Source organism: Pseudomonas sp. S4_EA_1b, assembly GCF_016307435.1.
Taxonomy (GTDB): domain Bacteria; phylum Pseudomonadota; class Gammaproteobacteria; order Pseudomonadales; family Pseudomonadaceae; genus Aquipseudomonas; species Aquipseudomonas rhodesiae.
In genome coordinates, this window is sequence record NZ_JAEILC010000024.1 from 1 (window position 1) to 44,965 (window position 44,965).

Genomic DNA, 44,965 nt, shown 5'->3' on the forward strand with positions numbered 1-44,965 from the left:
GGGGCTACTTCAGACCATCCCTAAATCCAGAATCGGTATCGCTGTTCCCAAAAGCCTCTACTTTTATCTTGTTCGCGGACGCAATCACACCACTACTAAGCGTAATGCCACTGTCGAATTTGGCATCCCATGTATGCACTACCCGCACAGCTTGAATGAAGTTTTCTAGATTAAATCCCGGAACCGCCGAATCACCATGTTTATCCTTAAAACTATCGGCTTTATAATAAGCGGTATAGCTGTACAGGGATGTATCGCCTGGAGCCGGTAGGATCGCTGGCAGTACCGTTTGCACCCCGAGAGGCCAGACGGTATCACCATTTTCGGTGGCTTTAACATCCAAAGATGCCAGCAAAGAGCATCCGATCGCACCGACTAAGCCGGCACGAGCTACATAACTTTTCATTGTTATTATCCTATGTAATGTCTACCGATTACTGCTGGGTATTGGCACCGATCAGCACAAATGTTACAAGTGCAGGCTCACTGCCCGGGTTTCGCCAGGCGTGGACATTTCCTTGCTGGACTACAACATCTCCGCTGGAGAGTTCTCGGATCTCACCATCATCTAGCTCCAGGATAAGTGGTCCTTTGATAACAACTCCGTAATCGATAGTTGGCGAGGCATGCATGCCAGGGCGTTCCCGATCAAAGCACTCGTAAAGGCCCAAGAGCTTGCGCTGCTGCTCCGTGCTGGCGTCATTGGGGTCAAAGTCAGGGGATCCAAACACCGAGTCAGGCGGGAAGCTGACCGCTAGGCATTTGGTTTCTCCCGGCTTGGGCAGTAGCGAAGACGACTCTCGCACTGGATCAGCTAAGCCCGTTGGAATTACAGGAAGAGAGGCGGTCTCCCAGATGAGCGAGGTCGCAAAACCCGGCACATGCTTGTACTCATAGGTATGAGGAGCCAAGCCGTCACTCAGAAAAACAGATTTTCCACTCTGGGTGCCCGCTACAACGCGTCTTACTTTCATAATAAAGCTCCACTGAAAGCAAGCGCCGCTCGCGAACGAGCGGCGCTTCGGCTCAGCTCAGGCTAGGGTCGATAACGAAGTTAGTGAAACCACCTTTTCGAGATGCGATGGCATCCATGGCCTCGTTCACTCGTTCTAGTGGGAATACTTCCTGGTCGAAGACTGACAGGTCTAGGGTACCTGCCGCAGCCATCTCAGCCATGTCTTGCCCTTCAGCTACCGTGAACCACAGGGAGCCGATAACGCTGATCTGGAAGCACATGAGCTTGAACATCGGTACTGGCAGATCCTCGGACATGCCGCCGATGTCGACCATTCGTCCACCACGGCGTAGCGCATTGATGCCTTCAACGCTCAGTTCGTGTGGCGCACCCGGCCCAACCGCATCTACGAATACATCGGCGCCAAGGCCGTCGGTGTTTGCTCGGACCCAATCACCAATATCACGCTCACCGACTGAGAGGGTGAAGATGCGGTCCGGAGCAATCGCGCGAACTCGCTCAAGCAACTCATGGTTACGAGCCATTGCGAATATCTTGGTCGCTCCCATTGCGAGCGCCAACAGCACAGCTCCCAGTCCGAGCGTTCCAGACGCGCCACTGATCAATACGGACTGACCAGAGCAAACGCCCGCTTTGCGCAATGCTGAATATGCAGTGCCTAGGTAGCCAAACCTGCAGCCTTGCTCAAAGGAAATTGCCTCAGGCAGTTTCACCAGGCCAGAGGCAGGAGCCGTCATGTACTGGCACAGACCACCGTATGGGTAGTCCTCGAAAATCTCTTGCGAACCCGGCCCAAAGCCGAAGTATCCCTGGAAGGTATAGGCGGTGCAGTTGATGTGTTGCCCGCGCAAGCACGCGTGACAAGAACCACAACTCCGGCCAGGGTTCACGTAAACCCGGTCACCGACCTTGATGCCATGAACCCCAGGCCCGACCTCTTTGACGATGCCCGCGGCGTCCAAGCCGTAAACCGCCGGAAGCTTGGGCAGCGGTAGGTAAGGGAACCAGGTTGGATAGCTTTCAATCACGTTGCGCAGGTTAGGAACAAGGTTGCACGCTTTCACCTCCACCAGCACATCGTGGGCACGCAGCTGAGGGATATCGATCGAGTCAACCTGGAACGTCGGACCAACCTGGTGCAGTCGGGCAGCTTTCATCATGCTCATTTCTTATTTTCCTGTTTCAAATAGGCCGAGGGCCAAGACGCAGACACACAGATCTGGAGACCTGATCTAATCGCTTACGCGATGCAGAGCTCTTTTTCAGTGATGGGTGGGGGTAAAGGCGGATGGATACGGGAAGAATAGCCAGCGGCCACTCGGCAGAGAGCGGTCAGGGCTAGCCTGGAGATAGGGTGTACGCACGCAATGCTGACCATGATGGGCACCGCTTGATTGTATTTATGCTTCGATGATGCATGTTAGGATGCTAGCATGCAAGTACTGATGCGACAGTCGGCAGCGCTGGAACGGCACCATTTGCCCTCAGCCTCTGCGGTAGACCAGCTCGATAGACTGGTCATGCGTCACTAAACAGGCGCCGTTTTCCCGTCGCAAGCAAGGACGTTAATGAGTAGACTCCGAACGATGGCTATCTAACATTATTGGAGTTACGGTTTGGTTGAGCTGGTTGAACGTGTCGACGTCTCATACATCCGCGCTGACCTCAGGCATCCTGATAGCCAGGTCAAAATGCTTCAGGGCGACCAACTCGTTTGGTGGTACGGCCCGATACGACAAAACACAAGACCCCGCTCCATTCCTTTGGCCAAGGTGCACTTCAGGCAGTTGTTCAACGATAAGCCAGGGCCTCGCACCTCAGCCATCGTCCCTTTGAGCAGCTTGCCGCATTACCGGAAAGGTACCATCTGGCGCAATGGCAAATGCATTTCCGACACAAACCTCGCCTCAATCACTCACGTCTTCAATGTCGACTTCGGTAAGGATGGCTGGTCGGTCACCTCCAGAGCGGAGCTCATCAAACAGGGCAATGCCCACATTTTCAGTCATCATGAGTACCCACTTCAGTACCAGCATGATCTGACACGATTGCTTAGGTTCAAGCAGGATGACGGCAAGAGCCTGCTCATCCCTTGTACTGAGTACTTCATTCGCGCATATGCTAGAAACATGGAGGTTTGCCGCGCTCTAGCCACCTTGCGCTGGTCGGATGTGAAGTCAGTGCTCTTTGATGACACTCGACGCGACGAGCACCGTTGGCTGGTAAAACCTTCTGCGAAAATGCGCGGCTATGACGCAGTGTTCCTCGCACATCTGCTGTACGACGACTACGCAGATGAACAAATCAGACGCGTAAATGCCCAGTTCATCTCCAGAGACCCTACCGCCCAAATTTTCATGGAGGCAACGCCTTGGTTTACAGGCAAAGGACAGCTTGAGTGCCGCGGCAGGTGGCTGAACGATGGCAACTCATTTCTGTGCCTCAACCTGAGCCGCTCAAGCCAACCGGATGGGGAGGAAATCGAATGGCAGACCAAAAGGTTTGATAGCAGCGAGGGTAAGGAAGGAGGACGGCTCGTGCTACCGAGGCCTGTCCGAACCGCTGAAGCCGATGAGTTTCTCAACGAAAATTCTCACACTGTCCCTGACAGCCATTCGGAAATCATTGTCGTTAAACCGCCTCCCTTTGGAGTCATCGGGTCAAAACGTTCCATTAAGAAAACGAAGGACGTCATCAAAACCGACCGTGGCCGGCTCGGGCCCCACCCATCTGAAGCTGGCAGTCATTCTTCCGGGAACACCGTTCCTTATGCAGTCAGGGCAACACAAGAGCCCTCCTGCATGTGATCGGCTCCGGCAACCCAGCGGCAATATCCAAGGCAAGTACATTGAGCGTTGGAGTACACGCCTGGGATGCAATCGTTGCACAACCGGCCACAGCGTACTGGCTAAAAGCTGATGTGAGCTTAGGCCGGACACACCGGACAACCTTTCCAAATTAGCCCAAGGATGCGCTCGATCAAGGTCGACGCTCCATGCACGGCTACCTGGCCAAACTGCACCAGTCAGCGCACTGGGCAGGCAGCCATGAGCATGCGCTGTTCTCACTAACCATGAAGAGAACAGCTCATCGGGCAAAATGGGCGGAGTAAGAGGCCACCGCGGGTTTACACAACGCGCTCCCGGATGCCACGTGTAGGACGTTTCCACGACTTACTCTCAATGAGCTGTCGATCGATGCATTCCTTCCCCGAGTTAATGGCTTCCGTGGCACATTCGAGCAGCAAGCCGTGTAGGTCTCCCGTATTGCCACCCGAAATGGAATGGATCAGCTGGGCCAGCTCCGGCTTGTAGAGTTCAGAGGCCTTCTTCCTCCAGATGAACGATCTTGCCCTTATCAGACGCGCGCTCATTGATCATTTGCTCAAGCAGCTGCTTGAGCAAAACCGGATCGTCAGGAAGGGTCTCGGGCATGGAAATCATGCCGCGGATTATACCGAATCAGGCGACGTAGCGAGGCGTCAGAACTTGATGGGGGCGGTTGCGCCAGAGGTCGAAGCCGTCGAGTAGCCAATTGAGTTCCTGAACGGTCAGGATAATGGCCTCGTCAGTGGGGTCAGGCGATGTTTTGAAACGCTCCGAGTCGAGACGCTTGAGCCAAAGACAGAAGCCGTTTCGCTCCCAGTACAGAATCTTCACGCGGTTGCGCGTTTTGTTGAGAAACACGAAGAGCACGGGGTCGAACACCGCCACTTTGATGTCCAGTTCGACCAGCGCGGCCAGACCGTCAATGGACTTTCGGAAGTCGACTGGCTTGGGGTAAAGGTAGACTTTTTCGACTTTGGCGTCGGGACGCATCATGGCGTGCGGGCTCCAGAAATAAATCGGGAGCACAGCATCGGGGATCAGCTAACCGCTTTGAATGTGTGGTTCATGGAGCGCTTACCATTGTCCGATGGAGCGAGTGCGGTTCTCCGCAACCTTGGATGCTGACCCGATGCAATTGCTTGCCAATGCCTGCAGGATGAACCTGGAGGGCATCGTCGGGAAGCGAGACGGTAGCCGATACAGCAGCGCGCGGGACGGTGTCTGGGTAAAGCTCAAGTGTGGCTGTCGGCAAGAGTTCGTCATAGCCGGCTACACCCGGGCTGCAGGCGGCATTGGCTCGCTACTGCTTGGCCTGCATAACGACGAAGGCCAGCTGGTCTACGCAGGAAGGGTTGGTTCCGGGTTCAGCGAGCGTACCCTGCAGGCTTTGCTGGTAGCACTCGCGCCGCTTGCCCAGGATCGCCCCCCTCTGATCGACCCGCCGCGTTTGGAGCGCGCAGGGGTTGTATGGCTAGCCCCGCAGCAGGTGTGTGAAGTGAAGTTCGCGGAGATTACCCCGACCGGAAAGGTTCGGCACGCCGTGTTCGTCGGGTTACGCGACGACAAACCGGCCGACGCCATCAGCCTGGAAAGCGACAACGAGCTGGTCTGAGCGGACAACTTCTTCAGAGGGTTTTCCGTTATTCGTGTTCGTTGGAAGCCAGCTCAACACCGCCATCCCACTCGGCCTGGACCTCGGAACCGCACGACGCACAGGCCGTTGTCACCTCGGGCGCAGATTCCGGAAGTTGCAACTGGCCGGCATGCCCACAAGCCTCGCATCGGTAGACGTACAGCACTATCGGAGCGTTCTTTTCCATGGTCACGGTCTCCTATGGTCAGGCGTAGCGCTCAGCCGGGAAAGCAGTTCAAAAATGAATTTGCTTGAACTGCGCGATTTGTCCCTTCTCCAGCATACGGACTGCACCGCTGGTCTGGGGGCGTAAATACTTTAGGTCTTTCACATCGATCTTGAGCTTGCGGGCAGCCTCATCCCAATCTGCAGTGGCCAGGTTCAGAAGCAGCAAGGTGCCAGCGTTCTTGATGAAGTCAGAGCTAAAATGTGCTGGGGACTGTCCAGCCAAAAGAATAGACAACCCAAACTTACGCATTTCAGTGACGATGATGTTAATAGGATTGCTAACGTCCTCATCGTTAAATTTCTTGGATTCATCCAACACAACAAGGCGCCGCAGCTTTCCACCAGACTCACCTCTTTGCATCATCTCCCGGATGATTGAGCGGAGGCGGAAGCGCACGAACATTTTTAGTTCGTCCTCTGACTGAGCCAAAGGCTTTAAATTATAGCGACGTACCCTTGCATTACCAAACGGAGGAGGGTTGGGGTTGAAAACGCCAGTAGCGTGAAGATTCTCAAGTCGAGTGATCACACTCAATACAACATCTTTACTGTGATACTTGATGACATCCTCAAACTCATGGCCAGTTTCAATATTATTAAGGAAGGTCATATGCGCCTCGGCTGCCTTGTCTTTCGCCGAATTGAGCCGCTTCTGCTGTGCCTCCATCTCGGAATCGTCGCCTCGCGCATTTGCCTTTGCGAGTTCAGTACGCCGTTTGTTCACCGCCGACATGCACCGGCAATATTCCTCAAAACAGCTCAAGGCTTTTTTTCCATCGCCAGTGTCGTCCACACCCATCCAAAGTGAACGGAGCTTACGCTTCGCAAGCCGGATCACATCAGGTAGCGTTGGGTAAATACCACGGAGTTCATTCCACTGCTTCGTTTGTATTATGTGGCGAATTTCTTCTTCGGTCGCTTCGCGCCGTACCCAGGTTCGAGGATCACCAGGCAGTATGCCGCGGGCGGTGTACGCATCTGTTAGCAAATGCCGAAGCACACCTTCCTGATTACCCCCGAGCTTTCTTGAGGTCGAATTTATCGACTCGATTACGTCATTCACTGCACGGCGAACACCGCCATAATGCGGATCAGTGTTTAGGATGAGCGGGTTGAACCCGTAGCGTGATGACTCACTAAACATGACGGTCTCTGCGCCAGGGATCTCGATGTCACCGTGATAGTCGAAAATGTCGATTTCGACCTCTTCATTCATGTTGGTCACAAACTCGCGTATCCAATGAGTTTTACCAGCACCTGAAGTCCCGGCCACACCAACATGGTGATTAGAAACTCTTTCCTCTGACCAAACCACAGGTAACTCAACATTATCTTTTTTGAGTTTCCAGTAGTCGTTCCCCAATCTGATAGCTGTAGACATAAAAACTCCTTAGTCGTCGAAGGCTTCTTCGGGTATCTCTAGGTCATCCCCTTCATCACCCAGCAACTCCTCGAATTCGTCTTCATCACGCACCTGGTGGTAATAGCCGGAAAGACCGTTCGCCTCTGCGGCATGTACAGCTTTGCGGGCAGCATGGAACAACACAATGCCGCGTTGTTCTGGGGTCACTTCAAACCGGGTAATACTGTCCATGTGAACTGCTGTAGCCACAATTTCATCGAGAACAGGATCATCCAGCTTCGGATAGTAGGCGGATTCAACTCTGCGCAACTGGGCAGTAACATAATCGACGGAATGGTGATCGGTTGTGCTGATCTTTTCGGCGCTGTGCGGTAGCCTTGAATATTCTGGTCGCTCGATTTGAAGGAAACGGTTGATACGGGCCGACAGTTTGCTAGTTTTTTTGTGCTCATCCGGGATGTAGAAGCTGGAGCTCGGAACAACGCTATCTTTGAAGATGACCATGCCTTCACCGGCTTGGAGCTTTTTCAAATCAGGCAGCTCGATCTTGTTACGTTTCTCAATATTGGCTCCCGCTTGAGCGCGGAAGGAGGATTGCATGGTACCGGAGCTTTCGTCGTACCCGCCTAGGACACTGTAATACCCTTCACCGCCAGCCTTGCGGATGAAGTCGTAAGTGTCCTCAGGGTCTTCCAGTGCGAGCACCCACTTAACCTTGGTATTGGCCAGCATCGACGCAGCTTCGTCAGCTGCCTCGCCACGTTTCAGACCTTGCATGTCTTGAACTGCTGCAACCATCATAAAGCCCAGACTACGAGCCTGTGCGAACATGACAGCGATCCCTGCAGCAAAGTAGTACGCCAGTTCATCACTGATGATGAGGTAGGGGTTGGGCGCATTGGTCGCTTTTGTGTCGAGCACCTGCTCTTTCGTCCCCTCCAGTTTGTAGCCGAGATTTTGGGCCATCATCAACCGAATGGACGAGATGTAGAGCTTGCCCAGCGATGCCGCTTCGGAGGCTGATTTCTCAAGGCTCGGGATCATCACCACAAGCAGCCTATCGTTTAGCAACACATCCATCATGTCGATCTCCGGATACTTATCTCTGAACACGTGCGAGTAGGTATCCATCATCATCGAGAAGATGCGAGAGAATTGACCTGTCAAATAGCCATGCTGGTTAAATACCTCAGCGTCCCATTTAGAGGGATCATCCACCAAGTCCGGGTTAAAACCCGGAAGGCCGGTCTCAAAATATGCTTTGATAGGCAGGTAAGCTGTCTCGGGAATCAAGCCCTGCTGGCCTTCTTTGTATAGCTCGACCAGATTCTTTAGCGCGAGATAATGGCGGAAGGTAGCAACGGAAATTTCAATCTCGCCCCTGGCGCGCTTGTAGCAAAGCGTCCTGATCACTGCGTCGACCATGTTGATCGCTTTTTCCTGCCACTTAGCACCATCGCCACTGGCCGCTGGCAGCAGCGACGCCAAGAGCTGAAGCAAAAAGTCGGCAGCACCGTCACCAAAGGGGTTCAGCGAGTTCGACTGCGCTCTAAAGTCCGAAGTCCACTCTTTCCCATTTTCGCGCGCCACCATGCTATCGAATGGGTCCATACCTCCGGTCAAATAGTTGAGAATCAAGAAATCATCTTCACGGCCTAGACGCCTGGCGAGCGACCACAGACAAAATGCTAGGTTGGAGTCTGCTTTGCCGTCTGCGTAGCAAGCTCCCGATCCCCAGCAAAGTGCGTTGAAGAACAACGCCATGAGAGTTTCACTTTTTCCACTGCCTGTAGTTCCAGGAATCCACATATGTGTACGACAGTCAGAGTTGTTGAGCCAAAGTTCTCGACCTTCGTCTTCACTCCTAGCAATGCCCTCGGCGTTTGGCGTACGCAAATACCCCAGGTACATGATGCCACCAGCTGCAAGGAGCTTTCGAAAAGTCCGTGAGCTTTTAAATAAGCCCCACAACGTTTTTTGTTCGACCAGCTCTTCGTAATAATCCGTTCGATCTTTACCGCCGATGTCTTTTGGCATCCGTAATGGCATTCTAAAACGCTGATCGTTGAATGACATTACCATCATGCACATGACCAGCACCCACACTGGCCAGGCGGCAGGTTGGTAAATCATCAATCCGATAAGCGCGAGCATCGCCAGCTTGAAGTTATTTGGCCGATGAAGCGAGACCATGAATCGGGTCCATGCTGACCGGGTGTCCCTGGACAAGCGTCCAGCTTGAATCTCGTGTTGAGAATCGATAGCCATTAATCGTCTCCTACGCGCTCAAGGAAATGCCGATAGCGCGCTCAAATTGCAAGCTAAGCGCTTTTTTGAACAGAGCCGCATCGCGAATACGGGCTATGACAGCCCGACCGCGCTCCGCAGCTTTAACCTGGGATTCGGGGATCTCGGTATCCAGACGGTGCTTTACAAAATCGGTAAGGAAACGGCTGAGCGGTTGCGCTTGGTTCAGCATTTCTATCCAATATTCGAGGCCGTTTTCTCGCAGGATACTGTCTGGGTCGCTACCCTCAGGAAGGAACAAGAATTGTGCATTTTTTCCATCGCACATTTCTTCCAAAACAACAGCAGAGGATCTTAAAGCCGCTTTTCGTCCAGCTTTATCGCCATCGAAGGCGAATGTAACGGTATCTGCATTTTGAAAGAGCCTACGCATTTGCACATTGGTAAGGGACGTGCCCATAGGAGCAACTGCCCGCGAATCACCAGCCTGATGGAGGCTCAACACATCGAAAAATCCCTCGACCACCACTGCATGTCTGTCTGCACGGATGAATTGACGGGCGACGTTGAAGGCATACAGTTCCTCGCCTTTATGAAAAAGTTTCGTCTCTGGCGAGTTAATGTATTTTGGCGTTCTGTCAGGGCTCTCAACAACAGATCGGCCTGCAAAGCCAACAAGGGCACCGCCCTGGTCGTGAATCGGGATCATTATCCGGCTTCTAAATCTGTCAAATAACCGGCCATCCTCGGCTTCACAGACCAGGCCACAATCAATCAGGATCTGTTTGTCGTGGCGCTTCAGCAAGAGGTCAGCAATACCAGTACCTACGGTGCCCAAACCGTACTTACCGATCGTGTCAGAGCTCAAACCGCGCTGTTGAGTCAGGTAGCCATATGACTTTGCGTTCCTCTGAATGCCTCCCACATAGAGGGTTTGGGCATCCTTGAGGGCGCGGTACATAGCTGCCAACTCTGCATTCCGCGCTTGATCAGCAGCAGTATCCTGGCTGGGCTCAGGGAGTTGGATACCGGAAAACTCGGCAACCGCTGCAACGGCATCAGGGAAGGGCAGGTGGTGATGGTCCATCATCCATGTGATAGCGTCACCCTTCGCGCCACACCCATAGCAGCGGTAGAAATTACGCTCTGGGGAAACACTAAACGACGGCGTTTTTTCCTTATGGAAGGGGCAGCAAGCGCTAAAATTTTTGCCCGATTTCTTCAGAGTAATGTCACGCGATATCAACCCAACCAAATCCGCAGCTTGGCGGACTCGGTCGAGAAACTCGTCACTGTATCTAACGTACTTCCCCATGAGCGATCCCTACTGAGCCTGAGTCTGTTCCAGCCACTGAGCAATAGCTGCCGCTTGGTTCGGAAGGGTGAGCGGCGTCTGCGCTCCCTGCTGGTTGATTACCGTTGGGGTGCCCAGGAACTGCAGCTTTCTGAATACTTGGTCATTGGCCCGAACATGGGTGAGGCCTTCCTCGCATACAGGCCCATCAATCGGCCGCCCCTTGGCAATGGCTTTCCACATCGAGGCGCGCTGCTCGATCGGAGCGCAAAGCATCTGTGCGATAGGCTTGGCAGAGCCTTCACCACCGATCACCGATACAGGGAAAATTTCAACGGTATGATCCGCGGCGAGCTGCTCGAGCTCAGGTTCGAATTTCTGGCAGTGAGGGCAAGAAGGATCAGAGAAGACGTAGACAGTCCCTTTGGCCCCTTCGGATAGCTTCACTGAATACTTGCCAGTAGCCACCCCGGCCTTGATCGCCTCGCGGACAACTTTAGGGTCTGTTGGCTTGGGAAGGCCGGGGATGTTAGAGAGGTCTGGACCAGGCTGTTGAAAGGTCTGTGGGTTTTGTGGAGCAAAGGCCGGGGTAGGGGGCTGTGGTGCCTGGAGACCGCTGCCCGAACCATACTGCGCCTCGGTAGGCGCCTGCAGACCGGTCAGTTTTGCCGCGAACATGTTCAAGCCGAGTGCAAAAATGATTGCGAAAGCGGGGATAACTCCCCACTTTACGAACCCTTTGGCCCGGGAGGTCCAGCGCCGGCGCACCCCATGCGAAACGATAGCGCTCTGGAGTGCTTCAAAGGCGTCAATAGCTAGTTGTTCGGTGCCAAAGGATTCGAGAACGACCTGCTCCAGCTTCCCTCCAAATGCGCTGGTCACGAGGATCTGCTTACCCTCACGCTTCAGAGACAGCCCGCGCTCCAAGGGCAACAACGATACACTCCGTTCTTCACCAGTCGAGCCGAAGTGAATGTGAAGGGTGTTGTCGTATTGACGAATCTTGTCTCGGTTTTTCATTGGCTATCTCCAGTATTCAGGTCGACGAGACCTAGCTTGGCCAGATATTTTTCAACCCCGTCGATTGCATCTTCGATAAATGGCTCGGTTAATCTATAACCAGTGTCATCGGCATAACTTTCCCAGTGGGTCTGCGTGTAAACTGCCCCCGCTTCCATAAGCGGAGCTTTACGCTTTCCTAGGTTCAATGCGTAGAACAAAGAACGGTCCATCCCTTTCAACCAACGAAATTGAGACGATGGCAGTTTTCCCAAGTTACTTGCTTGCTGGTGCATTGCATAAAGCATTGTTCTAGGGTAGGGGTGTTTATCAAGCCAGGTTTGAGCTTCTGGGTGGGCTGCATACTTCTTGAATGCATCCTCAGCTAAGTTCAAATCTGGATAGCCTTTTTTTCCCTCAAAGGTGTTGTGGTGGCATGAACGATTCAGAGCGTCCAGCAGTTCCTGGGCCTTCTTCATATCGCGCCCATCCGATAACAGCCTGGCGCCAAACACAGCAAACAGGGCTCGCTCGGTAGCGCTAAGCTCATTGAGGCTTTTGATCCGGCTACCCAAGTCTTTCTCCAGCAGCTCCCGGCAGCGCTCCCGGTCGAGCCGTCGATTGACGATGAGACCATGCTGCAGAGCCCATTCTTCGGGATGAATAGCGCTTCGATGTTCCTCAGGATCTTCATTCAAGAGCAGCGTGTGCGGATCGCCGTAATACAATGACGGGATGATTGCGGGCGAATGGTTAGACATCACCCATGGCAGCGTTTCTACTGTGATAACTCGGCGGGTTTTGTTAGCCGCATGCCGATGCGCCGCACGAAATCCACGTAGTGCTAATAAGATGGGGATAAAAATGAAAAAATACCCAGAAATATTGAGTAGACGCAACAGATCGGCAAATTTTACTTGCGAGGGATTCATCGCAAGCTGAGCCGCTTCGTATCGCCACAGGCGGATTTGATCGGGCATAAATGGCCAGTCAAAGACACCAAGCTGGTGCCAAGCCCATTTCAATCCCCAGTAGCTGATAGTGCCGTGCCAGCGAGACCAGCACATCCAGCCAAACACAACAGGAAGTGCGATTATTAGTAACCACACGACTCCCATACCATCAGACTCAACCTGGCTTTGGCGCGCCATATTCCCTCCTAGAATCTCAATGAGTTGTTATATACGCGCTGTATATAGGGATATTTGAATTTTGGAGTTCTTGAGTGGTAGTGCCCAACACCATCCCAAAAACTCCCACCGGCCTGATTAATTTCGTATCGCAGGATGTAAGCGCCGGCCCTTGCCGCCCAGCAGAAATCGCTGGTGATGAGTTCGGGCGGGACGCCGAACTCGCTTTGCAGTCGGTTTGCCCAGACCGTGTTGATCTGGAAGGGGCCGTGATCGATCGTCCCGTTCTTGTTCGCGCTCTTTAATGGTTCACCGCTGCCGCTTTCGGTAAGCCATACAGCGATTAGGCCACGCAATGGCAGGCTGTAATCCCGAGCAGCCTGCACCATGCAGGCAGGTACCAGGTCTTGGGCGACATCAGGCGGTGGAGCGGGAATTGGAACCATTAGGCAATCCTTCCGTAATAACCCGTGATGGTTTATGCTTTTCCGTATGGTAGCTATTCTACGGAATCAAGGCAAGGCAAACCACACCAGTCGCTGGGTTGCTCCAGACGGCTCCAGACTCAAGGGTAAGGAGGGTTGATGGAAAAAATTCTTTGGATCGCTGAGAAAGAATCCCAGCTATCCCAGGGTGTATTCCCTGTGCTCAATGGACACACTTCTGACCGTGGGGCAGGCTGGACGAAACACGGTAACGACTGGTGCGTGTGGCTGGATGGACATGCCTTTCAACAGGCGACACCTGATGACTATTTGCCGGACGATCTGCCTACTACCGGCAAGGGTCGGAAAATTTGGCGGATGGAAGATCTGCCAATTATCCCGCCAGAACAACAATGGAAAATTCTGCCCGATCCTCGCAAACGGCCCCGGCTCAGCAAGATGAAAGAGCTTTTGGCCTGGTGTGACGTTGTGTACCACCTTGGCGATCCAGACAGCGAGGGACAAAGCCTTGTCGATGAGGCGCTTGAGTACTATCGCTGCCGCAAGCCTGTTAAACGGGTTTTGATCAACGACTACAACCCCAGCAAGGTCCGCGAAGCACTCGCCAATATGCGTGACAACTCTGATCCGCTGTTCAGAGGATGGCGGTTGTGGGGGCTTGCTCGGAGCCGTTATGACTGGCTTTTGGGCATGAACGGTACGCGGGCGATGACCCTTCGAGGGCGCGACATGGGCCACCAAGGATTGCTGCCCGTTGGTAGCGTGCAGAGCCCTTTGCTTTACGTCGTCCGCGAGCGGGATCGAGCAATCGAGTCTTTCAAACCTGTCCCTTATCAAGACATTACTGCCGTTTTCACGGCCGAAGCGGGGATTTCGATCCGCGGCCGCTGGGTGCCACAGGATGACCAGGCTGGCCTGGACGAGTCCGGTCGTCTGGTCGACGAAGGCGTCGCTAAACGACTTCTTGCACGCCTGCAGGATGGCGTCCCCGGGGACGCCTCAGTCATCGAGCACTCGGTCACCGACAAGAAGAAAAAGCCCCCACTTCCCTTGTCCATGAATGAACTTCAAATGGAAGGTTTCAGCCGCTTCGGCTACACCGGTGACGAGGTGATGGAGGCCGCGCAAAAGCTCTACGACACCTACAAGGTCATGACATACCCTCGTACCGATGTGCGCTTCCTTTCTGAAGCCCATCATGCCGAGGCGCCCGGCGTGATCGCCGGAATCATACAGCTGCGACCAGATCTGCAGGCCATTGCTCGTGAGCTGGACCCACACCGCAAATCAGCAGCCTTCAATGATGCGAAAATGCGTACTCCCACGGGTGAACCCACCCCGCATCACGGCATCATCCCTTCAACCCCGGAAAATCCAGTCAATGTGGCTGACTGGTCTGAGCCTGAGCGGAACGTGTACGACATGGTGGTGCGGGCGTATCTTGCCCAGTTTGCAGCCGATTACCGGTATCGGTCGATGGTGTTGCGCATTCGCGTTCAGGTTGGTGAGGTGTTCGCTGCAAGTGGTGTCTGCCCAACCGAGCAAGGTTGGAAAGCTGTTTACAAGGAGCCCCCACCGCTGGATGGTGCGCCCGCCGAAGATGAAGGGCCCGAGGGTGAACTCCCTGATGTGCAGATCGGCGATCTGTTGCAGTGGTTGGAAGTGACTTCAACAGGCAAGGTAACTACTGCGCCACCGCGCTTCGACGACAACATGCTCCTCGATGCAATGAAAAATCTGCATCGGTACGTGGACGATGTTGAGTTGAAAAAGCGGCTCAAAGAGGGTGAGGGGATAGGTACTACTGCCACCCGTGCAGGCATCATCGCCGACATGAAGCGGCGTAGCCTGTTTGTGCCGGCGGGGGGGAAGGGCAAAAAGCTCATGACCAGCCCTGAAGCCAGGAGCTTGATTGACGCTCTGCCCATGCGCGTTAAAGACCCCGCACAAGCCGGTGCCTTCAAGCGTTCGCTGGATCAAGTCGCAGATGGAGCGATGAGCCTGAGCGACTTCATGCGCTACGCCGAGGAATTCGTTCGTGACGTTGTTGCCACTGCCAAGGACGCCTCTATCACGCCCCTCCCACCCGCAGCCGGCGAAGGCGTTCCCTGTCCTAACTGCAAGAGCGCATTGCAAAACCGGGGCAAGCGTACCGTATGTTCCAGCTGCGAGTTCGTACTTTGGCACGAGGTATCAGGAAAGACTCTCACTCCAAGCCAGATCGAACTGTTGTTGGTGAAGGGTGAAACACCTGTCATCAAGGGCTTCGTGAGTCGTCAAAAGCAGTCCAAGTTTTCCGCGAAGCTGAGGCTGGACACCGGCACAGGAAAAACGACGTTCGTGTTCGACTCAGCACCCAGCACCCCGGATCGTCCAGCTCCAGCTGCGCCGGCGATGTCGTCCAACAAGCTTGAGTGCCCACGCTGCTCAGGTGAGATTGCAGCGGTACCAGGTCACTTTGAATGCAAAGCGTGCCAATTCAAAGTCGGTGCAGTGATCGCCAGTCGGCCGTTGAGTGCTTCGGAAGCGGATGCGCTGTTCAAGAGCGGGATTACGGAGAAGCTCTCTGGATTTCTCAACCGTGAAAAGCGCCCATTCACCGCCTACCTCAAACTCAACCGGGATAGCTGGAAAGTCGAATTCGACTTCGGGAAAAAGGTGGGCTGAATGATCACCGATTTCCTGAACGAACATGACCGGCAGCTGCTGGCCCACGAAAAGGGTTTCCAGGATCTGGTGCTGCAGCACATGCGAGCGCTACCTGCGCTGGAGTGGATGAGGTTCAGAACCATCGCCCGGGACAATAGCGCTTGGGGGGATGCCGCCGCGCGAAGCCTCTACAAACACGAGGAGGTGCTGCACGCATCACTCAACCTGCCAACGTTGAGTTTGGGCGACTTGCCCAAATCCTATGCCGCCGAGGCCAGCGTCATAGGCCAGCTCGGGGGACAACCCGTGCTCTATTTTGAGGGCACTGGCTATTACGCATGGGCCTTGGCTCCCGAGACATCGTCAATCCTCGAGGCTTCAATCACTTATCCAGCCTACCCGCCAGGGTGGGCTGAAGGAGATCGTTCATGATTCGCCGCACATTGCCGATCCTGCTGATGATCCTATTGGCTGGCTGCAACCAGGAGTCAGAGGCATCAAAAGAGCCTGGCGAACACAGGGAAGTTATCCAGGGGATGCACACCCAATTTATTAAAGTCACCGAGGGTCAGAATCAATGGTATGAGATGGCCATTTCGGTAGACGACAGCAATACGTTCCGCATGCCAGTGTTCTTTGCTGAGGACGGAAAATTGGTTCGCATCGATGACAAGCAAGCTCGCAAGCTGTTTGATCGGTGGCTCAAAGAACGAGCCAAAGGGATAGCAGCGTTCAGTTCAGTAGACGAGCAGGTTGGCTTCAAAGGGCCATTCCTGGCGCTCGACGTCAAACGGTAGGGAATCAAATGTTTAACGAGACTGAAATGAAGGTCGTCCCGGCCTACTTCGCCAAAAATCCCGCAGGAATGTCGGTGCCATTCATCGTCTCCCTGATGCTGGTGGATGCGGATCACAAACCTGCTTTGCCGCCGTCGGTTGAGACCTCCATCGATCGCACGGCAGGTATCACTGGCGCGGAGGGGGTGGCATTGGCGAACGTCTATGACACCGATGATTTACGTGCCTTGGCGGTCAACAGCATCCACCGAGCCCATGGCCTTAAAGAGTTGGCCATCGTGCTGTTCCGCTGCCAAAGCGCGCCTACTGCGGAACACTTGATGACCGTGTTGAATGACTGCTTCGAGCTGTCCTTGGTCAAAGACAGCGCCGCAAGGGGAAACGATGAATAATCGAATCATGCGGTTATTTGTAGGTGCTTTGAGTGTCGTAGTGGGCCTGGCCATGGCGATCAACTCTCGACTCAATGAACTCAGTCCCACAGCCGAATGGCTTCAGTCTGCGTTATTTTTGATACTTGGCCTCGCCTTGATCATCAAGGCCTTCACACCAAAAAAGAAGGACAATGCCATGCCGGCACAGTGGACGGATCACCAGCTTGCGGCCTTTGAAGCCGCGATGGAAACCATTGGCAACATGATCGCCCTCAAAGCTCGCGACATCCACAACGAGCGCAGCAAGGACGAACCGAACCAGGCGCTGATTGATCAGCTGAGGGCCGAGCAAGCTGAGCTCGTAGTCGAGCGCTCCCGGCTTCGCATTGACGACAATGTGGCGGTAGCGTACGCAATAGAGCGCTACGGGCCGATTGTCAAAGCTTCGGCTTGAAGGGGATACCTCATGGCATCTCCCGATGACGTTGGCCTCACCGTTGCTCAGGCCCAGGCGATAGTGGATCGATTCATGGCCGAATATCGTGGTCACATAGGTGTGACTGCTATTATCAAGGCCACGCAGGAGGAAATTTATGGACCCGACGCCGCAAGAGAAAAAATCGGATACCGAATTGACGCAGCCTACCACCCAGCAAGAGCCATCTTTACCCTTGCCGCTTCCAATATGGGTGATGAAGGGGCCGTCCGACGAGCGCTGCGCCACGAGCTCCTCGGGCATTATGGGCTCAACACCTTCAATCCCGAAGAAAAGCGGGAATTCCTGGATCGCGTTCTTGAAACGCGCGGCGAACCTTCACTAGCCCATATTTGGGCGTACGTGGATCAGCACTACGCCAAACTCCCCGGCATCCATCGTGCAGAAGAGGTCTTCGCATTTGTCGCGGAGGAGGAGCGTTCATTCCTCGGAAAAGCATGGGACCGCACCCGCAATGCCCTACAAGGCATGTTGAAGGCCGTCGGACTTTCAGACGGTAGGCTTACTATCAGCGAGCTGCGCATTGAAGCTCAGGCAATCGCTGCAGGTATCAAGGAAGGACACCGACAGCAAATGACGTTTCCCAAGGACGACCAGTCGCAATTCCGACTGTCCCCCGAAGACCACGATGCCATTTTTGACGACATCGCCCTCTTGGCGCTCTCCACTACCAAACCTGTCAACCATCCAACCGCCGTTCTTCTCGGGGGACAACCTGGTGCAGGCAAGGCCGGACTCAGCAGCAAAGCACTGGATGAGTTCGGTGGTAACACCATCAAGGTTGATGCTGATGAGCTGCGCAAGCACCATCCGCAATACCTGCAGCTGATGCGGCAGAACGACCGCTTGGCCGCCGATCGTACTCATCCGGATGCCGGCGCATGGTCGGTAAAGCTCACCAATTTGGCGATCAAGAATCGGCGGAATCTCTTGATCGACGGGACCATGCGGGATCCCGATAGTCTCGCCAGGCTGTGCTCTCGCCTTCACACCGCTGGCTATCGGGTCGAGGCCCGTGTATTGGCAGTAGATCCCCTCGTCAGCCGCATGAGCATTCATATGCGCTACGAGCTGCAGCGAGAAGCCAACGGATTTGGTCGTTGGTCGAATCGAGATAAGCATGATCAGGCCTACGCAGGCCTGCCTGTAACCGTCGAACGGCTAGAATCAGATAACCTAGTCGATACGTTGCAGGTGTTTAGCCGCAACGGTACCGAGTTGTATGCGCGTCGCCTGTCTGAAGTGGATTGCACTCCAGCAGCTGGCCGACTGCGCATCACTCAAGAGCGCGAGCGCGTCTGGACTCCCGAGGAGATTCGCGGCTTCAGTTACAACCTGGAAGTGATCGAGGGAAAGATGCTTGTACGGCGAGCTGCCCCGAGCGAGCATGCTGAGCTGGATGGCCTCCGATCGGAGTACCGTCACAAGTACCCGACCGATCTTAGCCAGGGAGATTTCCTGAAAAGGCCGAAGCCGGGCTACTAACAGTACCTTTTAAAAACAGTGAGTTAGAAACGCACATTGTCGCGCCTTCAGTAGTTTGTATAATGACTATTATACGAACTGAAATAGGAGGCGACGGCAATGCCTAGAAAACGGCGGCAGACCCCAGAGAATCAGGGGCAGATGACGTTCGATTTCGCTTTTCAAGAGACGGTAGATACCATCGAGGACCTGCAAGCCGGCCTCGATTCCGACGAAGACCAAGGAGACCGACATTATGATCACCAACCAAACACAGCCCCTGGAAATCTCCGCACGAGTCCTGAGCCAACAGACACTCGCATCGATCCGCCAGTCGCCGTCGTTCAGTCTCCAAGGCTGGAAGATTCTGGATCGCTGGGCGCTGAACAGCCCGGATCGCCTCAAGGCGATGGAGCTTCAGGGCGAGCTGCAACTGCTCAGCCGGCTATTGGAGCAGCAAGCCCTGGAATTGACGGCCATCAACAGCCTGCCAGCGGACAGCAAGCAGGGGCTGACCGAGCACGAGATCTTGCAAATGTTGGAGATCAAAACGGACCTGTAGCCCCCTCAGACTATGCGATTACCGGTGCTGATTCACTGGGCTCTGGCGGTCCAAAATCGAAATTCCGCGATAACATCGCTGCCATTCAACTGCTGCAGGTGCTGCACAAGGAAGGTCGTGGCCCCACCCCAGACGAACAATCCACGCTGGTCAGGTATGTAGGATGGGGTGGACTGCCGCAGGCTTTCGATCATCGAAATGATGCTTGGCGTGCCGAGTACCAGGAACTGGCATCACTGCTCAGCCAAGATGAGTACGAGAGGGCCAGGCGCTCCACCCAGGACGCGCACTACACCTCCACCACCGTAATCGACGGCATTTACGAGGGACTGGAGCGACTAGGGTTCAAAGGTGGCAAGGTTCTGGAACCAGCTGCCGGCACTGGCAATTTTATCGGCCTGATGCCGACAGAAATGCGGATCAACAGCCGCATCACCGCCATCGAGCTTGACCCTCTGACAGCGCAGATCGGCGCTCATCTTTATCCATCATCCACCTTCATCAATCGCGGCCTGCAGGATGTAGCTATCCCAAGCGCATACTTCGATGCCTGCGTGGCGAACCCGCCCTTCGGATCGCAATCGTTGTATGACCCGCATCACCGCGAATTGGCTGGTTTCTCGATCCACAACTACTTCCTGGCTAAATCGCTCAATACGCTCAGACCTGGTGGTGTGATGGGAGCCGTGGTCAGTCGGTATTTCCTTGATGCCGCCAATAGCAAGGCGCGTGAACATATCGCAGATTCGGCCCACTTCCTGGGCGCTATACGTCTACCCAACACGGCGTTCAAAGAGAATGCCCTGACCGAAGTAACGACGGATATCGTGTTCTTCCAGAAGGCTCTCCCCGGAGACCAACCGGAGCGCCGTTGGGTAGATGTCGGTGAAATACGAGATCGCGAATCGGGTGAGCCAATCACGATCAACCAGTATTTCATCGACAATCCCGAGCAGATGGCCGGCCGGATGGCCCTCACAGGGAAGATGCGCCGCGATGCCGCTGATTTGATGGCGGAGCCAGGCCAGGACCTGAGCGCGGCGATCACCGCCCGACTTCAAGCGTTGCCTGCAGGTGTTATCCGCACCTTCACAGGCGAGCCTCTTGATGATGAAACTGATGGCCAAGCAGGTAAACCCGAGGTCGACCTGCCAGCGAATACCAAAGTGGGTTCCTACTTTGTGACCGCTGACGACCAATTGGCCCGTCGCTTGCCAGATCAGCTTGCAGCCCACGACTACCAGTTGATTACCCCGAAAACCGAGCGGGCAGGCCAACGCATTCGCGGCATGATTGAGGTACGTGACGCTCTGCGCGCGTTGATGAATGCTGAGCAGTCCGTTGACCCTCAAGATCTGGAAACCTTGCGCGGCCGTTTGAATGGCCTGTACGACAAGTACGTCCGTCGATTTGGCCACCTGAGTAGCCAAGCCAACCGCCTGGCGATGGGGGAGGATCCTGAATACCCTCTGCTCAATGCGCTTGAGAGCAACTACGATCGCGGCGTATCGGCTGACATGGCACGCAAGCACGGTGTGCCGGCGCGCAATCCCACAGCGGATAAAGCTGCAATCTTCTCGCGCCGCGTAATGAGCCCACGCGAAGAAATTCGGCACGTCGAATCCGCTAAGGATGCACTGGTTGTCAGCATGAACCAGGTGGGCCGTGTAGACCTCGAGCGCATGATCCGCTTGTGCGGTCTGAGTGAGCCTGAACTCCTTCGCGACCTGAAGGGACTTGTCTACTTCAATCCGGGCAAGGATCGCTGGGAAACAGCCGATCAGTACCTGACCGGGAACGTGAAAGCGAAACTCAGAGGAGCGCTTCGAGCCGCGGAACACGATCCAAAGTTCTTGGAGAACGTCGAGGCGCTGCGTCCGATACAGCCAGCAGACATCGAGCCGATCGACATTTCCGTGCAGCTGGGTTCGACCTGGGTACCGGCGAAGACAATCGATGATTTCGTCGTACACCTGATGGGGGATGTACGCCGGCGCATCGACTACCAGGAGGCCTTGGGCAAGTGGATGGTGAACATCTCCGAGGGGGATAACACCACCATGCGCGTCACCTGGGGCACCGAAGCGTACCCCGCAAACAAGCTGGTAGAGGCGGTTTTAACGAACCGCCCGATCCAAGTGAAAGTGGAGGTCGGAAAGGACGATCATGGCCATCCGATCATGCAGGTTGATGAAACTCAGACCGCTGCAGCCAACCAAAAAGCGGACGAGATCCGCGCTGCGTTCACCGACTGGATCTGGGAGGATCAGGATCGTCGTGAATCCCTCTCGCGACTCTACAATGATCGGTTCAACACCAATATTCCCAGCCGCTACGACGGCTCACACCTGCAGCTGCCCGGCACCTCGCTGGACATAACGCTACGTCCGCACCAGAAGGACGCAATTTGGCGCGGAATTCAAGACGGCACAGCACTGTTCGATCACGTAGTCGGCGCCGGTAAGACGCTGGTGTGTGTCGGAACCGTGATGGAGAGCAAGCGGATGGGGCTTTTCCGAAAGCCAATGGTGTTGGTACCGAATCATCTTCTACTGCAGTGGAAGGATGCCTTCTACGACCTCTACCCTAACGCCAACGTGCTGGTTGCTGAGAAGACGGATTTCAAGAAAGAAAACCGGGAGCGACTCTTTGCCCGAATCGCTACCGGGGATTGGGATGCTGTGGTTGTGGCTCACAGCTCGTTCAAAAAAATCGGCATGCCCCCGGAGACGCTCGAGGAGCTGCTGCAGGAGCAAATCCAGGATCTCACTGACGCCATTTTGGACCTCAAGAGCAGCCAGGGCGATCGCGTGACCATCAAGGAGATGGAAAAGGCGAAAGAGCGGATGACCGAGCGACTGGAAAAGAAAGCCGACACCGGTTCTAAAGACCAGGCCGTCAGCTTTGCCGATCTGGGTGTTGACGCCTTGGTTGTAGATGAGGCGCAGGAATTCAAAAACCTGTTCATCACGACCTCGCTCAGCAGGGTATCGGGGCTGGGTAATCTGGCAGGATCGGAAAAAGCATTCGATCTTTTCGTCAAGTGTCGCTACCTGCAGCAACGGAACGACGGCCGAGGCGTGTTTCTCGCAACGGGTACCCCATTGAGCAACACGATTGCTGAGCTCTACACCGTACAACGATACCTCCAGTACGATGAAATGAAGGCCCGGGGCATCATTCATTTTGATGCCTGGGCTTCGACATTCGGCCAGGTTGTAACCGGCTGGGAGCTTGACGCTACCGGCGTCAACTACAAGCTCAACTCGCGTTTTGCAAAGTTCCAGAACGTTCCCGAGCTGACGGCGATGTATCGAACCTTCGCTGATGTAATCACACGCAAGGATCTACAGGACCAGGCCGAGGCCCGAGGTACCCGATTCCCAGTACCGAAGCTGAAAGGCGGTCGCCCGCAGAACGTGATTGTGGATCGATCGGAGGCTCAAGCTTGGTACATGGGCATTCAGCAAGAGGCGATCGACGCAGAGGGTAATCCGCTGCTTAAAGCAGATGGATCGACGTTCAAGACTTGGAACGATGGATCGATCATCCATCGCATGGAGCATTTGCCGAAAGACCCCCGCCTCGACAATCCGTTGAAGATCACCAACGACGCGCGCAAAGCGGGGTTGGATTTCCGACTCATCGATCCCGGCGCTGGGGATTTCGCAGGTAGCAAAGTGAATGCGTGTGTCGATCAAGCATTCCGCATTTGGCAGGACTGGGACGACCGTAAAGGCACGCAAATGATTTTCTGTGACCTATCCACGCCAAAAGGTCCAAAACGTCTAGAACAGGCTGCTGTGAGCTCAGAGGACGAAGAAGAAGGAGAAGCCTCGATCTCTATGGACGATATTCTGGCAGGAGCCAGCTCGTTCAGCGTATACGACGACATTCGATCAAAGCTCCTCGCTCGCGGGATCCCGGCGAACCAGATTCGCTACATCCATGAGGCCAACACAGATCTGCAGAAAGCCAAGCTCTTTGCGGAGATGAATGCCGGCGAGGTCAGGATCATTCTGGGGTCAACAGCGAAGATGGGTGCCGGCATGAATGTCCAACGCCGCCTGGTCGCTCTCCATCACCTGGATGCACCATGGCGCCCAAGCGACCTGGAGCAACGCGATGGTCGCATCGAGCGGCAAGGTAACCTCTTCTATGAGATGGACCCTGACGGATTCGAGATCGAGATTCTGCGCTACGCAACGAAACAGACCTACGATAGCCGCATGTGGCAGACCATCGAATTCAAGGCAGCTGGCATCGAACAATTCCGCAAGGGGGACAGCCTCCAGCGTGTGATCGAGGATGTGGCCAGCGAGGCAGCCAACGCCGCCGAGATGAAAGCCGCGGCCACCGGTAATCCTCTGATCTTCCAGCAGGTGCAAATCGCTGCAGACCTCAAGAAGGTGGAAGCATTGTTTTCCAACTTCAAACGTGGCCAGCACTCGCTCGACAGCCGCATTGCGTGGCTGCGTGACGCCGACTCACGTGCCGATCGGGCAATCGCCCGCTGGTCAATTGAGATCCAGCGGCGCGATGCCGGCACCAAACCTGAATTCGAGTTCTCGGCGAATGGCAAGCCCTACAAAGACGCGGACAAGGAAAGACTGGCCGCGGTCTTCGCCGGCGCCATGAAGAGGGCCGTCGAGCGGCGGTCTGAAGACACGTTCCAGCGCGCAGAGCTGGTGCCCGTAGGAAGCTATAGAGGTTTCGAAATTCAAGTGTCATGCGAGCGGCAGAAAATCCACTTCACCGTCACCGGTCGGGACTCATACGAGCCGGACAACCTGGTGTATCGCGTCGACGATAAATTCAGCATCAGCGGGTTCATCAGCCGGATGGACAACTTCCTGGAGCGCCTGGAAGGCTGGAGGGATGAGGCCGAGTCGACACGGGGACGCGAGCTGTCAGAGCTCAACAAAGCGATTCAGGAGAAGGCGAAGCCGTTCCAGCAGCAGACTCGGCTTGACTACCTGCGCGAGGATGCTCGGGATGTGCTTCGGGAACTAAAGCTGATGCAAGCTGACGACTCCTACCAGTCGAAGTGGGAGCCAAAATCGGTCCTCCTACAAGGCTCCGCAGCGCCTGGACGGAGTAAAATGCGAGCGTAACGAAGAAGGGCGCCTATGGCGCCCTTTCTCATTTTCATCTCAGCTTAGCTACAGAAAACTTCCCGCGGATACGGATACTTTCGCATCTACAGCACGGACGAACAGCGATGCCATTACCAAAGCCTCGGTCAAATCAGGGCATTCAACATCATCGATTCCATAGTCACAACGCTCGGCCCCCGTTGAAAATGTCAGACTCAGCGAACCTCCAGCTTCGCCATCCATATCAACGCTAAGAAATTCGAGGTCACCAACCCTGTATGGCCACACGGCTGCTCGAATAGGGCCAGACATTTTCTGACTTGCGAGCTCTGCCATTTTCTCAACCCACGCGTCCACTTCGGGCAAAGGATTGAAGCTGCAGGGTCCAGCTAAACTCACGTTACTCATAGAAGATCCCTCATAAACTCTGTCCGCTACTCAGCTCTCGACAATGCGCAGGGCAGGAACGTCTACCCAAGCTGCTCGAAACATCCAGTGCCTAAACTCCTCAACTGTCTGCCCGCTTTTGGTTTGCAAGCGAGCAAGCAATCCCGAAAGCCGCAGCTCCAGGCATCCGGCTTCTTCATCCTCGTACTCGGCATAGTCGCCGTAGGGGTCATCAGGTTCGAAAACCTTCGAGATGTGCGAACGGTGCTGCCAGTGGTAGTAGTCATGATCACGCCAACCTTTTGGAAACCGAGTTGCTAGCTCGCTCCAATCGGTCAAGCTGTAATGATCGGGGTAATTGCAATCAGCATTGGATGTGAATACCCAGTACAACCGACCTAGGGCCGGATGAACGGTGCTGACAAAAACTTCGCTCATGGCCGATCCTCCTTTAGCGCCGCCGCGCCGGCCGCAACTCTTTCTCCGAAAAACCAAAAGCCCGCGAATTCGCGGGCTCTAAGGCTTTTATTTCCAGACTTCATTCCAATTTGTTGATGAATCGGCCGCGTCACTGGTGTGTCCGACCTCTACGGGGTTGCTGATGTGCGTATCACCGCTACCGACGACGGTGCCAAGGCCGGTATCGTTGACGCCCGTTTGATTGACAGCATCAGTCACGGCCCCGTTAACCTCGCTCATGACGCCGTTGATCTGTCCATTCACTTCGGAAATCACACCGTTTACTGAGGAGCTGGCAATCGAGCAAACCTTGTCCTTGATCATTTGCCAGATGGCAGAAAGATCAGGGAATGAAGTAGTGCTGAATATGCCGGTGATCCCTCCGACACATTTGCCCAAAATGTCTGACGATGTCTGAGCAGCCGTTTGGTTGGTGTCGGCCGCGTCCTGATCTCGAGCCAGGCCGGCCTCACCACCACGCACCGCGGCTTCTCCGCTACGGCAGGTGGCAGCATGGGCTGTCACAGCCGAGCTCATGAGCAGCACAACGAGTAACGCGCGGGTCAGTGTCTTCATACCAGTCCTCCAAGAACATTCAACGGCCAGGAGCATCAAGCTCGTGCCCGGGATTTAACAGTGGGTTGCGCCGGGCTGGGCTGTTGCTTGACGGGCTCCGTCAGAGCCTGGGGCTTTGGGGAATCGACTGATTTCTCCCGCTCTTTACGTTGCTCGAGGAAGCCCAGTTTGCGGTGCATTTCCTCATCAACGTGCTTGGTAACCTTTGCCTTGATGATCTGGTTATCAACGTTGAAAAGCACCTCATCGAAGTAAACGGCTTTCCCGTCACCGCGCCGATTAACTGCATTCCCGAAACCGATCTGCGTCCACTTCTGGTCGCTTCCATCGTTGTTCGGCTGGGACAGCGTGATGAAGTTGGGCTTGATCTCACCGGTACCTGGGTCGGGGTTACGCTCATTGATGAACGCGAGAACCTGGTGCTTCTCACCGTTGACCTTCACGTATCCCTGTAGGTAATCCCCGCTGCCCTGGTACAGGAGCACTGTGGTGTCGTACTGGTCGTTATCCAGCTTGGTTACACCGCGAAGGATGAGTTTCTGTCCCGCATTGCTGTCAGCGTTTGCCATACCAACCTCCTGAGAAGTGGTTGAGTCACTGGTTGAAGCGCTGGAAATGTCCCCGGGTACACCGGAGTTGCTCGACCTGCCTTGAAGGCCAGCGCCAAAGCCTTCAATCTGGGTTTCGGGGGTATGCTCATCCTTGATAAAAGCTTTCGCCATGATCCAGTCGTACTCGTTCACTGGTGCTGGTACAGGACGGCCTGTTTTGTCGAACCAGTAGTACTGGTCGGTCGCAGGCTCCGGCCCAAGAGCGGCCAGGTCGTGCTCAAGCTCTTCCAGCGACTTGCTCCAGGTATTGATGGCTTCAGACTGATCTCGCCACCAGGCGGCGGCGTTTACCGGAACAAGGTTCTCAGCCTGCTGCAGATCGGAGTCACCAAATGGCACTCCCTCAGTTGCCTGGAAATGTCGGTGCTCGACCGCAGCTGTAGCTAAATCCCCCAGCTCTACTTCATCAGCAGCCTGTGGAGCTTCTCCTGTACGGTCCAGAGTTCTGGACTTCTCGTACTCGGAGATAGCACCAGCAAGCACGGCGATATCCGCGCCTGGATCGTTGATCATTGGCTGGGGGATGCGCTGACCATTGAGGAAGGTTGCAGGAGCGCTCTCGGGCTTGCCCGTCCCGCACAATTCAGTGTGGATACCGGTCGGTTGCCCTTCACGGTCAAAATAGGCAATGGAGTACGTGACACCATCGACCCTTTCCGATTGGTTCACTAGGCCAATTTTCGCGGTGTAGCCGTGCTTAGCAGCCTCGCTGCTCAGCAATTCCCACCTGGCCGAAGGCGTCGTATCTTTGTCATATGGATACTGGCTGTAGCTATCCAGCGTGAATGACTCCAAAACTTCTGTCGGAATCGAATCCGTCGAGGAGCGAGGGGGGAGATCTGTGCCTTGATGATTTTTCAGTGAGGCCAGATAAGCAGCATCTATCTGTTCAATTGCTTCGATGACTTCATCTGGATCCCAGCAATTCTCTAACTGGTACATCCGGTCAAACTCATTGCTGCCAGGCTCGGGCAGTGGCCCGTACTGCTTATCAGCGTCTGCCAGCAGCTCTCTAGCTATGGCGTAACCCTCTGATGCTTCCATCTGCCCGCGAAAATACGTATTGAGCTTGCCGAGCTCACTGTCCAGCTTGGCTTGGAACGCGGCGCGATACTTTGCCTCGACCATGCAGCTTTCAATTGTCCGCAGGCCTTCCGGAGAGCTGTCATGCTCCCACATGACCGCCATAGCGTGATCCTCGGCCCGATACGGCAGCAAATCAGGGTAGTCATTGATATCACCGGTAGGCAGACCGATTGACTCAACGAATCTCGCATCGCGTCCTGCAACTGTGAGGGACTCAGCTGCCAACGGTTCGACTGGGGGGGCCTGCTCACGTTCAGCTTTAGCAATCAGAACGGCTTCCCACTCATTACGATGAACCGTTTTTTCTTCGTAACGCTCGACACGGCCATCGCTGCCGCGCACTGGCACCTCTACCGTCACCTGCTTACGACCCAAGTTATTCAACGTGACGGTATCGCCTGCAGCGATTTCGTTCTCGCGGAACACTCGGGCCAGATCTACACCCCAGGTAACACGCTCTTCTCCGTCGCTGTTGCGAAGCTTCACGTAGAAGCTTTTGCTCTGCTTCTTATCGAAAAGATACGGCGCTGGGCCGAAATCTACGATCACACCCTCGCGGGCATTCACAGGGGTAGGATCATTTGCGGCCGGTTCTGCAGGTGATGCCGTTTCTTCGCTGGAGGTGGCTACCTTCTCAGCGGTTGATGCCTCGATCGGCTTCGGCGTTTCAGATTGCGCGGCGGCTTTGTCTGGTACAGCTGCAATGGGAGGCAAGCCGAGCAGTTCGCGGCGAATAGCTTCTTGTGCGGGGTTGTTGAGCTCGACCGGAACCTCATGCTTGATCAGAACCGCGATCGCCCGGCGCTTAAACTCTTCACTGCCAGTTAGCTCGATAGACCCACCGAACTTCTGTTTCGCCATGTAGAGGCCGGCGAGAATGGCCATCTCATCATCTTTAGCTTCAGCCACCATGAGGATTTGCTGCCCATGGTCGATGAAAATAGGTCTGTCATGCAGGGAATAGAGGACGCTGCCATCGCGCCGCTCCTTGTAGGTGATTTCCTTCAAGAGCTCGCTGATCTGGATTTTTGGATCCTGATCAACAGTTTCTTGATCTGAATCAGGGTTTCCACGGCCAAAACCGTTACCGAATGCTTCATGCCCCCCCAAACGCGAAATAATTTCGCTGTAAAAGGCCTGGTCTAGTTCCTTTAGCAATTCCGCATATGTATCGTATGCGAAAATATTCTGATAAACGGTAGTTGCTGCTTCAGCTGTATCCTTGGCGTCAATTGAGCGCCATGACGACAGGTCTGCAGCAACCCAATGTCTGACCAACGCAGTAGGGACGACCGCAGCCTCTTCTTCGGAAGGTTGGCTATTTAGCCAGGCTTGGTACGCCTTAGCACGACGTTCGATAGCTTCACGGGGAGAGGCCTCTGTTGCCTGCGGCGAATTCAATCGCTCGTAGACAGCTTGGCGGAACTCTTGCATCAAGGCTTCGCTTACTTCGCTCATGGCAATCCTGCCTCCTTCCGGATGGTGGGGTAGTCCGTTGCCCTGAGCCCCCGTAGAGGGGCTGGGTAAAGTTGGGTTAAGCGCGTCGCTCTGGGCTGGACCGTGACTGCTGAAATTTCGTATTGTGTATATTATTCAAAATTCAGCGGAATGGGAAGCTCCGCGTCCTAAGGCCCAGGAGGGCTACGTCTGCTACATTTGAGGGGATCAAATGTCCTTTGGAACTGATGAAATTCAGCCAATTTGTGGAACGGATTTGGAGAGATGGCGGATCGAGAACGGTCTGACCAAGGTAGCTGCTGCAGATGCCTTTGGCCTGCAGAAAGCGAAGTGGGAAGAGCTTACAGGCCCGGATAAGTCGGCTGAGCAGATCAACGACCCCGTTGTGGCTATGCTCCTCTTTCTCTACAGGACGCATCCTGAGTCTTCGCCGGTGCAACCGCCGTTGGATATCAAGGATTTTTACGACTATTTAGGCCTGCAAGATTCGCCTCAAGACCGAGATACATTTGCCACCCTTATTGGCAGATCGCCACCCTCGGTTTACCGCTTGATGCTTCATGATGGCAAGCCTGGTCGGCCAGTCATGAAATGGGTTGAGGCCTTGAAGCGCATGGATTTGACACCTAAACAGTGCAAACGCGTGATGCAGGATGTCGTAAGTAAGGTAGGTGAACGACAGAAGGTGGAAAGGGTCTTGATTCAGGGTTGGTCAAAGGGTGGCATTGGTGAGCACGACTGAGAAAACAGACTCGCACATTATCGAGCTCTCCAGCGTTTACTTCTACGCTGGCCCAGCGCCGCGGGCGATCGCCTTGAAGGACTGCGGCGCGCTACTCAACGGGCAACCTGGGGACGTGTTCCCGGCGCTGTACGGGTATCAGAGCAAGCAGGACGGCTTTATGGCGGCTCGGGCGTACGCTGATAAAAACCGACTCCATTTTACCGTTATCGATTTCCTGGTGGAGCTTGATCACAAGCAGAATCCACTCATGATGAAGCCTGAGGACCTGGCCAATCACGATTTTGTGTCGTTTGCCAGAATGTCTAGGAGCATGATGGATGATCTGCAGGATCTTCTGCGGGAAAGGTTGGTCAGCGAAGGCTTGACCCCGACAAAGACCGAATTGGCGAAGCCTCATCTATTGCTGCAGCAACGACCCGAATTGTTGAGCACGCTGACCGCCGCTCCAGATTGGGAACATATGAAGGTAATTGCCTACCCTGCCAAAGTGGCCTTCAGTGAGAAGCCATTGACGGTAGGAGTGCTCCCCCATAAACACTGGTCGGCAATCAAGGAGGCGACTTGCCGCCTCAACCCTGGGATCCGGATCACGTTAGAACCGCCAGGGCCAGCCAATACCGACGCTGCACCATTGGCTGCACAAGCCAGCAGGGACCGAGGTCCTCGAGCCCGCTGAACCACCGACATTAAAAAACCGCCTCTCAGGGCGGTTTTATTCTAATCTCTGAATCGGTTCCTGTACCACCACGGCCGTGAAACGATCCGACCTCCGCGCATGAAGCCCAGGAACTTGTTCCAGCAAACATTAAGCGTCCACCCAATGTGAGCCATGACCCCGAAGCAGACGATGATCATCACAGCGGCGATCCATACCCACAGTTTATGCCCCACATACAAACAGGCCATCAACGGCAGATAAGCACCGCAGGGGATGCCGAAGGCCTTGGGGGAGATTGATGCGCCTCTCCAGCTAGATGCCATGGTCTAGACCCTCCAACTCGCAGCGTTTCTTGAACTCTTTAGCGCCGGCCAGGCTGATGAACTCGCCGGCATCAATGCGATCCGCCTGGAACAATCGCCAAGCTTTGTCATCCAGTGTGGCCTCGGCCTTCTCAAGTAAACCTCGAATGAAACGGCCCCAGTCCGTGTAAGGAAGGGACTGTAGTTCATTGCGCACTTCACGATCAAACACCAGGTATTCACGGATCGCTGCTCGCTTACCATCTGTGGTCTTGAGCAGGCGTTGAACCAGGATGACACGTAAGGCACCAGCCAAGCGTGAAGCCATACCGGCTTGCTGGTCAGGTGGATAGGTTTGAATTGCACGGTTGATCGTCTCGGCCACAGACTCCGTGTGCATGGTGGCAAAGCATAAGTGACCAGTCAGCCCAGCCTCAGTCATTGCCTCGATCGTCTCGCGGTCACGAGCTTCACCGATACCGATGATACTGGGTTTACGGCGCATGGCATTCCGAAGTGCTTTCGGGAAATCGCCAATGTCTCTACGCAGTTGCGATTGTGACGGTTGCGGTCCCAACCAGTGCGGACCACCAAGGACGTACTCGATCGGGTCCTCATAGGTAATCACTTTCCGGTCAGGCATTTCTGCCCCAGCCTTTTTGTACAGGCCAGCGAGGAATGTTGTTTTACCAGACCCGGTGGGTCCGCAAACCAGCACCAGGCCCATTTCTGCGTAGCAGCCTTGGATCAAGTCGGGCTCGATGCCCATTTGATCGATATCCGGCAGATCCGACGGAATCACCCGCATGGTGATCGAATACGCCTCATCAATACCGGCAATGCGCGCTTGAACGAAGTTGGTTCGAAAGCGTAGCGTGGTACCCCGAGCAAGCCCAAACTCTTCACCAGCTAGCTCCAAGGCACGGTCAACACCCTCATCACCTTGCTTGATCATGCTTTCAATTTCAGCGGACCAAGCCGACGCCATCAACGGTGATAGCTGCCCTTGCTTGATTGTCGTTGTTGACGCTTTCAGTTGCCGTCCATGCAGTTCGACCCAAATATAGTCGCCGCCTTGTACGAGAATGTCAGACACGCCCCGGTCCGCACACAGCTTTAGAAAGCGCATGAAATTATCGGGAGACAAGTCCCCCTCAAAATTGTACGGATCGAATATTGGACTCGTCACTTGGTCGCACCATCACCGGCCTGCCGGAGCTGCGTCTTGACCGTAGGGCGCCATTTTTTAGGATCAGTCTCGAATGTCGCTCGGCCGGTTACGCGACGCAATTTGTCGCCCAGCATCATTTGCTTACCATCACCAGTAACAGTCTGCTGGCTTTCAGCCACGCTGGTCGAGCTGATCATGTCGTTCTGCAGGAGCGAGGAGTAGAGGTGCATTCCGAGATAATCACGGGTCAAACGATTGAAATTGGCCTCTAGAATGGCATCCGCTTGTTTGTAACCATCGTCCCAACCTTTACGTACTGCTACCTCCCAGATTTCAGCCTCGTCGCTGTCTTGAGGGCGTGCTTCGAAGTCGGGCAGTTCAACACTGGCATTCAGAGGCAGGCCAACATAGAGGTAGTCACGCCAGGTAGGGGGGACACTCACGAACCGTTCCTCACGCTCAATTTTGTAGACGCGATTCGCAGTTCGGACCTGGTCTTGAGAGAACGCAGCAACGTCCCGGGCTTCTACGATCACAGGCGGAAGCGTGCCGTTCTTTGCGATCATGGGAGCGAACTTGAACATCGCATCGAGTGATGGCGATCGTGCGTTAAGACCATCAACCAGCTCACGAGCTCGAGCTGCCATACCGCCGCGGAAGCCGACAGTGTTACCCATGTCGGTCAGCAATTGATTTCGGATATCGGTGACCTTGGTGGTCGCTTTTGACTGTGGTTTCAGCAACGAATCGAGATCAGGCGGTGCCGTTTCAACGACCGGAGCGCTTGTCTGCCCGCTGGCATCAAGCTCGGGGGTTTCGCCTGCATGGACAGCAAGCGATACCATCAGAGGCAACAATGCGAAAATCCGCTTCATAGCGTACCTCCAGTTCAGGCCTGAGGCCGGTTGTAATGGAGTTCCAACTTCACAGGCGTCTGGGTCACATTGGCGCGGTAGCCAACCTGGGAGCGAATCATCAGCATCAAAGTGTCGTAGGGCACCTTGTTTACATCGATGTCGACCGGCAGCGGCATACGCACTCCCATGAACGAGAACTCAAGCCCACGATCTCGTGCCAAGGCTGCTAACAGTTCTACTGCATCGCCCTGCCACTTGAGCGACACACGCTGCTTGTCGTCCACGATGGTCGACGGTAGTCGCATCACCACGCGGCTATTGATCGCGCCCTGCTGATATAGGTCGGCCTGAGCCATCTCAATGCGTTGTGACGCTTCGAGGATCTGTTGGTCGATCAGCTGCTGGGCCGATTCGTCCGGTTTCTTCGATGCGCAACCCCCAAGTGCAAGAGCCAGGGCAACCAGTGCCAGTGGATAACGTGTGTTGGCCATTATCAAACCCTCCGTTGATTTCGTATAGATACTATAATACGGAATGAACACAAGCAAACACTATCCCCCCCGCAAGCCGCTTCTTGACCTCTGCTGTGCGTCCCGCTCGGCCTTGACCTCACGCAGCAATTTTTCGAGCTCTGGATCTGCTAGCGCACCGCTATACCGTTCATCGACCAAAGCCTCGATCAGTGAGCGCTTAAATTCGGCGCTACCTGTGATCCGCAACGGACCAGCTGTTGCCGTGTTCGGCATTGCGCGTAAGGCGCGTGTGATCAGCTCACTGTCAACCGCTTGACCAGGGAAGTTGAACTGGCCCCCAAGGTCTACAAATCCCGGATCGCCAGCGGCCCGCCGGTAAATGACAGTGCCGTTTCTCCTAACTACACCGAGCATTCCATCGATCGACTGGTACTTAGGATCGAGATCGCGGGCAAATGCGAAACCGTTAGCACCTTCAACCTTCGCTGCGCGTTTCTCGCCATATGTGAAACCTCGCAGCTGACTGATTGCCCCTGGATCACCGGTGGCTGCTTCTTGCTCAACCCATTCACGATAACTGAGCCTTTTATTAGAAGGATCATTCTTTAAATCTGCGCGCATTTTTGAAATCTTAGTTTTCAGTTCCTCTCTAGCTCTTAGTGTCTCGAACGCCAAGATACTGTAAAATGCTTTTCGATCCTTTGGATTTTTGATACGCAATTTGATATCCAGGCGCTGCTGCCTGGAGTCATCGCGTACGCGTTTGAATTGTTGCTTGACCCACTCTTTATCAATTCGGCGATATACAAATTTTGTCCGATAGGCTTCGTATCGGGCACGTAGTGCCCTGCGCAAACTAGCCCGCTCTGAGCGGCGATGCTGACGATCTTCAGGATTCCGTCGTGGACTTGCGAATATGTCGTAACTCATAAGTGCCATTAGCTCTTGTGAGACTCTACGCTCCTCATAGTCACCAAGACGCTTTTCCAAACGAGCCTTAGACAAGGCCTCGTGCATGTCGCTTGCTTTGATAGGCACCAAGCTCTGTTCTTCAAGCGAATAAATACCCATGCCGCGACCTTTGGGCTTGATCCCCAATCCATATCGCGCCAGTTCCGCGTGCAGTTTCTGCCAGGTAAGGCTTTTCTTTTTCAGAAGCGTTGCAATTGCATCGCGAGGTTCACCGCGAGAATAAGTGTGCAGACTTTCCTGGTCAAGATGACGTTCCATATCCGCAGCACGAGTAGGCTGTTTACCTTGGAATTTGGGTTTAGGCGCTGACCAGGCAATTTCAGGTGATCCCTTTTTGTCTATGACACTGTAGGGACCATTGTCATGAGTCCAACCATAGCGAAGCTCAAGCTCTCGCATTGCATAATCGAGCTTGAAATAATCTCTATCCGGGTACACCGCGTTATACGAATCGGGGTGAACCCGATTCACCGTCATGTGTAAGTGAACATTGTCCGTGTCATGATGGATAGCAAACACATACTGGTGCCCCCCCATACCGACCGCATCCATCGCATGCAGAGCGCAATCGAAAGCTTGATCATCAGTTGGTTTCTCTGATTGTGGCCAGCTCAAGATGACATGGTAAACAGGATCCTTAACACGTGAATTTTGAGCCGCTACTGCTTTCATTTCTGCCGCGGCTGTCGCCAAGCTCAAGCAGTTGTGCTGGCAGGATACACCGGAACGTGTAACTTCCCTTACTGGTGCTCCGAGGAGGAGTCCGGATTCGAGCTCGGCGATAGCATTGAGCTCATCTCCTGCATCCCTTCTTTGAGCGGCTGCAGCATGAAACGCAAGGTTGGCTCCACGGGATCTTGCTCTTGCCGCAAAGTCAGGATGATTTCTAACAGCTTGTCGGAGATGGTTTGCTGCTGCTGCAAGATGGTGCTGAGCAACGGCAAGACGGCTTTCATGTCCATCAGCGTTTACCCCTCGTTCTGTGATGGGTCCAGGCTCGTCAATGCGGACTGGAACTGGGTGTTGATCCTGTTGATATCGACGCCCATTGGAATCAAGAGCAATTCCAATACTTCGAGCACGTTCTCGGATGGCATTTTGAGTTGCAGCATCAATTCGTCCAATCTCTCGCAAACGGTCTGCTGCTCTTTCGATATGTTCTCGAGCAGACTCAAGAATTGAGTCGTCTCTTCGGGTGTGGCCTGGATTGAGCTCATCCGTTTGTGTCTCCATTTCTTCGTCACGTTCTGTCGCGTAGTCGACCAACGCCGAGAAGCTTGAGCTCCCATCGGCCCGTTTCGGTGGAACCTTCGCAAGCATTACGAACCGATCCTTTCGATAGCAGCCTTCAACGCCACCAGGATCTGTGCGTACTCTTTTGAAAGCTTCCCACCGCCTTCATTGAACAAGTGTTTCTGGAGGCCTCCGAGCCTCCGCAGTTCGTTGAGGATATGCCCCTCCACCTTTGACCTTGTGCGTCTCCCCAGCGCAGCTGCGAGCATGAATTGACCCACGCTCTGGCCGCAGTCCTTCGCCTTGTCACGGACGATTTCCTCTTCATCCTCGAAGCACCGGATAGGTGGTAGCCGACCGGTGCGACGCCTTTGCTCACTGGTACTCATAAGCAGGATCCTCAGGTTTTCCAAGGGGTCTCGGGGCGCAGCCCTGAGCAGGGTGGTAGGCATCGCAAGGGAGTGAAACGACTGCCAGCGATGCCGGTTGGACGGACGCCATTTATGGCGGGAGTACAAACCCTACCCTGTCCAAAACTGTAGACCTCATTTCGTATCAAGGCTATCGTACGGAACTTGACTACGCAAGGGATGCCCATAGAATCAGGGCATAGAGGACGTTAGGGGGAAGGCAAAATGGGATTCACCATTTCGCAAATCGAGAAGCTCATGGGCGATCTCGAAAACCTGCCAGAGGTAGAGCAACCGGACAAGCCGGTCTCAAAGCTGAAGGCAGTCGAGATGATGCAAGGATCGATAAAAGAGCTGCAATCACGCGGCTACAGCCTGGCAAAGATTTCCGAAATTTTGACAGCAGGTGGAATGCAAATTTCGGAGACAACGCTGAAAAGCTATCTCACTAGGGCGAGGGGTTCTGTGAGAGGCAAAACCCGGCGCACGCCAAAGGCTCGGGTTAAGGCTTCCAGCGAGGATCGCCAAGGTGGGAAAGAAACATCCACTCAGGCCGGCGCTAAGGCGGCTCAGGGTGTACATCAGGTAACAACCGGGGTAACACGCGAAGGGAATCCCGGTTTCCAACCGAAAACAGATACGGATGACATTTGAGGAGCAAACCTATGAAAGAAAAGTCGACTTTCCAGGTAGGTCAAATCTACGTCAGCGGTGGTGGCAAAGGCGGCGTAGGCAAAAGCTTCACTACGATAGGTTTGGTTGACACTTTGATCCAAGCTGGAAGCAAGGTATTGCTGATTGAATCGGATACCTCCAATCCAGATGTTTGGAAGATGTATAAAGACGAAATAGAGTGCAGGCTGATAGATCTGGACGACGCAAACGGCTGGATTGACCTGGTCAACGTCTGCGACGAATTCCGCGATCACGTTGTGGTAGTCAACACAGCAGCACGGAACAACAAAGGCGTAGCTGCGTACGGAGAAACGTTGAACAGCACGCTCGGTGAACTGAACCGGAAACTCATCACTCTTTGGGTGATCAACCGACAACGAGACAGCTTGGAACTGCTCAAGGAATATCGAGAGGCGCTGCCAGGATCCACTACCCATGTGATCCGAAATGCTTACTTCGGTGATGAAATCAAGTTTGAGCTTTACAACAATTCAAACATAAGGGAAAGCATCGAGGGCGCAGGCGGAAAGTCACTGATGCTGCCAGACCTGGCGGACCGGGTGAGTGATGATTTGTACAGCAAACGACTTTCGATCGGGAAAGCTTTGAAAGAATTACCAATTGGAAATCGTGCTGAACTGACCAGGTGGCGTCGCGATGTGAATAAGGTGATGGGGGAGGTTATCAATGGATGATATTGAGGTAGCTTTTGAGAAACTCTTGGGCAGGCAAGCCTCTGATAAAGAGGTGCAGGATCTCTATAGGGTTAAAAATGCATTGAACCTGCATAACAATGATTCGCTCTGGCTAATCTTAATGGCCTTGCAGTCCTACGACACGATGTATGCAAAGTACCCAGAGCTGATTGCCAGGCAGGTTGACAAACAAGTTGACAAGCATAAGTCATTGTTTGCCGAGATGGCAGACGCAGAAACAAAAAAGGCGCTCTCCACATTGTCCGTTGCTGTAAGCGAAGCTAGTCAAGCTGTTGCGCTGAAAGTTGCTGATGCCGCTCGATGGAGAGCCTGGGGGTTCGTTTTATTCGCGCTTCTTTGTTTTGCAGGCTTGTGCATGACTGTTGGGTTTGTGCTTGGCAGCGGGCAGGTTCCTTATTGGGCTCAAATTGGCTCGGCAAGGGGACCACTCTTCAATATCGTCACGATAATCCTCAACGCCCCCGTGGGGTGGCTTCTCCCCATTATTTCTGCTGGGTTACTAGGTGCAACATTCATAGAACAAAAACCTACAATAAAGTCTATCTTGTTATTTGGGCTATTGCTGGCCTTATCGTTGCTATCTCTGGTGTTTGTGCTATGACGAGTGGGCCATTATTTTTTGGCCCATTTATTCCGTATAATACACACAATACGGAATTGCGATGTATAATGAGTGTACGTCAATACGGAGGTCAATTATGGAAGCGTACTCAAACATCAAGGCCTATCGCAATGTCGGATTGGACATCAAGGGCTACAAGGAAGCCGAGACATCCAGAGGCCTAGCGTGGTCCTGCAAAGTCTATCTCCACAAAAAAATGCTTGGTCTTGTATCCAACAATGGCGATGGCGGCATGACGCGGGTTGAAATCGACTCTGCTCAGCAAACAAACTTGGTTGCGCAGTTGAAAGCGCAAGGCTACCAACTTCAATTGACCTTCCAAGGGCACGCTATGGATGAGCCAACTGAAGCGCCAGAATGGCTCGACATGGCCATCACCCAGATGATCGATGAAGTTGCCCAGCTGCGGAGATTGAAACGTCTCGGCAAGACTCATCTGATCGTCCTGCAGCATTCGAACTCACCAGAATTCTCCTTCTATAAAGCGCCTCCTAGTGACACCTCGATTGCTCGTATTCGGCGTCAGCTTGGCGCTGATTTGGCCTGCATTATGAATGCGGAAATCACCGCCCTCTAGGGCATTCGCTGCACTCATTGCTCAATCACTGAAGGATGGATCCTATGGACTTGAAAGACATGCTTAGACAGATCGATGAAGACCTGCTTGCCGAAATCTTGGAGGCCGCGCATTGCGCCCTGAACCGACCTGGTGCTGCCAAACGAGTTGCAAAAGCCATGAACACTTCGGTTGAGCGTGTTCGGACCCTGGCTTACATCTCGGCCCAGCTCAACCTGTGTCCAAGGCTTGTGCCAGACATCAGCACGGTGAAAGAAATGGAAGCATTTCAAGCGCGCTTGAGCGCTGCATAGGCTCCCTCCCCCCCGCGTTCATAAATTGGTGATAAAATACGTTATCACCAATTTCTGACATGGAGTGGTTCTGTGGACTGGTTTGACCCTCTGCGTGATTTTTTCGAACACACGCGCCGTAAATCTCAAAAATCGACCAAGCTCGAACAACCCGTTCAGTTAGTGACTGAACGGGAAAGTTCGCACCCGCTCCAATTTGGCTATCCGTCTCCGACCATTTACGCCGGCATTTACGCCGGCGCTACGCGCGTGGGTAGCATCGAATACGGTTTGAACCCGATCCTCGACCGCGTGTACGTTCACAAGATTGATGTGGACGATCAGCACCGCGCAAATGGTCATGGCCTAGCCACTTTAAAAGTGCTTCATGAACAGCACCGGGTTCCGATCGTGCCGGTTCATATCTGGGGATCTGCACTAGGCTTTTGGTCGAAGGCGAAATCCGCCTTGGCAAAGTCGGGTGGCTCCATTGCCGCTGAGATCCGTGGTGAAGATGAGATGGATGCGGAAACTCAACGGTGGGAACGATTACTGAACGCGAAGCCTGTCGATCCTGTAGATACCAGCACGCCTAATAGACGACGGCGGATGCGTTGATGAAAGACATTCTGGTAACCAGGCAGCCTGGCAAACTCACTGAAGCGCAGTACCTGGCTCTATCTGAGGTGCCAGCTGCTACCGAGTGGTTGGCCAACATTGATAATCCGCAGACCCGCCGTGCCTACAGCATCGATATCGGCGATTTCACCGCTTTCGTCGGCATTGTCCATCCGGATCAGTTCAGAGAGGTTCAACGCGCCCATGTTTTAGCTTGGCGAGCTGACCTCGAGCGCAGAGTGTTGTCTGCCGCAACCATCCGGCGAAAGCTTGCGGCGTTGACCAGCCTATTTGATCACCTGCTGGACAGTAACGCTGTGGCGGGTGGCAATCCCGTCCATGGCGTCAAGCGGCCTCCAAATGAGAGCAATGAAGGTAAGACGCCGGCGCTGGGCGACGACCAGGCCAAGGCACTGCTTGATGCTCCAGATCTGGACACCGTGAAGGGGCTTCGCGATCGAGCCCTGCTGGCGGTTCTCCTGTACCACGGCTTGCGTCGTGAGGAGGCAGCTATGTTGGATGTCGACGACCTGCAGGAACGCCGCGGCGTTCGTCATTTGAAGGTGCATGGCAAAGGTCGCAAGGTACGCTACCTGCCACTCCATCCAGTGGCTGCAGAGCGGATCCACCAGTACCTTGAAGCGGATGGGGAGCGAACCACGGGCCCATTGTTTCGCTCCGTTCGCGGGCGGACGCCAGGGGCGCGTTTGCTGGCCAACGGTATCTATTCGATCATCGGTTTTTGGGCCAAAACGGCCGGCATTGCGGTGGTTGGCCTTGGTGTGCATGGGCTGCGAGCTACTGCAGCAACCAATGCCTTGGAGCACGAGGCTGATATCGCGAAGGTCCAGACCTGGCTAGGACATTCCAATATCAGCACGACGCGGCTTTACGATCGGCGTGGCCAGCGGCCGGAGGATTCGCCGACCTACAAGGTCAAATATTGACGCGGATTATCCAGGGCATCATCAAACGCCGCGTTCGCACGTTCACGGAACAGATTGCGCCAGAAGAATGCCCATGGATTTAAAGCCAGAAACGGGCCAGTAACATACATTGCGAACGTTAGCGAGATGTCCGTAGGCAAGCCGATTTGCTTACTTACCATGCCGAGTGCGACGGTAATGCAAACAGCCTTGATTGCACCGCAAACGACATTGACCAACTGGTCCCGCCAAAGCATCCGGTCGCGTAGCGCAGCGCGCATCGCAACTTTCCTGGCTATATCGGCCGCGAGCCACCTCCGCTCCATTTCTTCGAGCTCCTTCATACTGGCAACCAGTGCGTGGCACCGTTGTAGGCATCACCCCCTGCAGCGATGAACACCTGACCGGCTGGATCCACTGCGATAGCCCCTGGCTGCTCATGCTGAGGGTCGCGCAACTCATTTTTCCAACCGTATACGGCCCCCTGCCATACCAGGACGATCCCTCCCTGATTGCATTGGTTGCTATCACGCCAGTTCTGGGCTGTCTTCTGAAGGGTGCTGATTTCTAGTTCCATGTGAACCTCCGCGAAACAATCCAGTCCAGGATTAGTCGAAATTTTTCCGATACAGCCAGTAATACCCGCCACCCAGAATCGCTGCGAGCCCTACCCACTTCACCGTGCTCGAGGCCCACCAAGCAACCGGTGGCGTCTGCCCAGGAAACGCCAGGCCGATCGCTCCCCACTCTGTCATTGCAGGCCAAAGCCCTCCCCAGATCGCCCCACCGGCCAGCGGTAGAACACCATCGCAGTGATCATTCCAATACCATCAGGCTGGGTCTCGCACCAGAGACCTGTCCCGAGTATGCCGACCGCAATCAGCACCCCAAACATCATCCAGGCGTGCGCGGCAAAGCTTACTTCCGGTAGCAGCTGCAGCACACCGTGCGTGAACGACGCAGCGACTACAGCCACCAGCGCAGTACCAACCGGTATCAACCTATCAGTTCCTACAGACATATCGATCTCCTTGAAGTGTGATCGAGGCGCCTACGCGCCTCGCTGCGGTGTACTCACTTGATGATGCGCTGGTGCAATTCGGCCAGCGATTCCGGCATAGGAATGTTGGCAATCGAAAGCATCTGAGCGGCAGTGGCTTTGGTCCCGTCGACCGTCTTTTGCATTTTGCCCAATACCACGCACCGATTCTCCCACATGCCGTCGGCCTTTGACGGTTGTAGCGCTTCGAGTGGCCTCAAGACATGCCACTTGGCCTTGCCTGGGTCAATGACCTTGGCGTTCTTCTCTTGAGGCGATAGATGCGTACCGTAGAACAGCGCTTCACGACCGAACATCCCGAGCGCCTCCAGGAAGACCGCGTGTCCGATGACGAAATTCTCACGAACGTCCGAGGCTGCGATCTTGCCGGATACCATATTGCCCCACTGCGGAATGTACTTCTCGCAACCTTCGAGGAACTCACGCACAAGATCGGCGCAGTCCATTAGCTCATCATCACTCAGGCCAGTGATGGTTTTTTCACTGAGCCCCGTGAGCAGCGTCACGAATTTTTTGAACGCAATCAGGCTCCAGAGCTTGGACGAACGCATGCCCGGAGTACCGTTCTCGAAGTCGATCTTGCGCTTGATCGCAGGCAACTGAGTGAGGAGGTTTTGGAGCCAGGTGTTGTAAGGATTGCGATGATCATATAGCGCGTTGATCGCGCTAGAAGGCTTCACCGCCTTGCTGTTGATGTCAGCAAAAATCTGTTGAGAGCGCTGCAGGCCCTGGTCAAAGTGAATCTGTACCGGCGCCGTTTCATGGCGCAGCGTCTCATCGTTGCGCAGTGCCATTTCGATAGCCAGGCGCCGGTGCTGTCCGTCGTTGATCAGCATGGTGGCGCTCATGGGAATGTGTAGCGTGCCTAGTTGCTCGATGCCTTCAAGCGCTTCAAAAGCCATAGCCTTGTCGACGCTCGCTGTGAGCGCTGGCAGTACATAGGTGTCCCGGTTGTCGAGCATGTATTCACTGATGGATTCAGCCCGTTTCTTGTTCAGCGCACGCTGAGCGCGCAATTCCGCAGGCACGGCTTCCTCTTCGTCGAAAACAAACAGGCGAGCCAGGATTGGGTATGGAATCTGGGCGAGAAAATACTCCTGCCCAGCCTGGATACCACGCACGGCTGGTACAGCAAAGCAGGGTTGGTTACGAATCTCGTCGATAGCTTTTTGAGCCTCGAACCCTCTTGCCCGCAAGTGTGCATGCTCCTGAGAGCGGATCTGTTGCTCAAGATGTTCTGCCCGAACCTCTTCTTCGTACCACTCTTTGAGCTCCTCCAAAGTGATACCTAAATGCTGCAGGTGATATCCAGCGTCGTCAGCCATTACGTTGCGCTTACCGGTGAGCTCATCGGACAAGATTGCTCGCATCAGTCGCTTGCCATACTCACGGCGCTCATTCAGCTCATGTTGATTCAACAGGTCTTCGCGCAAATCCCCCTTCTTCACCAGGCTCTCGGAGTGAACCGCCACAAAAAGGCCGTACTCGCCTTTGCGCTTGTTGGCTTTGTCCGCGGCATTACGAGCCGCTGTGCCGTCCCTGTGAATCGAAACAACCTCCCCCGGTACAAACCGCTGTGTCTCAAGGGAGCACGCTTCTTTGGCGATCACTGCATCGAACATTCCAGCCTCCGATTACCTGGTGAGAATGGAGAAAGAATAATATACGTACGTACGTATGCACACATTTTTTTGCGAGGGCTAGGTCGCGGCGATAAGGCTAAAACATATATGTGTTAGGGTATATTTCTCCCACTGCGCTACCGTGCGCTTCTTCAAGCACTTCAAACGGTCACATCCAGCCTGGAAGCGGCGATGCCCAAATACTCCAAGATCGAACCCTACGATTGGCTTCTTGGCCAATGCTACGACCGCATTGTGGCCTACCTGGCGGGCACGACTACGAATGCAGTCCAGATCCGTCGGACCAACAAAGGCATTCCACCATTTTCGGACGACAAAGCGATCAGCAAGCCTTATGACCCGCTCTTAGGCACTATGTCGGACGTAGCCCTGGCAAAAATATTTTGCGTCAGTGCGTACGAAATTGGCCGCCGGCGACGGCTATTGCAGGTGGATATTTACGAACCACGCCAAGGGCAAAAACTGGAAGATTTTGATCATCTTCTCCCAACCACAAGTAACGCGGAGATTGCACGCCGCGCCGGCTGCTCCAGACAAGCTGTCGCCCAGCGCCGCAAGAGACTGAATTGTGCGAAGCCTGTCCTCCCCTAGCGAGACGGTTGCCTGTTTATGGCCTAAAACATATATGTTTTAGGGAATCTAACACATCTATGCATTAGGCCCCTGAATTGCCCTGGAGCTCTTTAACTGCTGCCTCGACTCGGTCACCATACTCTTCCTTGTGGCGCTCACGGATCACCGACATCTCGTAGATGAGCAAACTCACCTGCGGAGACAGCTGCGCTTCAATACTGGCCATGTCTTCCTGGACCACGCCAGATTTTTGCGCTGCAGTACGGCCAGGCGTGCCAAAGAATGTTAGCGCCTTTCGGAAATCTACCCCACGGCCGATCAGCCGTTCACACACATGCTCAGCAACCGTTGGGGTTATATCTAAGCCCGCATCACGAGCAATCACCAGCTCGGAAAACACTAACCCTCGCTTGCACCGCTTGTGCGCTGCAGCAACTCGTGCGCCGCATCGACCAGCCATAGACCTGGGATCCCCTACCCCAAGCGTCAGCATGTTCATGAACGCATCAAGGAGCTCGGCATACGCGGCCTCTATCTCCTCTTCATAGATCTGTAACAGCCTTTCTTTTTCGAGAAATTGCATAGCTTTGCCTTGGCTAAAACATATATCTGTTAGGGCACTATAGGCGGAAATCTCTGGAACTGTCAGCTACAGGAGACGCCATTTGTCTAACCGACGCTAGTCGTGCAGCGACTGCTGCATTACTGTATATGCAAACAGTATCAAATCGGTGCCACCATGAATGTCGTATCTCTTCAGCCCCTTCGAGACTCAAGCCAGCTCATTTCGGTTCTCGCCGGAACGGCTGCAGGCGGCTTTCCAAGCCCTGCAGCTGATTACTACGAGCCGCCGATCTCCCTGGATGAGTTGCTGAATATTCGGGCGCCGCACGTATGGATTGTGCGTGTCCAGGGCGAAAGCATGCGTGACGCGGGAATCTACGACGGCGGTATCTTAATTGTAGACCGATCGATCGCGGCGAGAACCGGCCAGATCGTTCTGGCCTACGTGGATAACCAACCGCTGGTGAAACGGTTGGCCAAGGCCCCCGATGATCGTTGGCTACTGGAATCGGCCCACCCCAACTATAAGACCATCACCCCTGATCAATACGGCTCGATTGATGTGTTTGGGGTCGTAACCTGGGACCTGACCAAGCATGTCTGCTGACAGCTCCAGACCTATCTTCGCCCTGGTGGACGTCAACTCGTTCTACTGCAGCTGTGAGCGCATTTTTAGGCCCGAGCTGCGGCAGCGCCCCGTTGTCGTCTTAAGCAACTCGGATCTGAGGGGTGGTAACCG

At 54.4% G+C, this 44,965-nt stretch carries 48 protein-coding genes and 2 pseudogenes; 22 read left to right on the forward strand and 28 right to left on the reverse strand.

The window, feature by feature from the left end:
- Window positions 1-4: 4 nt before the first annotated feature.
- Genes YA0848_RS08480 through YA0848_RS08490 form a run of 3 tightly spaced genes read right to left on the reverse strand, consistent with a single transcriptional unit; the run spans window position 5 to window position 2,142 of the window.
- Window positions 5-406 (reverse strand): transporter, encoded by a 402-nt coding sequence (locus YA0848_RS08480; RefSeq protein WP_232925075.1) that lies wholly within the window; start codon window positions 404-406, stop codon window positions 5-7.
- 28 nt (window positions 407-434) lie between these two features.
- On the reverse strand, window positions 435-974 hold the full coding sequence (locus YA0848_RS35950; RefSeq protein WP_232925076.1) for a cupin domain-containing protein: 540 nt from the start codon (window positions 972-974) through the stop codon (window positions 435-437).
- Between the two features lie 52 nt (window positions 975-1,026).
- A complete protein-coding gene (locus YA0848_RS08490) occupies window positions 1,027-2,142 on the reverse strand; it encodes an alcohol dehydrogenase catalytic domain-containing protein (protein ID WP_198731226.1) in 1,116 nt (371 codons plus the stop codon).
- 450 nt (window positions 2,143-2,592) lie between these two features.
- Between YA0848_RS08490 and YA0848_RS35955 the strand changes: the two genes are divergently transcribed.
- A complete protein-coding gene (locus YA0848_RS35955; protein WP_232925077.1) occupies window positions 2,593-3,783 on the forward strand; it encodes a hypothetical protein in 1,191 nt (396 codons plus the stop codon).
- Between the two features lie 18 nt (window positions 3,784-3,801).
- Here YA0848_RS35955 and YA0848_RS36625 read toward each other — a convergent pair.
- The 3 genes and pseudogenes from YA0848_RS36625 to tnpB form a co-directional block, all read right to left on the reverse strand.
- Window positions 3,802-4,146, reverse strand: a pseudogene (locus YA0848_RS36625) (TniQ family protein); the annotation flags it as partial.
- Window positions 4,104-4,307 (reverse strand): annotated as a pseudogene (locus tag YA0848_RS36630) (TniB family NTP-binding protein); the annotation flags it as partial. The pseudogenes YA0848_RS36630 and YA0848_RS36625, both read right to left, overlap by 43 nt.
- 130 nt (window positions 4,308-4,437) lie before the next feature.
- On the reverse strand, window positions 4,438-4,797 hold the full coding sequence (gene tnpB / locus YA0848_RS08500; RefSeq protein ID WP_225441864.1) for an IS66 family insertion sequence element accessory protein TnpB: 360 nt from the start codon (window positions 4,795-4,797) through the stop codon (window positions 4,438-4,440).
- A 103-nt stretch (window positions 4,798-4,900) separates the two neighbouring features.
- Between tnpB and YA0848_RS08505 the strand changes: the two genes are divergently transcribed.
- Window positions 4,901-5,416, forward strand: coding sequence for an ATP dependent DNA ligase (locus tag YA0848_RS08505; RefSeq protein WP_198731228.1), 516 nt, complete (start codon window positions 4,901-4,903; stop codon window positions 5,414-5,416).
- Window positions 5,417-5,444: 28 nt separating this feature from the next.
- Here the strand turns inward: YA0848_RS08505 and YA0848_RS08510 are convergent, their stop codons facing one another.
- The 7 genes from YA0848_RS08510 to YA0848_RS08540 are packed head-to-tail and all read right to left on the reverse strand — an operon-like array spanning window position 5,445 to window position 13,144.
- Window positions 5,445-5,624, reverse strand: coding sequence for a zinc ribbon domain-containing protein (locus tag YA0848_RS08510; RefSeq protein WP_198731229.1), 180 nt, complete (start codon window positions 5,622-5,624; stop codon window positions 5,445-5,447).
- Window positions 5,625-5,672: 48 nt separating this feature from the next.
- Window positions 5,673-7,046, reverse strand: coding sequence for a hypothetical protein (locus YA0848_RS08515; protein WP_198731230.1), 1,374 nt, complete (start codon window positions 7,044-7,046; stop codon window positions 5,673-5,675).
- 9 nt (window positions 7,047-7,055) lie between these two features.
- Complete coding sequence (locus tag YA0848_RS08520) at window positions 7,056-9,296, reverse strand: hypothetical protein (protein WP_198731231.1); 2,241 nt, start codon at window positions 9,294-9,296, stop codon at window positions 7,056-7,058.
- A gap of 10 nt (window positions 9,297-9,306) precedes the next feature.
- Window positions 9,307-10,590, reverse strand: coding sequence for a DNA primase (dnaG, locus tag YA0848_RS08525; RefSeq protein ID WP_014003987.1), 1,284 nt, complete (start codon window positions 10,588-10,590; stop codon window positions 9,307-9,309).
- Between the two features lie 9 nt (window positions 10,591-10,599).
- Window positions 10,600-11,589 carry a DsbC family protein gene (locus YA0848_RS08530; protein ID WP_198731232.1) on the reverse strand — a complete coding sequence of 330 codons (990 nt, stop codon included), beginning with the start codon at window positions 11,587-11,589 and terminating at the stop codon, window positions 10,600-10,602.
- On the reverse strand, window positions 11,586-12,719 hold the full coding sequence (locus YA0848_RS08535) for a secretion/conjugation apparatus DotM-related subunit (RefSeq protein WP_198731233.1): 1,134 nt from the start codon (window positions 12,717-12,719) through the stop codon (window positions 11,586-11,588). The genes YA0848_RS08530 and YA0848_RS08535 overlap by 4 nt, the downstream gene beginning before the upstream one ends.
- Before the next feature lie 8 nt (window positions 12,720-12,727).
- Complete coding sequence (locus YA0848_RS08540; RefSeq protein WP_014003990.1) at window positions 12,728-13,144, reverse strand: lytic transglycosylase domain-containing protein; 417 nt, start codon at window positions 13,142-13,144, stop codon at window positions 12,728-12,730.
- Between the two features lie 138 nt (window positions 13,145-13,282).
- Between YA0848_RS08540 and YA0848_RS08545 the strand changes: the two genes are divergently transcribed.
- The 8 genes from YA0848_RS08545 to YA0848_RS08580 all read left to right on the forward strand — a co-directional run bounded on the left by YA0848_RS08545 (window position 13,283) and on the right by YA0848_RS08580 (window position 24,600).
- Window positions 13,283-15,811, forward strand: coding sequence for a type IA DNA topoisomerase (locus tag YA0848_RS08545; protein ID WP_198731234.1), 2,529 nt, complete (start codon window positions 13,283-13,285; stop codon window positions 15,809-15,811).
- Window positions 15,812-16,225, forward strand: a complete 414-nt coding sequence (locus YA0848_RS08550) for a hypothetical protein (protein WP_198731235.1) — start codon at window positions 15,812-15,814, stop codon at window positions 16,223-16,225. It begins immediately after the preceding gene.
- Window positions 16,222-16,590 (forward strand): hypothetical protein, encoded by a 369-nt coding sequence (locus tag YA0848_RS08555; RefSeq protein ID WP_198731236.1) that lies wholly within the window; start codon window positions 16,222-16,224, stop codon window positions 16,588-16,590. The genes YA0848_RS08550 and YA0848_RS08555 overlap by 4 nt, the downstream gene beginning before the upstream one ends.
- Before the next feature lie 26 nt (window positions 16,591-16,616).
- Window positions 16,617-16,982: a hypothetical protein gene (locus tag YA0848_RS08560; RefSeq protein ID WP_198731237.1), complete on the forward strand. Its 366-nt coding sequence runs from the start codon at window positions 16,617-16,619 to the stop codon at window positions 16,980-16,982.
- Window positions 16,975-17,418: a hypothetical protein gene (locus YA0848_RS08565; RefSeq protein WP_198731238.1), complete on the forward strand. Its 444-nt coding sequence runs from the start codon at window positions 16,975-16,977 to the stop codon at window positions 17,416-17,418. Before YA0848_RS08560 ends, YA0848_RS08565 begins: the two co-directional genes overlap by 8 nt.
- A gap of 12 nt (window positions 17,419-17,430) precedes the next feature.
- Window positions 17,431-18,945, forward strand: coding sequence for a zeta toxin family protein (locus YA0848_RS08570; RefSeq protein ID WP_014003994.1), 1,515 nt, complete (start codon window positions 17,431-17,433; stop codon window positions 18,943-18,945).
- A gap of 235 nt (window positions 18,946-19,180) precedes the next feature.
- Complete coding sequence (locus YA0848_RS08575) at window positions 19,181-19,486, forward strand: hypothetical protein (protein WP_102642983.1); 306 nt, start codon at window positions 19,181-19,183, stop codon at window positions 19,484-19,486.
- A gap of 98 nt (window positions 19,487-19,584) precedes the next feature.
- Window positions 19,585-24,600, forward strand: coding sequence for a DEAD/DEAH box helicase family protein (locus YA0848_RS08580; RefSeq protein ID WP_198731239.1), 5,016 nt, complete (start codon window positions 19,585-19,587; stop codon window positions 24,598-24,600).
- Window positions 24,601-24,648: 48 nt separating this feature from the next.
- On the opposite strand, the gene YA0848_RS08585 is transcribed toward YA0848_RS08580, so the two are convergent.
- The 4 genes from YA0848_RS08585 to YA0848_RS08600 all read right to left on the reverse strand — a co-directional run bounded on the left by YA0848_RS08585 (window position 24,649) and on the right by YA0848_RS08600 (window position 29,159).
- Window positions 24,649-24,990: a hypothetical protein gene (locus YA0848_RS08585; protein WP_198731240.1), complete on the reverse strand. Its 342-nt coding sequence runs from the start codon at window positions 24,988-24,990 to the stop codon at window positions 24,649-24,651.
- A 30-nt stretch (window positions 24,991-25,020) separates the two neighbouring features.
- Window positions 25,021-25,407, reverse strand: a complete 387-nt coding sequence (locus YA0848_RS08590; RefSeq protein ID WP_198731241.1) for a hypothetical protein — start codon at window positions 25,405-25,407, stop codon at window positions 25,021-25,023.
- An 87-nt stretch (window positions 25,408-25,494) separates the two neighbouring features.
- Window positions 25,495-26,004 (reverse strand): hypothetical protein, encoded by a 510-nt coding sequence (locus YA0848_RS08595; RefSeq protein ID WP_009682495.1) that lies wholly within the window; start codon window positions 26,002-26,004, stop codon window positions 25,495-25,497.
- A 35-nt stretch (window positions 26,005-26,039) separates the two neighbouring features.
- Window positions 26,040-29,159, reverse strand: coding sequence for an LPD7 domain-containing protein (locus YA0848_RS08600; protein WP_198731242.1), 3,120 nt, complete (start codon window positions 29,157-29,159; stop codon window positions 26,040-26,042).
- A 211-nt stretch (window positions 29,160-29,370) separates the two neighbouring features.
- Here YA0848_RS08600 and YA0848_RS08605 point away from each other — a divergent pair, with 211 nt between their 5' ends.
- Window positions 29,371-29,901 carry a hypothetical protein gene (locus YA0848_RS08605; RefSeq protein WP_009682497.1) on the forward strand — a complete coding sequence of 177 codons (531 nt, stop codon included), beginning with the start codon at window positions 29,371-29,373 and terminating at the stop codon, window positions 29,899-29,901.
- Window positions 29,888-30,580, forward strand: a complete 693-nt coding sequence (locus YA0848_RS08610; RefSeq protein ID WP_134630332.1) for a hypothetical protein — start codon at window positions 29,888-29,890, stop codon at window positions 30,578-30,580. The genes YA0848_RS08605 and YA0848_RS08610 overlap by 14 nt, the downstream gene beginning before the upstream one ends.
- A 41-nt stretch (window positions 30,581-30,621) precedes the next feature.
- On the opposite strand, the gene icmT is transcribed toward YA0848_RS08610, so the two are convergent.
- The 6 genes from icmT to mobA are packed head-to-tail and all read right to left on the reverse strand — an operon-like array spanning window position 30,622 to window position 35,959.
- Window positions 30,622-30,885, reverse strand: coding sequence for an IcmT/TraK family protein (icmT, locus tag YA0848_RS08615; protein WP_014003900.1), 264 nt, complete (start codon window positions 30,883-30,885; stop codon window positions 30,622-30,624).
- Entirely contained in the window at window positions 30,875-32,053 is a 1,179-nt protein-coding gene (gene traJ, locus YA0848_RS08620; protein WP_014003901.1) for a plasmid transfer ATPase TraJ, read from the reverse strand. The genes icmT and traJ overlap by 11 nt, the downstream gene beginning before the upstream one ends.
- Window positions 32,050-32,910, reverse strand: coding sequence for a type IV secretory system conjugative DNA transfer family protein (locus YA0848_RS08625; RefSeq protein ID WP_134630331.1), 861 nt, complete (start codon window positions 32,908-32,910; stop codon window positions 32,050-32,052). The genes traJ and YA0848_RS08625 overlap by 4 nt, the downstream gene beginning before the upstream one ends.
- A 14-nt stretch (window positions 32,911-32,924) precedes the next feature.
- Window positions 32,925-33,383, reverse strand: a complete 459-nt coding sequence (locus tag YA0848_RS08630; protein WP_102642988.1) for a DotD/TraH family lipoprotein — start codon at window positions 33,381-33,383, stop codon at window positions 32,925-32,927.
- Window positions 33,384-33,443: 60 nt separating this feature from the next.
- Window positions 33,444-35,657: a TraI/MobA(P) family conjugative relaxase gene (gene traI, locus YA0848_RS08635; protein ID WP_198731243.1), complete on the reverse strand. Its 2,214-nt coding sequence runs from the start codon at window positions 35,655-35,657 to the stop codon at window positions 33,444-33,446.
- Complete coding sequence (gene mobA, locus YA0848_RS08640; RefSeq protein WP_009682506.1) at window positions 35,657-35,959, reverse strand: plasmid mobilization protein MobA; 303 nt, start codon at window positions 35,957-35,959, stop codon at window positions 35,657-35,659. The genes traI and mobA overlap by 1 nt, the downstream gene beginning before the upstream one ends.
- Window positions 35,960-36,205: 246 nt before the next feature.
- Between mobA and YA0848_RS08645 the strand changes: the two genes are divergently transcribed.
- From YA0848_RS08645 to YA0848_RS08675, 7 genes are all read left to right on the forward strand, one after another.
- The gene (locus tag YA0848_RS08645) at window positions 36,206-36,634 is read left to right on the forward strand and encodes a hypothetical protein (protein WP_014003906.1); all 429 of its coding nucleotides are present in this window, start codon (window positions 36,206-36,208) and stop codon (window positions 36,632-36,634) included.
- Window positions 36,635-36,645: 11 nt separating this feature from the next.
- Complete coding sequence (locus tag YA0848_RS08650) at window positions 36,646-37,350, forward strand: nucleotide-binding protein (RefSeq protein ID WP_198731244.1); 705 nt, start codon at window positions 36,646-36,648, stop codon at window positions 37,348-37,350.
- Window positions 37,343-37,972, forward strand: a complete 630-nt coding sequence (locus tag YA0848_RS08655; RefSeq protein ID WP_102642950.1) for a hypothetical protein — start codon at window positions 37,343-37,345, stop codon at window positions 37,970-37,972. Before YA0848_RS08650 ends, YA0848_RS08655 begins: the two co-directional genes overlap by 8 nt.
- A gap of 97 nt (window positions 37,973-38,069) precedes the next feature.
- Entirely contained in the window at window positions 38,070-38,570 is a 501-nt protein-coding gene (locus YA0848_RS08660) for a hypothetical protein (protein ID WP_198731245.1), read from the forward strand.
- A gap of 44 nt (window positions 38,571-38,614) precedes the next feature.
- The gene (locus YA0848_RS08665; RefSeq protein WP_102642952.1) at window positions 38,615-38,863 is read left to right on the forward strand and encodes a hypothetical protein; all 249 of its coding nucleotides are present in this window, start codon (window positions 38,615-38,617) and stop codon (window positions 38,861-38,863) included.
- A gap of 72 nt (window positions 38,864-38,935) precedes the next feature.
- Complete coding sequence (locus YA0848_RS08670) at window positions 38,936-39,460, forward strand: N-acetyltransferase (RefSeq protein ID WP_198731246.1); 525 nt, start codon at window positions 38,936-38,938, stop codon at window positions 39,458-39,460.
- Entirely contained in the window at window positions 39,460-40,407 is a 948-nt protein-coding gene (locus YA0848_RS08675; protein ID WP_014003911.1) for a tyrosine-type recombinase/integrase, read from the forward strand. Before YA0848_RS08670 ends, YA0848_RS08675 begins: the two co-directional genes overlap by 1 nt.
- Here the strand turns inward: YA0848_RS08675 and YA0848_RS08680 are convergent.
- From YA0848_RS08680 to YA0848_RS08695, 4 genes are all read right to left on the reverse strand, one after another.
- Window positions 40,389-40,730, reverse strand: a complete 342-nt coding sequence (locus YA0848_RS08680; RefSeq protein WP_198731247.1) for a hypothetical protein — start codon at window positions 40,728-40,730, stop codon at window positions 40,389-40,391. The two genes, YA0848_RS08675 and YA0848_RS08680, sit on opposite strands and share 19 nt — an antisense overlap.
- Window positions 40,727-40,963 carry an antirestriction protein ArdR gene (locus YA0848_RS08685; RefSeq protein ID WP_198731248.1) on the reverse strand — a complete coding sequence of 79 codons (237 nt, stop codon included), beginning with the start codon at window positions 40,961-40,963 and terminating at the stop codon, window positions 40,727-40,729. The genes YA0848_RS08680 and YA0848_RS08685 overlap by 4 nt, the downstream gene beginning before the upstream one ends.
- A gap of 174 nt (window positions 40,964-41,137) precedes the next feature.
- Window positions 41,138-41,407, reverse strand: coding sequence for a hypothetical protein (locus tag YA0848_RS08690; protein WP_198731249.1), 270 nt, complete (start codon window positions 41,405-41,407; stop codon window positions 41,138-41,140).
- Window positions 41,408-41,460: 53 nt separating this feature from the next.
- On the reverse strand, window positions 41,461-43,068 hold the full coding sequence (locus tag YA0848_RS08695; protein WP_198731250.1) for a DNA sulfur modification protein DndB: 1,608 nt from the start codon (window positions 43,066-43,068) through the stop codon (window positions 41,461-41,463).
- Window positions 43,069-43,260: 192 nt separating this feature from the next.
- Between YA0848_RS08695 and YA0848_RS08700 the strand changes: the two genes are divergently transcribed.
- Entirely contained in the window at window positions 43,261-43,680 is a 420-nt protein-coding gene (locus tag YA0848_RS08700) for an AsnC family protein (protein WP_198731251.1), read from the forward strand.
- 64 nt (window positions 43,681-43,744) lie between these two features.
- Here the strand turns inward: YA0848_RS08700 and YA0848_RS08705 are convergent, their stop codons facing one another.
- Complete coding sequence (locus YA0848_RS08705; RefSeq protein WP_198731252.1) at window positions 43,745-44,245, reverse strand: hypothetical protein; 501 nt, start codon at window positions 44,243-44,245, stop codon at window positions 43,745-43,747.
- 156 nt (window positions 44,246-44,401) lie between these two features.
- On the opposite strand from YA0848_RS08705, the gene YA0848_RS08710 reads away from it, so the two are divergent.
- Window positions 44,402-44,833, forward strand: a complete 432-nt coding sequence (locus YA0848_RS08710) for a LexA family protein (RefSeq protein WP_014003917.1) — start codon at window positions 44,402-44,404, stop codon at window positions 44,831-44,833.
- Window positions 44,823-44,965 (forward strand): Y-family DNA polymerase (locus YA0848_RS08715; RefSeq protein ID WP_124180121.1); only part of this gene is annotated, 143 nt, incomplete at its 3' end. The genes YA0848_RS08710 and YA0848_RS08715, both read left to right, overlap by 11 nt.

Bases quoted from the DNA above. Each gene is read 5' to 3' on its own strand.
- YA0848_RS08665 (WP_102642952.1), top strand. From the start codon at position 38,615: ATGGACTTGAAAGACATGCTTAGACAGATCGATGAAGACCTGCTTGCC.
- YA0848_RS08710 (WP_014003917.1), top strand. From the start codon at position 44,402: ATGAATGTCGTATCTCTTCAGCCCCTTCGAGACTCAAGCCAGCTCATT.
- YA0848_RS08595 (WP_009682495.1), bottom strand. From the start codon at position 26,004: ATGAAGACACTGACCCGCGCGTTACTCGTTGTGCTGCTCATGAGCTCG.
- icmT (WP_014003900.1), bottom strand. From the start codon at position 30,885: ATGGCATCTAGCTGGAGAGGCGCATCAATCTCCCCCAAGGCCTTCGGC.
- YA0848_RS08535 (WP_198731233.1), bottom strand. From the start codon at position 12,719: ATGGCGCGCCAAAGCCAGGTTGAGTCTGATGGTATGGGAGTCGTGTGG.
- YA0848_RS08555 (WP_198731236.1), top strand. From the start codon at position 16,222: ATGATTCGCCGCACATTGCCGATCCTGCTGATGATCCTATTGGCTGGC.
- YA0848_RS08510 (WP_198731229.1), bottom strand. From the start codon at position 5,624: ATGGAAAAGAACGCTCCGATAGTGCTGTACGTCTACCGATGCGAGGCT.
- tnpB (WP_225441864.1), bottom strand. From the start codon at position 4,797: ATGATGCGTCCCGACGCCAAAGTCGAAAAAGTCTACCTTTACCCCAAG.
- YA0848_RS08530 (WP_198731232.1), bottom strand. From the start codon at position 11,589: ATGAAAAACCGAGACAAGATTCGTCAATACGACAACACCCTTCACATT.
- YA0848_RS08690 (WP_198731249.1), bottom strand. From the start codon at position 41,407: ATGTCTGTAGGAACTGATAGGTTGATACCGGTTGGTACTGCGCTGGTG.
- mobA (WP_009682506.1), bottom strand. From the start codon at position 35,959: ATGAGTACCAGTGAGCAAAGGCGTCGCACCGGTCGGCTACCACCTATC.
- YA0848_RS08660 (WP_198731245.1), top strand. From the start codon at position 38,070: ATGGAAGCGTACTCAAACATCAAGGCCTATCGCAATGTCGGATTGGAC.
- YA0848_RS08630 (WP_102642988.1), bottom strand. From the start codon at position 33,383: ATGGCCAACACACGTTATCCACTGGCACTGGTTGCCCTGGCTCTTGCA.
- YA0848_RS08650 (WP_198731244.1), top strand. From the start codon at position 36,646: ATGAAAGAAAAGTCGACTTTCCAGGTAGGTCAAATCTACGTCAGCGGT.
- YA0848_RS08680 (WP_198731247.1), bottom strand. From the start codon at position 40,730: ATGAAGGAGCTCGAAGAAATGGAGCGGAGGTGGCTCGCGGCCGATATA.
- YA0848_RS08565 (WP_198731238.1), top strand. From the start codon at position 16,975: ATGAATAATCGAATCATGCGGTTATTTGTAGGTGCTTTGAGTGTCGTA.
- YA0848_RS08540 (WP_014003990.1), bottom strand. From the start codon at position 13,144: ATGGTTCCAATTCCCGCTCCACCGCCTGATGTCGCCCAAGACCTGGTA.
- YA0848_RS08570 (WP_014003994.1), top strand. From the start codon at position 17,431: ATGGCATCTCCCGATGACGTTGGCCTCACCGTTGCTCAGGCCCAGGCG.
- YA0848_RS08515 (WP_198731230.1), bottom strand. From the start codon at position 7,046: ATGTCTACAGCTATCAGATTGGGGAACGACTACTGGAAACTCAAAAAA.
- YA0848_RS35950 (WP_232925076.1), bottom strand. From the start codon at position 974: ATGAAAGTAAGACGCGTTGTAGCGGGCACCCAGAGTGGAAAATCTGTT.
- YA0848_RS08600 (WP_198731242.1), bottom strand. From the start codon at position 29,159: ATGAGCGAAGTAAGCGAAGCCTTGATGCAAGAGTTCCGCCAAGCTGTC.
- dnaG (WP_014003987.1), bottom strand. From the start codon at position 10,590: ATGGGGAAGTACGTTAGATACAGTGACGAGTTTCTCGACCGAGTCCGC.
- YA0848_RS08675 (WP_014003911.1), top strand. From the start codon at position 39,460: ATGAAAGACATTCTGGTAACCAGGCAGCCTGGCAAACTCACTGAAGCG.
- YA0848_RS08605 (WP_009682497.1), top strand. From the start codon at position 29,371: ATGTCCTTTGGAACTGATGAAATTCAGCCAATTTGTGGAACGGATTTG.
- YA0848_RS08695 (WP_198731250.1), bottom strand. From the start codon at position 43,068: ATGTTCGATGCAGTGATCGCCAAAGAAGCGTGCTCCCTTGAGACACAG.
- YA0848_RS08545 (WP_198731234.1), top strand. From the start codon at position 13,283: ATGGAAAAAATTCTTTGGATCGCTGAGAAAGAATCCCAGCTATCCCAG.
- YA0848_RS08700 (WP_198731251.1), top strand. From the start codon at position 43,261: ATGCCCAAATACTCCAAGATCGAACCCTACGATTGGCTTCTTGGCCAA.
- YA0848_RS08490 (WP_198731226.1), bottom strand. From the start codon at position 2,142: ATGAGCATGATGAAAGCTGCCCGACTGCACCAGGTTGGTCCGACGTTC.
- YA0848_RS08560 (WP_198731237.1), top strand. From the start codon at position 16,617: ATGAAGGTCGTCCCGGCCTACTTCGCCAAAAATCCCGCAGGAATGTCG.
- YA0848_RS08480 (WP_232925075.1), bottom strand. From the start codon at position 406: ATGAAAAGTTATGTAGCTCGTGCCGGCTTAGTCGGTGCGATCGGATGC.
- YA0848_RS08585 (WP_198731240.1), bottom strand. From the start codon at position 24,990: ATGAGTAACGTGAGTTTAGCTGGACCCTGCAGCTTCAATCCTTTGCCC.
- YA0848_RS08520 (WP_198731231.1), bottom strand. From the start codon at position 9,296: ATGGCTATCGATTCTCAACACGAGATTCAAGCTGGACGCTTGTCCAGG.
- YA0848_RS08645 (WP_014003906.1), top strand. From the start codon at position 36,206: ATGGGATTCACCATTTCGCAAATCGAGAAGCTCATGGGCGATCTCGAA.
- YA0848_RS08655 (WP_102642950.1), top strand. From the start codon at position 37,343: ATGGATGATATTGAGGTAGCTTTTGAGAAACTCTTGGGCAGGCAAGCC.
- YA0848_RS08685 (WP_198731248.1), bottom strand. From the start codon at position 40,963: ATGGAACTAGAAATCAGCACCCTTCAGAAGACAGCCCAGAACTGGCGT.
- YA0848_RS08705 (WP_198731252.1), bottom strand. From the start codon at position 44,245: ATGCAATTTCTCGAAAAAGAAAGGCTGTTACAGATCTATGAAGAGGAG.
- YA0848_RS08550 (WP_198731235.1), top strand. From the start codon at position 15,812: ATGATCACCGATTTCCTGAACGAACATGACCGGCAGCTGCTGGCCCAC.
- YA0848_RS08590 (WP_198731241.1), bottom strand. From the start codon at position 25,407: ATGAGCGAAGTTTTTGTCAGCACCGTTCATCCGGCCCTAGGTCGGTTG.
- YA0848_RS08575 (WP_102642983.1), top strand. From the start codon at position 19,181: ATGATCACCAACCAAACACAGCCCCTGGAAATCTCCGCACGAGTCCTG.
- traI (WP_198731243.1), bottom strand. From the start codon at position 35,657: ATGCTTGCGAAGGTTCCACCGAAACGGGCCGATGGGAGCTCAAGCTTC.
- YA0848_RS08625 (WP_134630331.1), bottom strand. From the start codon at position 32,910: ATGAAGCGGATTTTCGCATTGTTGCCTCTGATGGTATCGCTTGCTGTC.